We start from the raw sequence: 55176 nt of genomic DNA, 5'->3' as shown, positions 1-55176 counted from the left end.
CCGAACAAGCGGGTCGCAGCGGCCGAGTAGGGCACCACGATGCGCTCGTCGCTGTCCTGGTTGCCGGAGCTGGCGCCCTTGGCAGCGAGCACGCCGACCACCTGGAATGGCACATTTTCGATCAGCAGGTACTGGCCCAGCGGGTCGCTGCCCGGTGCCAGCAGCTTGTCGCGGACTTTCTGGCCAATCACTGCCACGGCCGCGCCGCGCTGTTCATCGGCTTCGGTGAACAGGCTGCCCTGGACGACCGGCCAGTTGAGGATCTGTGGAAATTCGGTGTTGTTGCCGCCCACGTAGAACGTCTGGTTGTTGTTGCCGTGGCGCACCATCAGCTCGCCGCCGATCACTGGCATGATGCGGTGCACCTGGGGCAGGCCGCCGATGGCGGCGACATCGTCGAGGGTGATCTGGCCGGCCGCTTCGCGTGAGGTGGCGTGCTTGGCACTGATGTAGAGGATGTTGGAGCCGAAGGCGGCCATCTGCGCCATCACCTGGCGCTTGCTACCTTCGCCGACCGCCAGCATCACCACCACCGAGGCCACGCCGATGACGATGCCGAGCAGGGTCAAGGCGGTGCGGAAGCGGTTGATCCACATCACCCGCCAAGCCGCTTGCAGCGACTCGATCAGCTCGCCTTTCCAAGCGCCGCGCAGGCTTGCACCGCGGTCCAGGCGTCGGCGCAACTCATCGGCCTGCACGCCGGGCACGGTGGGTGGCTCGGCGCTGGCCGAGTCGCTGACGATCTCGCCGTCGCGAATCTCGATGATACGTCGCGCCCGCGCCGCCACTTCTCGGTCGTGGGTGATGAGAATGATCACGTGGCCCTGGCTCGCCAGTTCGTCGAGCAGGGTCATCACCTCGGCGCCACTGTGGCTGTCGAGGGCTCCGGTGGGTTCGTCGGCGAGGATGATATGACCGCCGTTCATCAGCGCGCGGGCAATCGACACCCGTTGCTGTTGACCGCCGGACAACTGATGCGGTCGGTTGCCGGTACGGCTGGCCAGGCCCAGCCGCTCGAGCAGGGCGGCGGCCCGGGCATGGCGCTGGTCGGCAGGCGTACCGGCGTAGATGGCCGGCATCTCGACGTTTTCCTGGGCTGAGCCTGAGGGAATCAGGTGATAGCCCTGGAACACGAAACCGAAGGCTTCGCGGCGTAGCCAAGCCAGCTCGTCGCTGTCCAGTTCGGCGACATCGCGTCCGGCGAAGCGATAACGGCCGCTGGACGGACGATCGAGGCAGCCGAGGATGTTCATGAGGGTGGACTTGCCCGAGCCAGAGGCGCCGACGATGGCGACGAATTCTCCGGGTTGGATGCTCAGGCTGATGCCGCGCAGCACCTGAACCTCGGGGGAGTCGATGCCGCCGTAGACTTTGTGGATGTCGTCGAGCTCGATCAGCGCTGCACTCATTCAGCCTCCACTGGCGCGCGGCGCGCCGATGACCAGGTGCTCGCCTTCGCGCAGCCCGTCGAGAATCTGCACCCGAAGGCGGTCGCTGAGCCCGGTGCGCACCTGGCGCTGTTCGACCTTGCCGTCCGGGTTGAGCACCTGGGCCAGGCGCAGGCTGTCATCAGGTGCATCGTCCAGCGCGGCCAGCGGCGCGGTGAGCACTTGGCGGGCTTGACCGGCGACGAAGAACACCTGGGTGGTCATCTCGGCCATGAGCGCGCCATCGGGATTCTCCACATCGAGCAAAACGGTGTACTGCACCACTTTGCTGCCCGTGCTGCCGCTGCTGGCGCTGGTCGGGCTGCCGCCGCCCTGACTGCTCTGGTCGAGTGGCTTGGGCGGGATCGGCAGGATCTGCCGCACGGTGCTGGTCCAGCGTCGCTTGCCACCGGCCAGGGTGGTGAAGTAGGCGGTCATGCCCGGTTTGACCTGGCCGATGTCCGCCTCCGAAACCTGGGCCCAGACGGTCATCGGCGACAGCCGGGCGATGCGCAGGATCAACGGCGTCTGCTGCTGGGCGTTGAGCGTCTGGCCTTCACGGGCATCGACCGCCACCACGGTGCCGTCCATCGGCGCGTAGATGCGTGTGTAGCCAAGCTCGGCTTCGTCGCTGCGCAGGCTGGCCTGGGCCTGGAGGATCTGCGCCTGGTACATGTCGATCCGGGCCTGGGTCACTTTCAATTCCGCCTGAGCGCGCTGCACGTCCTCTTCGCGTGTGGCACCGGCGCGAGCCAGATCTTGCTGGCGCTTGACCTGTTGTTGGGCCAAGAGATGCTGTGCGCGCTGCTCGGCCAACTGGGCCTTGAGGTTCTCGATCGAATAGCGTCCGGCATCCAGGCGCGCCTGTTGGGTGGACGGGTCGATCTCCACCAGCAGTTGGCCCTTTTTCACCTGGTCGCCGGCTTCGACGTGCAGCGTGCGGATTTGCCCGGAGGCCTGGGCGCCGACATCGACGTAGCGACGCGGCTGCAGGGTGCCCAGTGCGGTGACGCTGCTTTCGATGTCGGCGCGGGTGACGGGCACGGTGCTCAGCGATGGTGCGCCGAGGGGCAGGGTTTTCCAGGCCAGCAGGGTACCCAGTGCCAGCAGGCTCAGGGCGCCGAGCAGCAGTCGACGGGGGAGCGGGGAGGTGCGTCTCATTGCAGACTTCCAGGCGGAGGTATGAGGCGTGGCATGGCGTGCAGGCACATACGAACGTCCCCGATAGACGAACCTTGTGCACCGGGATTTAGCGGACCGGGTGGGCTGCGTTGCTGAGAATGGGTGTAATTTGTAATATGTCACACTGATATCACCGATGCGCATTCTCAACTTTATCGGTGTTGCCTGGAGGAGAAGCGAAGGCCGTGGTGGAACATTACTATCGCGAACTGTTGAGCTTTCTCTGCGCGCGGCTGGGCAGTCGGCATGCGGCCGAGGATGTGGCGCACGATGTCTGGGTTCGGTTGCTTGAGCGCAGCGGTCAGCCGCCGATCGAACGGCCTCGCCCGTTCCTCTATCGTACGGCGCTGAATCTGGTCATCGACAGGCATCGGCGGCAGTTGGTGCGGCAGGTCGAGCCGCTGGAAGTGCTGGAGGACGATGAGCGCTGGCACAGTCCGGCGCCTTCGCAGCAACTGTATCTTGAGCAGCGATTGGCGATGGTGCGGCGGGCGCTGGATGAACTGAGCGGGACGTGCCGGGAATGCTTTTTGCTGCGCAAGCTCGAGGGGTTGTCGCATGGGGAGATCGCGGCGAGGCTTGGGATATCGCAGGGGATGGTCGAGAAGCATATCGTTAATGCCATGAAGCATTGTCGGGGGCGGATTCGGGGGTGGGATCGGTGATTTTCCCTGGCCGGGGGGGCTTATCCGTTGGCTTTGGTGGGGCTTAGTCACCTTTTCGCCCTTACGGCGACCCCCTTTTTTTCTTGGAAAAAAGGGGGCAAAAACCGCTTGCTCCCGCATACGGCCCCTTCGCTGCGCTGCGGGGTTCCCTCGCGCCGGTGGTACTCCGGGGGTACCGCGCTTAGGGGCCATCCATGGCCCCAAGCGCTTGACGGGCATCCATGCCCGTCAACCCCCTCCATGCCACCTCTGCTCGGCCTCCTGAGGTCGCGATGGGCGGCGTCTGAACTGGCGCGCGCTTAGAAGCAGGGCGGTGGGGCAGATGTTCTGGAGCGCTGCGCGATCGAATCGCCGTTGCCGTTGCCGTTGCCGTTGCCGTTGCCGTTGCCGTTGATTTTGATCTTAGTGCGCGGTAGTTCAAACACCGCCCATCGCGACCTCAGGAGGCCGAGCATAGGCGTTGCGCAGGGAGGTGACGGGCATGGATGCCCGTCAAGCGCTTGGGACCACGATGGTCCCTAAGCGCGGTCCTCCCGGAGCGACGCCGGCGCGAGGGAACCCCTGTGCGCAGCGCAGGGGCCGTATGCGGGAGCAAGCGGTTTTTGCCCCCCTTTTTTCCAAGAAAAAAAGGGGGTCGCCGTAAAGGCGAAAAGGTGACTAAGCCCCACCAAAGCCAACGGATAATCACCCCCAAAACCCAAAACCCAAAACCCAAAACCCAAAACCCAAAACCCAAAACCCAAAACCCAAAACCCAAAACCCCAGAAACCTCAAGCCGTCCCAATCACCCCCCCATCATCCCGCTGAATCACCACCGTAGAGGCCCGCGGCCGAACCTTCCCCCCCGCCGGCGTCACATCGGTCGCCTTATCGGTATAAGGCCAATTCCCCGGATGCTGAATATTGATGAACAACGTCTTGTTATCCGGCGTAAAGGTAATCCCCGTCACCTCACACCCATTGGGCCCAACGAAGAACCGCCGCAAGTCCACCTGGTTCTGCGCATTGACCGGCACCTGCTTACCCGCCGCATCGACCAGGTCAGTCGGAATCACCGCCAGCAGTTGATCGTTGGTGTAACTGGTGACACTGCTCTCACCGTTATCGGTCTCGAACCACAACACCCCCCGGCTATCGAAGCTCATGCCGTCAGGACTGGCGAACTGGTTCAGTTCGGTCAGCCCGGACCGGTTGATCTCAGGTGCCCCGCCCGCATTGGCGCCGAACACGAAGATATCCCAGGTGAAACGCTGGTGATCATCGCTGTCGTGCCAGCGAATGATGTGCCCATGACGGTTCGGCCCCCGCGGGTTGGCCGCATCGACCTTGGCCGCAGTACGCGCGCTGTTGTTGGTCAAGGTCAGGTAGGCGTCGCCATTGAGCGGGTTGACCGCAGTCCATTCCGGACGGTCCATGGGCGTCGCGCCCACCGCGTCCGCTGCGCCACGGGTGTTGAGGATGATGCCCGGCAGGTCGCCGAACTGCGCGCCCAAGGTGCTGCCAGCGATGGTTGGTGTGGCCACGTCCAGCAGCAGCCAGACACCCGAACCGTCGGCATTGAAGCGCGCCACGTAGAGCTTACCCTTGTCCAGGTACTTGGCACCGGTGGCCAGGCGGTCGGCGGGCTTGGCGTCCGCCGGATCCCAGACCGCCTCGGAGACGAACTTGTACAGGTACTCGTTGTTCGAGTCGTCGCCGGTGTACCACACCAGCGGCTTACCGGCCACCGGCAGTCCCGGGCAGCAGCCCTCGTGGCGGAAGCGGCCCAAGGCGGTGCGCTTCACCGCCAGGGTGGCGCTGTTGTAGGGGTCGATCTCGACGATATAGCCATAGGTGCTGGCTTCGTTGCGGTAGTCGTCGGTGGCGCTGGCGCCAGTCGGGGTGACATCGAAGCGGGTGAATTCGTCCTGCACTTCACTGGCATCGCCCGCAGCGGTTTCCCAGCGGTACTGGCCTCGCGTGGCACTGACGCCGATGCGCACCTGATCGGCCGGACGCGTGGCCTTGTTGACGAAGATGCCCGGCCAGTTTTCCTCGCAGGTCAGGTAAGTGCCCCACGGGGTGTAGCCGTTGCCGCAGTTGTTGTTGGTGCCACGGGCCTGGGTGCCGGTCGGCGAGAACTTGGTCTTGACGTGATCGGTGCCGCGCATCGGCCCGGCGATATCCATCAGCGAGGCGGTGGTGAAGCGACGGTTGAGCGGGTCGTTCTGCACCACCTGCCAGCGCCCGTTGACTTTGCTCAAGCGCACCACGCCGGCGCCATGGGCGTTGATCTCCTTGCGCACTTCCTCCACGGGCCGCTTGCCGGCGGCATCCACGGTCGGACCGTTCGGGTGCAAGGCGTCGGTTTCGATGTACTCGAAGTTGATCGCCAGCAGGCCGTCGTCGGAGCTGCCATTGATGGGGAAGAAGTGCATGCCGTCATGGTTCATGCCCATGGCATTGGCCTGGTCGGTCGAGGTGTTGCTGCCGTCGGACTTCCACGGGTTGCCATTGCTGTTGAGCGGGGTGCCCCACGGCGCGATCACATAAGCGCTGTAGCCAGCGGCGACCACGCAGGCGTCGGTGCGCGAGCCGGCGATCGACTGGAAGCCCAGCTTGAGCTTGGCCGGGGGTTCGGTGGTCGGCGGCGGAGTGGTCGGCGCGTCATGGTGGGAGCTGCCGCCACCCCCGTCGAAGCAGGCGGTCAGGCCGGTTCCTGCGATCATCGCGATGGCCGCACCGAGGCTGCCGCGCATCACCGTGCGACGGCTGAGGTAGGCATCCATCACGCTGGCCATCGGCAGGTTGCTGCTGGGGTTCCGGTCCAGGTTGTCGCCGCTTTCTCGACTCATCAGGGGTTCCTTGTAGTGGTTGAACAGAGGGAACCGCGACTCTAGGCGGCAAGTGTGATGATTCATTGGCAGAAATGTTAATGACCGCTTAAAACCTGGCGCTATTAGTAACAAGATTTGTCTAACCTTTTCGCCAGGCCTGTCCGATTTCTGCCATCAAACTGTCACGCAGCCTGCCCAATATCCGTGGCCCAACATGAAGTGGGTCGAGGATGACGGTGTCGATGGCAAGCAGTATGGGCAGGCGCGAAGTCATGGGGTGGATGGGTGTCGGGGCCTTGGCACCTTTGCTCGGCGCCTGCTCGGCATTCCCAGGACCGCGCAGCCGTGAGGCTTCGGTGGAGCTGTTGTACGTCGCCGATACCCTCGATGCCCGCGAGCCAAGTCTGCCGGTGGTGCCGGCGACCCGCCTGGGGCCGGTCAGCCACCTGGGCCGCGCACCGTGGATGACCGGTCGCCAGGCCAGCAGCGGTCATGCCGAACTGGCGCCGTTGCTCGACGCCGATCAAGCCGGTCAGACCCCATCGGGCGGTTATGCGGTGCTTGCCGCGTTGCTGGAGCAACTGCGCCGCGAAGCCGGCGACGAGCGCTGCCTGACCCTGGAGAACGGCCAGGGCTGGAACGGCAGCGGCCTGGCCTATCTCACCCAGGGCGAAAGCGGCGTGCAGGGCAGTCGCCTGCTGGCCAGCGATGTGCGGGTGAGCAGCGATGAACGCGTACTGTGGCCTCAACGCTGCGCGGCGCTGTATCGACAATCCTCGGCCGTAACCCTAGGTGCCGGCCTCGCGGCCGAGCAGGCCAGCGCACTGGGCCTGGAGCCGCTGCGGATCTTCCAGCGCGGCGGCGCACGGATCGCCGTGGTCGGCGTGACGGATCCCTACGCCCAGGATCAGAAAGCCTCGCTCAAACAGTGGTATCAATCGCTGCTGCCCAGCTTCGAGCAGGCCCGGCGCGAGGCGGATCTGGTGATTGCGCTGGCCGATGTCGGCACCGGCCCAGGTCTTTGGCTGGCCGAACGGATCGATCAGATCGACGTGATGCTCTGCGCCCGTGGCCAGGACCTGTGGCCTGCCCCGGTGAAGGTGACGCAAGCGTCCGGCCGTCAGGTACCCGTGCTGTTCGCCGGGTGTCGCGCCAGCGGCGTCTACCGCCTGCAATGCCGGCAGCAGGCCGGCGAGTGGCGCTTCGACGCCCGCTTCATCCCCACCTTCTTCAACCAGTTGAATGCTGCCGCCCAGGCCCGGGCCCATCAGTTACGCGCCGCGCTCGAACAACAGCGCGCCGGTCACGCCGCCTGGCTCGACCAGCCGCTGGCCCGCGCGCCTCAAGCCCTGTGGCGGCGCGACACCCGCGGTGGCAGTTGGGACCGCCTGCTGCACCAGGCCCTGGCCGACGATTCGAGCATGCCGGTGCTGTTGCCCGGCTTGCGTTACGACTATCCCCTGGGCGCCGGCCAGGCGATCACCCGCGAGCACCTGATCAGTCTCACCGGAGGTTACCCGGCGCCCGTGGTCGAGGCACCGGCGCGCCAGGTGGAACAGGTGCTGGAAAACGCCGCCGAGCAGTTGTTCGGCGACCCGCTGCTCTTGGACAACAGCCAGGATCTGCCGCGTTGGCTGGGTCAGGCCTGGCAGGTCAGCTACAGCCCTTCGGGCAAACGCATCGCCGGGCTGACGACGGTGCAGGGCCTGTGCCGCACCTTCGGCCTGCATTTCGACGCCCAGGCCGGTGAGCCGCTGTGGCAGAAGGTCGAGGCCTGGCTGGCGCGGCAGACGCCGGACTGGCAGTTGGCACCGCTGCAGTTGCCGCAGATGCGCTATGTCCAGGGCCACCCGGGCTGGCACCCCCGTCAGGACGTCGCGTGAGCCTACGCCCGCGACTGACCAGCGTCGTGCTGCTGACCCTCGCCGGTTGGCTCGCGGCCCAGTGCCTGTTGCAACTGAGCCGCGAGCCGCAGCCCGTGACTGCCGTGCGCCAGTCACCCAGCGAACTGCCGGGCCTGCTCGCCGGCCACTGGCAGGCGCCGGCGGAGCAGGGGGGTATCCCGCTGACGCGCCTGCCGTTGCAGTATCTGGGTGGGCTCAAGGCCGAGCCGCTGTCGGCCAGTGTGGTGGTGCTGCGCTTCGGTCAGCAGGTGCGCACCCTCGGCCGTGGCCAGCGCCTGGCGCCGGGGATCGTGTTGCAGGCCATCGACGCCGATGGCCTGATTTTCGACAACCAGGGGCGGCGTGAGCGCCTGCCCTGGCCGCCACGGCCTGCCGTGACCGGCTTCAAGCGGCAAGGGTGAGCGATGATCGCAAGATACTGTGTGGCCAGCGTGCTGAGCCTGGGCCTGTGGTGTGCTTCGGTGTGGGCCGAGGCGCCGGAGGTGGACGATGACGGCGTGCCGCAGTACGAGGTGAACTTCGTCGACACTGACATGGGCGAGTTCATCGACAGCGTCTCGCGCATCACCGGCACCACCTTCATCGTCGATCCACGGGTCACCGGCAAGGTCACGGTGCGCACCGTGGACCGCCACGATGCCGAGGCCATCTACGATATCTTCCTGGCGCAACTGCGCGCCCAGGGCTTCGCTGCCGTCGACCTGCCCAACGGCAGCGTGAAGATCGTCCCCGACCAAGCGGCGCGACTGGAACCGGTGCCGGTGGAGCATGCCGGTAAACAGGGCAAGAACAGTGACGGTGTGGCCACACGGGTCTTCAATGTGCGCAACGCCGCCAGCGAGCAGATGCTCGGCATCCTCAAGCCGCTGATCGACCCGCGCGTGGGTGTGATCACGCCGTATCCGGCGGCCAACCTGCTGGTGGTGACCGACTGGCGCAGCAACCTGGAGCGTATCGATAAATTGCTGCGTCAGCTCGACCAAGTCAGCGACGAGCCGTTGCAGGTCATGCCCTTGCAGCACGCCAGCGCCACCGACACCGCGCCGCTGCTCACCCGTCTGCTGGCCCGCGAGCAGGGGGCCGACAGCGCCCAGGTGGTGGCCGATCCACGCAGCAATGCCCTGCTGGTGCGCGGCAGCGCCGACAGCCGTGAGCGCGTGCGCGCCTTGCTCGGCCAACTCGACCGGCCCGGCGACACCCTGCGCAGCAGCAATACCCAGGTGATCTACCTGCGCCATGCCAACGCGGGCGAGGTGGTGAAAGTGCTGCGCGGCCTCGGTCAGGACGGCGCAGTGCCCGAGGCGGCGGTGGGCGAGGGCAAGCAGGCGGCCGTGCGCACGACCAGCGATGCAGGGGTCCGCCTTGAATATGAAGAAGGCGCCAACGCCGTGGTCATGGTCGGCCCGGACAGCGAGCTGGCCGCTTACCGCAACATCGTCGAGCAGTTGGACATTCGCCGTGCCCAAGTGGTGGTCGAGGCGATCATCGCCGAGGTCTCCGACAGCAGTGCCCAGGAGCTGGGGGTGCAATGGCTGTTCGCCGACCAGAAGTTCGGCGCGGGTATCGTCAACTTCGGCAGCAATGGGGTGAACATCGCCAATATCGCTGGAGCGGCTGCCGCCGGAGACAATCAGGGACTGGGCAAGCTGCTGTCGGCCACCACTGGCGCGACGGCCGGTATCGGCCACTTCGGTGGCGGCTTCAACTTCGCCATGCTGATCAACGCGCTCAAGGGCAAGACCGGGTTCAACCTGCTGTCCACCCCGACCCTGCTGACCCTGGACAACGCCGAGGCGTCGATTCTGGTGGGCCAGGAAGTGCCGTTCGTCACCGGGTCCGTGACTCAGAACAACGCCAACCCCTACCAGACCATCGAGCGCAAGGAAGTGGGGGTGAAGCTGCGCATCAAGCCGCAGATCAACAGCGACAACAGCGTGCGCCTGGACATCGTCCAGGAGGTGTCGTCCATCGCCGATTCCAGCGCTGCCAGCGATGTGATCACCAACAAGCGCGAGATCAGGACCAAGGTCATGGTCGACGACAATGGCCTGGTGATCCTCGGCGGCCTGATCAGCGACGAATCCACTGCCAGCGACCAGCGCGTGCCAGTGCTCGGCGACATTCCAGGCGTGGGCCGGCTGTTTCGCTCCGACAGCCGGCGCAACGTCAAGCAGAACCTGATGGTGTTCATCCGCCCGCGCATCCTGCGCGACGGGCCGAGCCTCGCCGGCCTGAGCCAGGAGAAGTACCGCAGCCTGCAACGCGACACGCCGCTGCAGATGCCCGAACTGGCCGAGGGCGGTGGTCTGTTGCAGGCCTTTCCCGCCAGCCGCGCGCGCCTGGAAGGCGGCAACTGGTGAGGCTGGCCTACCGCGTAGCGCGGCACAGCGGCGTGGCCATGGCGAGCGACGAGCCAGGCTGGCAGCTCTGGCTGCGCGAGGACGCCGACAGCGACCAGGTACAGGAACTGCTGCGCGTGCACGGCCAGCCCAGCGCTGTACAGCACCTGGACCGCGCGGCGTTCGACGAGCGTCTCGGCCAGTTGTACCAGGCCGGCGACTCGGCCACTGCGGCGTTGATCGAAGGCATCGGCGAACAGGTCGACCTCGACGGCCTGATGAGCGAAATGCCGCGCATCGAGGACTTGCTGGAAAGCGACGACGAGGCGCCAGTGATTCGCCTGATCAACGGCCTGTTCGGCCAGGCCCTGCGTCTGCGTGCGTCGGACATTCACATTGAGACCTTCGAACAGACCCTGGTGGTGCGTCTGCGGGTCGACGGCCATCTGCGCGAAGTGTTGCGCCCACCGCGTGCGCTGTCGGCGATGCTGGTGTCGCGGATCAAGGTGATGGCGCGCCTGGACATCGCCGAGAAGCGCCAGCCCCAGGACGGGCGGATCAGCCTGCGGGCGGCCGGTCGCGAGGTGGATGTGCGGGTGTCGACGCTGCCGGGCATCCATGGCGAACGCGTGGTGATGCGCGTGCTCGACAAGCAGGCCAGCCTGCTGGCGCTGGACAACCTGGGCATGCCGGCGGCTGCCCTGCACGGGCTGCGCACCTGCCTGGCGCGGCCCAATGGCATCGTGCTGTCCACCGGGCCGACCGGGTCGGGCAAGACCACCACGCTGTACGCCAGCCTCAACAGCCTCAATGACGGCAGCCGCAACATCCTCACTGTCGAAGACCCGGTGGAGTACGCCATCGCCGGCATTGGCCAGACGGCCATCAACCCACGTGCCGGATTGACCTTCGCCAGCGGCCTGCGCGCGATCCTGCGCCAGGACCCGGACGTGATCATGCTGGGCGAGATTCGCGACCAGGAGACCGCACAGATCGCCGTGCAGGCCAGCCTCACCGGGCACCTGGTGCTTTCGACCCTGCACACCAACAGCGCCGTCGGCGCGGTGACGCGGCTGCGCGACATGGGCGTGGAACCCTTCCTGATCGCCTCCAGCCTGCGCGGCGTGCTGGCCCAGCGTCTGGTACGGCGGCTGTGTTCGTGTGCCGAGGCCCGACCGCTACAGCCGGCCGAGCAACGCCTGTGGCCGGAGTTGGCGGCATTGCACAGCACCCATCATCCGGTGGGCTGCACGTTGTGCCAGGGCAGTGGTTATGTCGGCCGCCTGGGGCTGTACGAATTCATCGAGCTGGATGCAGGACTGGTCGCGCTGCTGTACGAAGGCGCCAGCGAAGTCGCGATGCAGCACTACCTGGCCTCCCGGCGCCAGAGCCTGGTGGCCATGGCCAGCGACTGCCTGGCGCGCGGCGATACCAGCCTGGCCGAAGTGCTGCGTGTGGTGCAGGGCTGAGCATGCCGACCTATCGCTACCAGGCCGTGGACATGGCGGGCAAGACCCACAAGGCCAGCGTGCAGGCCGACAGCGAACGCCATGCCCGGCAGTTGCTGCGCGACCAGGGCCTATTCGCACGATCGTTGCAGCGTCATCAAGGCGCAGCGTTGCAACCGCGTCGTCAGCGCCTGACCCGTGCCCAACTGTGCGAGCTGACCCGGCAGTTGGCCACGCTGACCGGCGCGGGCATCGCGCTGGTCGACGCCCTGGCCACCCTCGAACGGCAACTGCGTGCCCCGGCGTTGCAGGCGGTGCTGGTGGCGGTGCGCGGTGCCCTCGCCGAAGGCCTCGGCCTGGCCCGTAGCCTGGCCCGGCAGGGCGCGCCGTTCAGCGGCTTGTACTGTGCCCTGGTCGAGGCCGGCGAGCGCTCCGGGCGCCTGGCCCAGGTGCTGACGCGCCTGGCCGATCATCTCGAGCAGGTCCAGCGCCAGCAGCACAAGGCCCGCACTGCGCTGATCTATCCCTGCGTGCTGATGGGCGTGTCGCTGGCCGTGGTGCTCGGCCTGATGACGTTCGTCGTCCCCAAGTTGACCGAGCAGTTCGCCCACTCCGGGCAAGCCTTGCCGTTGATCACCTCGCTGTTGATCGGCCTCAGCCAGGGGCTGGTCAGCGCCGGCCCCTGGCTGCTGGGCGGCGCGATGGTGTCGACCGTGCTGGGCGCTTGGCTGCTGCGCAAGCCGCACTGGCGCCTGCGTCGTGACCAGTGGTTGCTGCGTCTGCCGCGGGTCGGCGCGTTGTTGCAGGTGCTGGAAAGCGCGCGCCTGGCGCGCAGCCTGGCGATTCTCTGCGGCAGCGGCGTGGCGCTGCTCGAAGCCTTGCAGGTGGCCAGCGACACGGTGGCCAACCAGCGCATCCGCCTGGCCCTGGAGCAGGTGCGCCTGCAGGTGCAGGGCGGCACCAGCCTGCACCGGGCGCTCGATGCCTGCGGCCAGTTCCCGCCGCTGCTGGTGAACATGGTCGGCAGCGGTGAGGCCAGCGGCACCCTGGCCGACATGCTCGAGCGCGTGGCCGACGACCAGGAGCGCGGCTTCGCGCGCCAGGTGGACACCGCCATGGCGCTCTTCGAACCCCTGATGATCCTGGTGATGGGCGGCGTGGTGCTGTTCATCGTGCTGGCGGTGCTGTTGCCGATCATGCAGCTCAACCAGGGTCTGCAACTGTGAAAAGGAGCCCCCTCATGCCCTCATGCGCCAAGCGCCAGCGCGGTTTCACCCTGATGGAAATCATGGTGGTGATCTTCATCATCGGCCTGCTCATCGCCGTGGTCGCGCCCAGCGTGCTGGGCAACCAGGACAAGGCCATGCGCCAGAAAGTCATGGCCGACCTGGCCACGTTGGAACAGGCCCTGGACATGTACCGTCTGGATAACCTGCGCTTTCCCAGCACCGAGCAGGGGTTGGCTGCGCTGGTGAAGAAGCCGACCCAGGAGCCGCTGCCCCGCGCCTGGCGCAGCGATGGCTACATTCGCCGTCTGCCTGAAGACCCTTGGGGCACGCCTTATCAGTACCGCATGCCCGGTGAGCATGGCCGGGTCGATGTCTATTCGCTCGGCGCCGATGGCGCGGCCGGGGGCGAAGGGATGGACGCCGACCTGGGCAACTGGGCGCTCTGAGATGTCGGGCCAACGCGGCTTCAGCCTGCTCGAACTGCTGGTGGTGCTGGCCATCGCCGGGCTGATGAGCGGGCTGAGCGTGGCCTGGCTCGACAACGGTCATTCGGCCGCCGAGCAGGCCTTGCAGCGTCTGGCGGCGGCGGTGCGCGAGCAGTCTGGCCTGGCCCGCCACGGTGGGCAGTTGCGCGGCTTGCGCTGGAGCGGCAAACGCCCGGAGTTCGTTCGCCATGATGGCAATGGCTGGAGAGTGGAACCGGTGGCGTTGGGCGAATGGCCCGCGCAGTTACGCCCGGACTGGCTGGCGGCCGAGGCGCCGCAACTGGTGTTCACCCCCGACGGCTGGGCTCGGCCCGGCACGTTGCAGTGGCGCTGGCCCGAAGGCGCGCAGCGCTGGAGGTGGGCCCGGGACGGGCGTTTGCAGGTGGTGGAGCTTCCATGAAAGCGCGGCAGCGGGGATTCACGTTGCTGGAGGTGTGCGTCGCGCTGGGCATTGCGGCGGTACTGGCGGTGATGACCAGCCAGGTGCTGCGTCAGCGCCTGGCGGTGCAGGCAGGCGTGCAGCAGCATCGGCTCGGCGCACTGTGCGCCCGCGAGCTGCTGGCGCGGTTCAGCGTGGAACAGTATTGGCCGTCGAGCGATGTCGGCAGTGGCCAACTGCAGCAGGGCGGGCAGGTGTGCCATTGGCACCTGCAACTGCGCAGCACGGGTGTGCGCGACCTGCGTCGTGGCGAATTACGGTTGTTCGCCGACCGCGATCAGCGTCTGCCGCTGGGGCAATACACGTTGTTCCTGGAGCGTCCATGAAGCGGCGCCAGGCGGGGTTGACCCTAATCGAGCTGATGGTAGCGCTGGCCTTGACGGTGGTCCTCGGCTTGCTGCTGGCCGCCCTTGTGCAGGGCTGGCTCAGCGTGCGCGAGCGCCTGGCCGGACAGTCCGATGACAGCGATGTGCTGGAGTTCTGCCTGGCGCTGGAGCGCCGTTTCGACAGCCCGGTACTGCGTCAGTTGTACGAGCAGCGCTTGCCGCTGGCCACGCGCTGGCTCGACTGGCAGGCCCAGAACCAGCAGTTGCTGTGGGTCGCTGCGGCCGCCTGGCCACAGGCCGAGGGCGGCTCGCGGTTGCAGCGCCAGCGCCTGCGTTTCGACGCCAAGGCGCAACGTCTGCTGGTGGAAACCTCCGCCGACCTGTACGCCGCCGAGCGCCCTTTGTGGGTGTTGCGCGAGCACCTGGAGCGGGTCAGCGAAATGAACATCCTGTACTTCCAGGCCGGCAGTTGGCTGACCTGGCCGGCTGATCAGCCGACGCACTCCGGACGAGGCGTGCGCCTGCATCTGCAACGTGACGGAGCACCGTATGTCTGCACATTCGTTCTGCCCTGGGGGCGCTCATGAAGGTTAAACGCCGCTGGCGGGCAGCGGCGCGTCCCTGGTTGTTGCTGTGTCCCGGCGAGCACGGCTGGCGCTGGCGGTTGCAGGAACCTGGTGAAGGACGCGTCGAGGGGCAGGGGCGTGCGCCGCAGATCCCCGGTGCCCGGGTAGCCCTGGTGGTGCCGGGTGAGGCGTGCAGTCATTTCCAGTTGGCGGCGCCGCCTGGGCTCAAGCGTGAAGAATGGCCGCTGCTGCTGGAGGATCGCCTGGTGCAGGACTTGGACGCCGTTGACTGTGCGTGCATCGGCCGGACGGCGGGGCAACTGCGTCTGGTGGTGACCGCCCGCCATCGGCTCGATGAATGGCTGGCGCAATGCGCGGCCCGGGGCCTGCAGGTCGAGCGCTGCTGGGCCGAATTTCAACTGCCCGCGGCGCCACGGCCAGGGCAGGGCTGGCATTGGCAGCAGGGCACGCAGGACCTGTGCGCGCGGATCTCCCAGGAGGGTCGCGAGCAGTGGCTGGCCTGGCCGCAGGCGCTGGGCGACGTGCCTTGGGACGATGACGGGGTTTTGCGCTTCACAGGCGACTGGCCACCGCACTGGGCGGATCTGGAGCGTTTGCCGAGCCTGCGGCCACTGCGTCGAGCGCGCCGGTCGCTGCAATCGACGCCGTTGCAGCGCCGTACGCTGATCGCCTGTGCGGCGCTTGCCGTGGTCTGGGCGGGACTGTGGCTGGGTCAGCAGTGGCGTCAGGCCGAGGTCTTTCGTCAACAGGTGCTGGCAGTGACCGGCGCGCAAGCCTCGCCGCGCCAGGCCGCGCAGCGGCTCAGAACCCTGCAGCAGGATGATGATGACGCGGCCTTGCGCCTGCGCCGTCTGCAGGTGCTGCAAGAGCAGGTCAACGGTTGGCTGCTTGCTCATCCGCACTGGCGCTTGCGCGCCGTGCGCTTCGATGGCCAGTGCTGGTCCGTGCAACTGGAGGGCGAGGGCGCGGCGCCGCCGTGGCAGGACATGGCCGCTGCGGTCGGTGCCACCGTTCAGGTGCAAAGCCCCGCGGTGGTATTCGATTTGGGGAGCCGCGCATGAGTCTCACCTTCACCCGTGGTCAACGCCTGCTGTTTGCCTGGCTGCTGATCGGCCTGCTGATCGGTGTGCTGCTGGTGCGCGAGGGTCTGGCCCGCTGGGCCGAGCTGCACCAATGGCGCGCATTGGCCGAGTCTGCCGTGCGCCTGCAACACGGTCCGCCCATGGGCCTGGACGCGTTGCGCCAATCGGCCGAGAGCCGCGCCATCAGCCTTTGCGAGATCGAACCGCAGGACGGCGACTGGCGAGTGCGCGGTAACGTCGACGACGCGCAGCCGTTGCTGGCCTGGCTGCAGGCCTTGCAGGCCGAAGGTGTGCAGCCGTTGCAGTGGGGGCTGGAGCAGGACGGCAAACGCCTGCGCTTCGACCTGCGGTTACGGCCATGAAGGCGCGCGTGCTGCTGTGGCCGCTGTTCGTTTTTGTGCTGACGCTGGTGGCCGAGTGGCCTGCTCGCTGGCTGGCGGCGATGGCTGGGCTACCGGCCCAGGGCGTGAGCGGCAGCCTGTGGCAGGGAGAGGCTGCGCAAGTGGGCGATGCCGGTCCGCTGAAATGGCAGGTTCAGCCGTGGCGACTGCGGGCGCAGATGCGCCTGGGGTATCAAGGTCAGGATTGGCAGGTGCAGATCGCCGGCTGGCCCTGGCGTTGGCACGCGCAGTTGGCGGCGCTGGAACCTACGGCGAGCGTTGCGGCGGACTATCGATTGGCCGGTCATTGGCAAGGACGGCTGGACATCGACGGTGCCTGGCGCCGCTGCCAACACGCGGCAGGACGGCTGCAGACGCAGTCGCTGGCCTTGGTCGCGCCTTGGTCGATGGCGTTGGGCGAGGGTTGGTTGCAGTTGCAGTGCGACGACGACTGGCGGGTGCAGGGGGCGCTGGCGCTGGCGGGGCAGCACCGGGTCGATCTGGAGGCTTTCCTGGGGGCTCGGCGGGGTCGGCTGACCTTCGCGGTGCAGCCCCAGGCGGCGCTGACACCCTTGCTGCGTGGCGCCCAATGGCTGGGGCCTGAGGCCAGCAGTGGCGAGCGGCAGTGGCGCTGGTAGCGCGGGCGCGGGTTACATCGGCGGCGACTGTTCGGCCGGCTTGTCCTTGTTCACGCCCGGTACATGCAGGTTGCCCTCGGCGACCTGGCCTTCGAGCTGCGGTTGGGTCACCCAGGTGAGGATGTCGTAATAGCGACGGATGTTGGCCACGAAGTGCACCGGTTCACCGCCGCGGGCATAACCGTACTTGGTCTTGCTGTACCACTGCTTCTGCGACAGGCGCGGCAGCATCTTCTTGACGTCCAGCCACTTGTTCGGGTTCAGCCCTTCGCGCTTGGCCAGGGTGCGGGCGTCTTCCAGGTGACCGGTGCCGACGTTGTAGGCGGCCAGTGCGAACCAGGTCCGATCCGGCTCGGCGATGCTGTCGTCGAGTTGCTCCTTGATCAGCATGAAGTACTTGGCGCCGCCCATGATGCTCTGCCGTGGGTCGAGCCGGTTGGACACGCCCATCGCCTGGGCGGTGCGCTGGGTCAGCATCATCAGGCCGCGCACGCCAGTCTTGGAGGTGACCTCCGGCTGCCACATCGACTCCTGATAGCCGATCGCTGCCAGCAGGCGCCAGTCGACCTGCTCGGTCTTGGCGTAGCTCTTGAAGTGCTTTTCGTACTTGGGCAGGCGTTGCTGCAGGTGCTGGGCGAAGGTGTAGGCGCCTACATAGCCGAGCACGTCGACATGGCCGTAGTAACGGTCCTTCAGGCGTTGCAGGGTGCCGTTCTTTTGTGCCTTGTCGATGAAGTCGTTGATCTGGTTGAGCAGGCTATTGTCTTCGCCGGCCGCCACCGCCCAGCGCTGGTCGCGAGCGTCGCCCAGGTCGAAGGCCACGCGCACGTTGGAGAAGTACACCTGGTTCATCGCCAGCTCGTTGGAATCGACCAGGGTGAGGTCGATCTGACCCTCGTCGACCATGCGCAGCAGGTCCACCACCTCGACCGCGTCAGATTCTTCGTATTCCAGCGTCGGATACTGTTTTTTCAGCTCGGCCAGTTGTTCGGCATGGCTGCTGCCCTTGAGCACCATGATCTTCTTGCCTACCAGATCCTTGGGTTCGGTGGGACGCGAGCGGCCGTTTCGGTAGATGACCTGAGGCGTGACTTGCAGGTAAGGATGGGAGAACTTGGCCTGGGTCTGGCGCTGCGCACTGCTGACCAGCCCGGCGGCGGCCAGCACCGGGCCGGCCGGCTTGCCGAGCTGGGCGAAGAGGTCATCGAGGTTGTCGGCGGTCTCGATCTCCAGCTTCACGCCGAGATCGTCGGCGAAACGCTTGACCAATTCGTACTCGAAGCCGGTTTCGCCGTTGCGGTCCTGGAAGTAGGTGGCCGGGCTGTTGCGGGTGACCACGCGCAGCACACCGTCCTCCTTCACACGCTCGAGAGTGCTGGGTTTTTCAACACAGGCACCGAGCATCAGGAAGAGTCCGGTTGCGAAAAGCCATCTGGCGCAACGCTGGCGCAAAGCAGTGTGGGCGAACATGGGGTGCAGTATACGCAAAGCACTGCTGGCGCCATATCTCGACAACAACCAGGGAGTCTGATAGCAGCTTGTGAGCTGCAAGCTGTAAGCGGCAAGCTGCAAGAAAAGCGGGCGCGGCGCAATTCGCTCTTTCTTGCCGCTTGTAGCTTGTAGCTTGTAGCTTGCCGCTGCTTTTCTGACCCGAAAGTCCGGTTCAACCGCCCGGCCGGCATGGCGTACAGCGGGTGCCGAAAGCCATTCATTTAGGCTAGAATGCACGGCCTCCAAGTACACCCCTTCCTGAGGCTGTCCCGACGATGTTGATCCTGCGCGGCGCTCCTGCCCTTTCTGCCTTTCGCCACGGTAAATTACTCGAGCAACTGAGCCAGAAAGTCCCCGCTGTTTCTGGTTTGTATGCCGAATTCGCCCACTTCGCCGACGTTGACGGCGAGTTGACCGTCGACCAGCAGCAGGTGCTGGGGCGTCTTCTCAAGTACGGTCCGAGCGTACCGGTACAGGAGCCCAACGGCCGCCTGTTCCTGGTCGTGCCGCGCCTGGGCACCATTTCGCCCTGGGCCTCCAAAGCCAGCGACATCGCCCACAACTGCGGCCTGCAGTCGATCCAGCGCCTGGAGCGCGGCATCGCCTACTACGTCGCCGGGAACCTCAGCGAGGCCGATGCCGCGTGTGTCGCGGCTGAACTGCACGACCGCATGACCCAGCGCGTGCTCGGTCAACTGGAGCAGGCCGCCGACCTGTTCAGCCATGCCCAGCCCAAGCCCATGACCTCGGTGGACATCCTCGCTGGCGGTCGCGACGCCCTGGCCAGGGCCAACGTCGCGCTGGGCCTGGCCCTGGCCGAAGACGAGATCGACTACCTGGTCAACGCCTTCCAAGGCCTCAAGCGCAACCCGAACGACATCGAACTGATGATGTTCGCCCAGGCCAACTCCGAACACTGCCGTCACAAGATCTTCAACGCCAGTTGGGACATCGACGGCCAGGCTCAGGAAAAGAGCCTGTTCGGCATGATCAAGAACACCTACCAGATGCACAGCGAAGGCGTGCTGTCGGCCTACAAGGACAACGCCTCGGTCATCGTCGGCAGCGTCGCCGGCCGCTTCTTCCCGAACCCTGAAACCCGCCAGTACGGCGCGGTGAAGGAGCCGGTGCACATCCTGATGAAGGTCGAGACGCACAACCACCCGACCGCCATCGCCCCGTTCTCCGGTGCCTCCACCGGTTCCGGCGGCGAGATTCGCGACGAAGGCGCCACCGGCCGTGGCGCCAAGCCCAAGGCCGGTCTCACCGGCTTCACCGTGTCCAACCTGCGTATCCCCGGCTTCGAGCAGCCGTGGGAGCAGGCCTACGGCAAGCCGGAGCGCATCGTCGATGCCCTCGACATCATGGTCGAAGGTCCGCTGGGCGGCGCGGCGTTCAACAACGAATTCGGTCGTCCGGCGCTGACCGGCTACTTCCGGACCTTCGAGCAGGCCGTCAATACTCCCCACGGTGAAGAGGTGCGCGGTTACCACAAGCCGATCATGCTCGCCGGCGGCATGGGCAACATCCGCGAAGATCACGTGCAAAAAGGCGAGATCACCGTCGGCGCCAAGCTGATCGTGCTCGGCGGCCCAGCCATGCTCATCGGCCTGGGCGGCGGCGCTGCCTCGTCGGTGGCCACCGGCGCCAGCTCGGCCGATCTGGACTTCGCCTCCGTGCAGCGGGAAAACCCGGAAATGGAGCGCCGCTGCCAGGAGGTCATCGACCGCTGCTGGCAGCTGGGCGACGCCAACCCCATCGCCTTCATCCATGACGTGGGTGCCGGCGGCATCTCCAACGCCTTCCCCGAACTGGTTAACGACGGCGGCCGTGGCGGTCGTTTCGAGCTGCGCAATGTGCCCAACGACGAGCCGGGCATGGCCCCGCACGAAATCTGGAGCAACGAATCCCAGGAGCGCTACGTGCTGGCAGTCAGCGCCGAAGACTTCGAGCGCTTCCAGGCCATCTGCGAGCGCGAGCGCTGCCCGTTCGCCGTGGTCGGCGAAGCCACCGCCGAGCCGCACCTGACCGTCACCGACAGCCATTTCGACAACACCCCGGTGGACATGCCGCTCGACGTGCTGCTGGGCAAGCCGCCGCGCATGCACCGTTCGGTCACCCGCGAAGCCGAACTGGGCGATGATTTCGACCCTAGCGCGCTGGACCTGGACAACGCCGTCGAGCGCGTCCTGCACCACCCGGCGGTGGCCAGCAAGAGCTTCCTGATCACCATCGGCGACCGCACCATCACCGGGCTCGTGGCCCGCGACCAGATGGTCGGGCCATGGCAGGTGCCGGTGGCCGACTGCGCGGTCACCGCCACCAGCTTCGACGTCTACACCGGCGAAGCCATGGCCATGGGCGAGCGCACCCCGCTGGCCCTGCTCGATGCCCCGGCGTCCGGGCGCATGGCCATCGGCGAGACGGTCACCAACCTGGCCGCTTCGCGTATCGACAAGCTGTCCGACATCAAGCTGTCGGCCAACTGGATGTCCGCGGCCGGCCATCCCGGCGAAGACGCCCGCCTGTACGACACCGTCAAGGCCGTCGGCATGGAGCTGTGCCCGGAACTGGGCATCACCATCCCGGTCGGTAAAGACTCGATGTCGATGAAGACCCAGTGGACCGATGAAGGCGTCGACAAGAGCGTGACGTCGCCCCTGTCGCTGATCATCACCGGCTTCGCCCCGGTGACCGACATCCGCAAGACCCAGACCCCGCAGTTGCGCATGGACAAGGGCGAGACCGACCTGATCCTGATCGACCTGGGCCGTGGCAAGAACCGCATGGGCGCCTCGATCCTGGCGCAGACCTTCGGCAAGCTCGGAGCCCAGGCACCGGACCTGGACGACGCCGAAGACCTCAAGGCGTTCTTCGCGGTGATCCAGGGCCTGAATGAGGACGGCCACCTGCTGGCCTACCACGACCGTTCCGACGGCGGACTGCTGGTCACCGTGCTGGAAATGGCCTTCGCCGGCCACTGCGGCCTCGACCTGCACCTCGATCCGCTGACCGACAGCCGTAGCGACGTCGCCGCCATCCTGTTCAACGAAGAACTCGGTGCCGTCATCCAGGTACGCCAGGACGCTACCCCGGATGTGCTGGCCCAGTTCAGCGCTGCCGGCATCGGCGAACAGTGCGTGGCGGTGATCGGCAAGCCGGTCAACAATGGCCAGGTGTCCATCAGCCTCAATGGCGAAGTGCTGTTCGACGACGACCGTCGCCTGCTGCAGCGCCAGTGGGCCGAAACCAGCTACCAGGTCCAGCGCCTGCGCGACAACGCCGAGTGCGCCGACCAGGAATTCGACGCGCTGCTCGAGGAAGACAACCCCGGGCTGTCGGTCAAGGTGGGCTATGACGTCAACGAGGATGTCGCCGCCCCGTACATCAAGAAGGGCGTGCGTCCGCAAGTGGCGATCCTGCGCGAGCAGGGCGTCAACGGTCAGGTCGAGATGGCTGCGGCCTTCGACCGCGCCGGGTTTGCGGCCATCGACGTGCACATGAGCGACATCCTCGCCGGTCGCGTCGACTTCGAGGCGTTCAAGGGCTTGGTCGCCTGTGGCGGCTTCTCCTATGGCGACGTACTCGGTGCCGGTGAAGGCTGGGCCAAGTCGGCGCTGTTCAACAGCCGCGCCCGCGACGCCTTCCAGGCGTTCTTCGAGCGCACCGACAGCTTCGCCCTGGGCGTGTGCAACGGCTGCCAGATGATGTCCAACCTGCATGAGCTGATTCCCGGCACCGAGTACTGGCCGCACTTCGTGCGTAACCGCTCGGAGCAGTTCGAAGCGCGGGTGGCCATGGTCGAGGTGCAGAAGTCCAACTCGATCTTCCTGCAGGGCATGGCCGGTTCGCGCATGCCGATCGCCATCGCCCACGGTGAGGGCCATGCCGAGTTCGCCAGCGAAGAGGCGCTGTTGGAAGCCGACGTGTCTGGTTGCGTGGCCCTGCGCTACGTCGACAACCACGGCAAGGTGACCGAGCAGTACCCGGCGAACCCGAACGGATCGCCCCGGGGTATCACCGGCCTGACCAGCCGCGACGGCCGCGTGACCATCATGATGCCGCACCCTGAGCGGATGTTCCGTGCCGTGCAGAACTCCTGGCGCCCGGACGAGTGGCAGGAAGATGCCGCGCTGATGCGCATGTTCCGCAATGCGCGGGTGTGGGTGAACTGAGTGTTCAAGCTGGCCTTCTTCGTGCCTGCCAGCCATGTCGAGGTGGTCAAGGCCGCTGTGTTCGCCGCCGGTGGCGGGCGTATCGGCGACTATGACCACTGCGCCTGGCAAACCCTCGGCCAAGGCCAGTTTCGCCCGCTGGACGGCAGCCAGCCGTTCATCGGGCGAGCCGGTCAGGTCGAGGCGGTGGAGGAATGGAAGGTCGAGCTGGTGGTGGCCGATGAGCATGTCGCTCAGGTGGTCGCCGCACTGAAGCACAGCCATCCTTACCAGACGCCGGCGTACGAGGTCTGGCCGCTGGCCGACTATTAGCGTCGTCGCGCTCGCGGTGACCCGCTGCAATCGACAAGCCCCGTCAGTCTTCTGCCGGGGCTTGTCGTTTTCTGCGGGTCAGTCGAACCCTTAGGCCCGGCTGCGTCTGGTCACGCCGACGCTTGCGCAGGCCAGCAGGCCCGCCTCGAACAGCAGCCACATCGGTACGGCCAGCAGGGTCTGGGAAAACACATCGGGCGGCGTCAGGATCATCCCGGCCACGAAGCACCCGACGATCACGTAAGGGCGACTGCGGCGCAGGCTGGCGACATCGGTCAGCCCCACCCAGACCACGATGAAGGTAGCCACCGGGATTTCGAATGCCAGGCCGAACGCCAGAAACAGCGCCAGGATGAAGTCCAGGTACTGGCCGATGTCGGTCATCATCGCCACCCCGTCCGGTGTCACGCTGGCGAAGAACGCGAACATCAGTGGAAACACCAGAAAGAACGCGAACGCCATGCCGCCGTAGAACAGCAGGATGCTCGACACCAGTAGCGGCACGGCAATGCGTCTTTCCCGCCGGTACAGACCCGGGGCGATGAAGCCCCAGACCTGATGCAGCAGCAGCGGCATGCTGATGAACACGGCGCACATCGCGGTCAGTTTGAACGGCGTGAGAAAGGGCGAGGTGACGCTGGTGGCGATCATGCTCGCGCCTTCGGGCAGGTAGCGCCGCAGGGGTTCGGAGACCAGGGTGTAGAGCGTCTGGGCGAAGGGGAACAGGGCGGCGAACACCAGCGCCAGGGCCAATAGCATGCGCAGCAGGCGCCGGCGCAGATCGCGCAGGTGCTCGGTCAGCGGCAGGGCCCTGTGTTCGGGCAGTACCAGGCTCATGGCGTGGGCTCCTTGGCCGGGGCCTCGGTCAGGCGCACGCCTTCACGGATCTCCTGTTCGAGCGCGCGCAGCGGCGCGCTGTCCAGTGTCGGCAGGTCGATCTCCCGCTCGACCTGGGCGCGCAACTGGTTCATTGCCCGGCGCGCCTGGCCTAGACCGCGACCGATGCTACGCAGCGCCACCGGCAATCGCTCGGGTCCGAGTACCAGCAGCGCAACGATGCCCACCAGCAGCAGCTCGCTGAAGCCGACCTCGAACATCAGCCCTGGCGTTCCGTCGACTGTTGCGCCTGAACCTGGGTGTCGGCTGCAGCTTTGCTGTCGCTCTCGCCGCCCATCGACTTGCGAAAGCCCTGGATGGCCTCGCCGACATCGCTGCCCAGGCCTTTTAGGCGCTTGGTGCCGAACAGCAGGAAGACGATCAACAGCACGATCACCAGTTGCCAGATGCCAATACCACCCATGTGCGAAAACTCCTTCAGGTCGCGAAAAGAGCGCCAATCCTGCCTGGCTCAGATGACGCTCAGGTGACGGCTGCCATCTCTCTGCAACACCCGCCCTGTTGACTGTCGGCTTCGATGAACGACGAGGCGCCCTGTGAACAGTGCCGAACGACAACGGGGCGTGGCCCTGCTGATGGTGATGCTGGCATTGGGCATGCTGGCGGCGGGTCTGGCCTGGCTGGTGGAGGAGGGACGGCGCCAGGTGGACGAAACTCGCTTGCTGCGCCAGCGCGTGCAGATCCGCGCCATGGAACAGGCGGGCCTGGCCTATGCCAGCCAGGCCTTGCGCGATCCAGCCTGGCGTGCCAGTCCGCTGTTCTGGCAGGCCCTGCGCGGTCAGGCGCTGAGCTATGATTTCGGTGCAGGCACGGCGCGCTTGCAGGTGCGCGACCAGCACAGTTGCTTCAATGTCAACGCGCTGCTCGGCGAGGATGCCGAGCGCGCCGAGCGGCAACTGCGGCGTCTGCTCGGTGATGACCTGGCGGCCGAGCGGCTGGTCGATGCCTTGGCCGACTGGCTGGACCCCGACAGCGACAGTCGCCTGCAAGGCGCCGAGAGTGCGCAGTACCTGCGTCAGCGCCCGCCGCGCCTGGCCGCCAACCAGCCCATGCTCGACACCAGTGAGCTCAACCTGCTGCTCGAGCCCGATGCGCTGCGCCAGGCGCGCTACCCGATGCTCTGCGCGCTGCCGCTGACCAGCGCTTGGCGGCTGAATGCCAACGCCCTCGACCTGCAACACCTGCCGTTGCTCGAAGCACTCTACGAAGGCCGCTTTTCACGCGCGCTGCTGAGCCGGATCGTCAGCAATCGTCCGCCTTCTGGGTATGTCGATGCTTCGGCGCTGCGTCAGGCGCTGGGGGCGGTGGACGACGAGACCTTCACCCGGCTCAGCGAAGGGTTGCTGCTCAACAGCGGGCATTTCCTGTTGCAGTTGTCCTTCGAGGAAGCGGGGCAGGTGGTGCGCAGCCAGTTCCAGGTGGAGGCGCTCGGCGTGGTGCAATGGCATGCCCGGGTGCCGGCGCAGCAGGTACGGGTCAGGGCGCGCGAGCCCCTGCCCTGAGTGAGTCGGCCCGGCCTCACGCCAACCGGCGTTCGGCCAGCGCGGCTTGCGTCGATCCACGGCGATACAGCAGCAGGTAGTAGCAGCCCAGGCCGATCAGCCAGCAGAACACCGCCGTCCAGACGTTGTGCGAGAGGAAATGCGCGCCCTGCATCATCCTGCCCAGTGACAGCACGATGCCCAGGCCTGCGGCCAGGCCGAATGCAGCGCGGGCCAGGCGTGGCTTGCGGTCGCGCAGCACGAAGAACAGGGCGAACAGGCTGAAACCGGTGGTGGCATGCCCGCCCGGCCAGCACAGGCCTGGCTTGTCGGTGGCCGGACGGGTTTCGAGCAGCTTGCTATAGGTTTCCTTGCCGCCGAATTCGGTGAGGCTCCATGGGCATTGCACGCCCGTCAATTGCTTGAGCGGGGTGACCATGCCGGTGGAGATGGCCAGCGCCAGCACCAGGCAACCCAACTCGCGGCGCCAACTGGAAAGGCCCGACCAGAGGAAGCTGAGGATCAACGCACCGACCGAGAGCAGTCCTACGCCGATCACTGCCTGCTTGACCCAGTCGTGCAGCACGGTCTCCAGGAAGTAGCTGCGCCGCCCGATGAATTGACCGGCTGAGGGATCGAACATCAGCTTGGCCAGGTCCATGTCCAGGGAGGTGAGTTCGAGCAACAGCAGCGCCACCGCGACCGCCAGCGGAACACCCAGGTACAGCCAGAGATTGATCGGACGGGGACGGGTGGGGTGCATGGCGGCTCCTGAGGCACGGGCTCGAGACAAAAGATCGGGCATTCTCGGGCTGTCGCTATGCTGGGTGCGTGAAGCTTGCGTGAAAAAAACGTCAGTTGCCTTGAATGTTCGTCAAGGCTGGCGATGCCTGGCCATTGGCCGTAAGCTGCGCCTGCCGCGCACAGCGAAGCGCCGCACAGGAGACCCCGATGCGCATTCTACTGGTTGAAGACAACCGCGATATCCTCGCCAACCTGGCCGACTACCTGGGCATGAAAGGCTACACCGTCGACTGCGCCCAGGACGGCCTGTCGGGCCTGCACCTGGCCGCCACCGAACACTACGACCTGATCGTGCTCGACATCATGCTGCCGGGCATCGATGGCTATACCCTGTGCAAGCGCCTGCGCGAAGACGCCCGCCGCGACACCCCGGTAATCATGCTCACCGCCCGCGACCAGTTGGACGACCGCCTGCAGGGCTTCCGTTCCGGGGCCGACGATTACCTGCTCAAACCGTTCGCCCTGTCCGAACTGTCGGCGCGCATCGAAGCGGTGCTGCGTCGCGCCCAGGGCGGCGGGCGGCGCACCTTGCAAGTGGCCGACCTGAGCTACGATCTGGACACCCTTGAGGTAACCCGGCAGGGCAAGCTGCTCAAACTCAACCCGGTGGGCCTGAAGCTGCTGGCGGTGCTCATGCAGAAAAGCCCGCACGTGCTGCGCCGCGAGGTGCTCGAAGAGGCCCTGTGGGGCGATGACTGCCCCGACAGCGACAGCCTGCGCAGCCATGTGCACCAGTTGCGCCAAGTGATCGACAAACCGTTCGAAAAGCCCCTGCTGCATACCGTCCATGGCGTCGGCTATCGCCTCGCCGAGGGTCGCGATGGAGTTTAAGCAAAGCCTTGCCCAGCGCATCATCATCGCCTTCGCGTTGATGAGCGCGCTAGTGGCCGGGGCGTTCGCCTTCGGCATCGTCGCCACCGTCCACCTGGTCGAAGAGCGGCTGATTTCCTCGGTGCTCGGTGGCGATCTGCAGCGCCTGCTGCGCATGGACAGTGTCAGCGACTGGAGCCATCGCCCGCGTCCGGACCAGTTGTTCTACTTCGACGGCGGGCGCGACGATTTCGAGTTGCCCAAGGACCTGCGCCATCTGGAAGCCGGCTTCCATGAGGTATTCCGCGACCAACTGTCCTACCACGCCATGGTCGAGGTGGTGGACGGCCGCCACTACGTCCTGCTGCAGGATCAGAGTGACTTCGAGGAGCGCGAACGGGTGCTGTTCGCCGTGGTGACCGTGGGCTTCGTGCTCAGCCTGGCGCTGGCGGCCTTCCTCGGCTGGCTGCTGGCGCGCCGGGTGATGGCGCCGGTGATCCGCCTGGCTCGCCAGGTGCGTCATCGCGATCAACTGCTCGGCCTGGCACCGCCGCTGGCACCGGACTACGCGGCCGATGAAGTCGGCCAATTGGCCGTGGCCTTCGACGACACCTTGGGTCGGCTGCGCGATGCGTTGACCCGCGAGCGCCTGTTCACCAGCGACGTCAGCCATGAGTTGCGCACCCCGCTGATGGTGCTGGCCACCTCGTGCGAGCTGCTAATGGAAAATCCAGGGTTGGACAGCCGGTCACGCAGCCAGGTGGAGCGCATCGCGCGGGCCACCGAGGAAATGCGCGAGCTGGTCAAGACCTTCCTGATGTTGGCGCGTGCCCAGCGCGACGAAGGGGCGGTGGCCTCGCGGGCGAGCCTGCGCGAGGTGGGCGACGACCTGATCGGTGTCTGGCGCGACACCATCGAGCAGAAAGGCCTGACGCTGTACTACGACGGTCGGGTCAGCGCCAGTGCGACCCTGTACAACGCCACCTTCCTGCAATCGGTGATGGGCAACCTGCTGCGCAATGCGGCGCACTACACCGACAGCGGCTATATCCGCCTGAGCCTGGAAGCCAATGGCTTTAGCGTCGAGGACAGCGGTGTGGGCATTCCGGAGGAACAGCGCGAGGCCATGTTCAAGCCCTTCGTACGCGGCGACGAGCGGCGTGGCGAAGGGCTCGGCCTGGGCCTTTCGCTGGTGCAGCGGATCTGCGATGACCAGGGCTGGCGGGTGACCCTCACCGCGACCTCGCCCCACGGCTGTCGCTTTCAGGTCGACCTCAGCCAGGGCAGCCCGGTGCTCCAAGAGCAAGAGCCGGCCCAGTAGCAGCGCGGGGCTGTTCAAGCCCCGCTGATCTCATACCCTCTTCTACATATCTCGTAAGACCTATCTCCTTGGTGTGACAGATTTTTCACACGGTCATGACCTGATGCCGACGCTTGCCCGCCTAAGGTGGCCGGCGTCGATTCAGGAGACCGTCCATGCGTAGCCCTATCAAACTCGCGTTTTCCGAAAAGTACGACCAGCAACACGCGCGGGAGTACTTGCTCAAGCACCAGGAAGGCCTGGCCCGGCGGCTGTCCCACGCGCGCGACGAGCAACTCGCCCGGCGCGCCCTGACGCTGGCCGGTGAACCGGGTCTGGTGCTCGATTTGCCGTGCGGTGCCGGCCGCTTCTGGCCGTTGCTGGCGGAAAAGCCCAACCGCGTGATCATTGGCGCCGACAACTCGGCGGCGATGATCGAGACAGCCTGTGCCGCGCAATCGCCAGAGGTAGTGGCGCGGGTACGACCTTTGCAGACTTCCGCCTTTGCCATCGATTTGCCTGACAACGCGGTTGACAGCATCTTTTGTATGCGTCTGCTGCACCACATCGGCGATCCTGCTCACCGCAAGCAGATTCTTTCTGAATTTCAGAGGGTTAGTCGCGACAGCGTGATACTTTCGCTGTGGGTGGATGGCAACTTCAAAGCTTGGCGCCGGCAGAAGCTCGAGGCACGCCGCCGCGCCAAGGTGGAGCAGGACAGTTACCAGAATCGCTTTGTGTTACCTGCTGCTACGGTTGAGCAGGAATTTGTTTCGGCAGGCTTCAGGATTCAGGAACGACTGGACTTCCTCCCGTTCTATGCCATGTGGCGAGTTTACGTATTACGCAAGGGGTAACGGTTTCATGGCAACAGTTCGGGATCAGACGTCGCGGTTCGACTATTACTGGCAGCAGCAGGGCGAGTGGGTCGAAGCGCCTAACCAGCGCCGCGGTGGCGAAAGCGGCGTCCAGCGTCTGGACGATGGCAGCGGTCACCTGCTCTACGCCAAGCGTCAGGTAGGGCATATCTATCGCAGCCTGTTGCACCCGTTCGGCCGTCCGACGGTGTTGCGCGAGCTGGATGCGCTCACCAGTTTCGAACAACTGGGGGTACGTGTTCCGCGCATCGTGTTCGCCGGTGCCGAGCGCGACGCCGACCAGCAATGGCGTGCGCTGTTGGTCAGCGAGGCGCTGGACGGGTTCGTCGACCTGGATACGTGGCATGCCGAGGGCGCCCGTGAGCGTTACCCGCAGGTGCTGCACGAGCGCATGCTCGAAGAACTGGCGGCTAATCTGGCGCGCATGCACCTGGGGCATTGGCAACACGGCTGCCTGTACGGCAAGCATGTTTTTGTAAAGGTGATCGGCGAGGATGATCAGATGCGCGCTGAAGTGGCGTTGCTGGATCTGGAAAAATGCCGTCGACGCATCAGTTGCCAGCGTGCTGCCTACAATGACTTGCGCCAGCTTCGGCGCCATTCGTCGCTGAACTCGGCAGAATTTGAAACTCTGCTCTACTTTTATCAGAGTGCGTTTGGCAGCGCTGTCAAAGGGTTAGGGTAATGAAACTAGAAATAGCTCGAGCTTTGTTCCTGGTAGGGGCGTTGGGTGTGACCACCGTCGCTGCTGCCTCTTGGGGCGAAGCGCGGCCCACGGTGTTCAGCAAGAGCGATGCTGCCGGCCAGTGCGCGTTGCCGCGTGTGGCCAAGGCGGAGCAGGGGCAGGCGAAACCGGATAATGATCTATTGCTGTTTCTGTTCGGCATGCGCCAAGGCTTGAGGCCGTTTGGCTGACGCCTGGATTTTCCAGCACTTCAGGGCCGCTTCGCGGCCCTTTGCGTTTTTGCCGAAAAACATGCTGTCTCAGCAACGTGGCCCGGGCAGGCCTGGATCATCCCACCAGATGCAGGTGGTTATCCCACAATCCTGAAGGCAGATTCAGCGGCTGACCCACCAGCTCGCGCTGTCGGCAGTCGTAGAACCGGCAACGCCCTTGCCCGGAGGTCACCACAAAACCGTCTGCGACAGCGCCAACGCCGGCACAGTCAGGCATCGGCGCATCGAGTTTCACCGCGCCGCTGTCCATGTCCCAGATGAACAGTCGATTGGCCCGCGGCGCGGTCAGCGCTACCAGGCGAAGGTCGCTGTGCACCGCGACGCTGGCGGTGTACTGGGCCATCGACTGCAACTGCCGATCCGCTACCGGAAACGCTTGGAACGGCTGACCGGGGCGCTTGATCGCCAGTAGCTCGGCGGTCTCCTCGGCACCGCCCATGAACTGCTGGCAGGCCAGGATGGTGCCGTCGGTGCCCACCGCCAAATGGCGCACGCTGTTCATCTGCTGGGTCAGGGTTTCCTGGCTCAGCAGCGTGCCGTCGCGTTGCATCAGCACCAGGCTCGGTTCCATGGCATCGAGGTTCATTTCCACCCGGCTTTCGGCCTCGGTGCGAATGCCGCCGTTGGCCACCACCAGGGTTTCGCCGTCGGGCATCCAGGCCACCTCGTGAGGGCCAATACCGTGGGTGGACAGTTCACCCGTGTACACCAGACGCTCGCCCTCGAACCGGTACACCCCCAGCACGCCACGTCCAGGATCGCGGGTGTCATTCTCGGTGGTGTACAGCCATTGGCCGTCCTTGTGGATGACCGCGTGGCCATAGAAATGCCGGTTCGGCTGCGAGGCGAGGGTTTGCAGCAGGCGTCCGTCGCGCAGGTCGATCAGGTAGCTCTCGGTGCCGGGACGGCGGGCCACGAACAGCGCGATCGGCTGTTCGGGGTGATGGATGATGGCATGGCAACGCTGGGCCACTTGGGTGGCGAACACTTGAGTGCCGTCGAGGCGATAGGCCACGGCATAGTGGCCGCCCTCGGCATCGTCGCGCGCCGACAACAACAGCGGCTCGCTGCCCTTGTTGCGCATCAGCGTCCAGCCGCCGAGCGTCAGGGCGCTGAGCAGTACGCTACCGAGTTTGAGGGCCTGGCGTCGCAGCATGATCAGTCACCGTCGTTGGCATTGAAGCCCAGCTGAATGTTCAACGCCTTGGCCAATTCGCCTTCGTGCAGGCGGTGGACAACGTTGAGGCTGTCGTAGATCTGGTTGAGGGTTTGCTTGCCGGTATCGTCGGCGAGCAGTTCGCCCAAGGTCTTTTGATTGTCGGCCAGCAGCTTGGCGGAAGTGGCGTAGGCATCGTCGATCTTTTGTGACAGCGCGCTCTGGTCCTTGCCCAACAGTCCGCGCAGGCCCTTGTTGTCGACGCCGGTCCAGACCGTTTCAGCCGCCTTGAGCGACGCTTCCAAGCTCTTGAGCGAGGAATGGCTGCGCCAGGCCTCGGCTTGCAGTGGCTGGACGATACCTTTGCTCTGGCGACCCATGGGGGCACCGAGTTTCTTCTTCAGCGTGTCCAGTGCGGTGACCTGGGCCCGCAGCAAATCGGCGATGGCCTCGTGGGAATCGGCGTAGCGCTGGTTGGGGAACTTGGTCATCTGCGAGAGCATGCCGTCGGTGCTGTTCCAGCTCTTGAGGATCTCCTCGGCCAGGGCTTTCTGGTGCTCGGCGATGGCCACCAGCAGCGGGCAGTAGCGCGCCTTCTGCTCGGCGCTGGCGATGTCCGGCTTGCTGTCGAAGAGAATGTACTCGTAGGCCGACAGGCCACGCACCACCACGCTGGCTTTGCTCAGCGCCTGGGCATCGACCGGCGTGTCGCCAGCCACCAGTTGCTCGACCTGGCGACCGACCAGGTTCTTCTTGTCTGGCCAGAATTGCACCTGCCAGGCGCGGTTGCCTTCGGCCAGCGGTCCGACCAGCAGCGGCTGCAGTTCAGCCCAGGCTTTCTGCGCGTTGAGGAAGTCGGCGCGGGCGCTGTCCAGGCTCTCTTTGCCTTCGCAGTAGGCCAGCGCGCTGGCGGCCAGCTGACGGTCGGCTTCGACCCAGCGGCTGTAGGTGGGCAGGATGACCTGCTGGGCGATGGCGGCCGAGGTGACGGCTTGCGGATCCTGCGGCGAGCAGGCGCCCAGGGCGATGGCGGCGAGGCTGGTGAACAACAGTTTGGGTCGGAACATGCCCGGCTCCTTGCGCGATTACAGTGAGTTCAGGAACGCCAGCAGCGCGGCGCGCTGCTCGGCATCGAAGGTCAGTACGTGACGGCGTGCGGCCTCGGCTTCGCCACCGTGCCAGAGCACAGCTTCGAGCAGGTTGCGCGCGCGGCCGTCATGCAGGAACTGGGTGTGGCCGCTGACGGTTTCGCTCAGGCCGATGCCCCACAGCGGCGGGGTGCGCCAGTCCTGACCACCGGCAGCGAACTCGCTGCGGTTGTCGGCCAGGCCCGGCCCCATGTCGTGCAGCAGCAGGTCGCTGTAGGGGCGAATCAGCTGATTGGCCAACTCCGGCTCGCTGTCGCTGCCGGTGGTGAATTGCGGGGTGTGGCAGCCTTGGCAGCCCGCTTGGAAGAACAAGGTCTTGCCGGCCAGGACCTGGGGTGCGTCGACCTTGCGCCGCGCGGGCACGGCGAGGTTGCGGGTGTAGAAGGTGAGCAGCCGCAGGATATTGTCGCTGACTTCCTTCTCGCCGTTCTGGCCGTCACCGTTGGGCGCGGCCAGGCACTCGACCTGCGCTGCTGTGCAGTCGTCCTCGGGCTTGAGGGTGCTGGTCAGGCCCATGTCGCCGGCCAAGGCGTGCACGTTCTGCTGGTTGACGTTCGGTTGCCCGGCCTTCCAGCCGAAGCGGCCGACCACGGTCTTGCCCTGGGCGTCGTCCCAGACCCGGTTGGCGCGGCCACGAATGCCGTCGCCGTTGCGGTCCTGCGGGTCTTCGTTGGCCAGGATCGCGGCTTCGGGAATGGCTTCGAGCAGGCCGAGGCCGATCATCGGCGGCGCGATGCGCGCGGAGAAACGGGTGTCGGGGTGCATCGGGCCGTACCCGAGCTGGGTGATCTGCAGGCGCGGGCGGCGTAATTCGACCTGATAGCCATCCTCGAAAGTGACCGGCTCGACGCTGTAGTCCACCCGCACCTTGGCCTCGGGGCGCACGCCGGGAATGGCCATGTCCTGCAATTGAGTGCCGTAGACCGGCTCGGGCACCACGCCCAGGCGCTGGATTTCCTTGACGTAGGCGGGTTGGTCAGGAATCGACACGCGCACCAGCATCGACACGGCATTGTTCGAATCGGCCTCGGGCGGGTGCCCGCGACCGTCGCGCACATGGCAGTTCTGGCAGGCGTTGGTGTTGAACAGCGGGCCCAGGCCGTCGCGTGCGGTGGTGGTGGACGGTGCGATGACCCAGGGATTGCGGAAGAAGCTGTTGCCGACGCTGAAATCCAGGCGCCGCTCGGGCGTGAGATTGGCCGATGGCATGGAATAGGCATTGCGGTCGCTGCGCAGCACCGTCGCCTGGCCGCCGGACAGGGCTTCGCCGGGCTCGGCCTGGGTGAAACGCGGGGCGTCGTCACAGGCGGCCAGGACGCTAGCCAGCAGCAAGAGGGGCAGTCGGGACAGCGGCGAGGACATCGACAATCCTGAGCATGAGCGAAAAACCGGCGGCAAGCTTAGCAAAACGGGGATGTTTGAATAAGAGCAATTTGCAACTACCGGGTGAAAAGCCTGCGGCCAGTGCACAGGACCAGGATCGCCCGCCACGCCTGCTCCATGAAAAAGGGCGACCCGAAGGCCGCCCCTTTCAGTCACCTTGCCCGAATCAGAACTCGTGGTCTGCGGTATCCGGATTCAGGTTGTCGATGCCCAGCTTGCCGGCGGCCTGCTCGATGGCGCCGGTCTGCTTGACCAGGGCGGCGATGGCGTCGCGCACGATCTGATTGCCGGCGGCATTGTCGGCAGCGATCAGTTGGTCGTAGTGCTCGCCCTTGAGCGCGTGGTCGACGATCACCTGGATCTTCGCCTCGGTGTCCTGCAAGTCGGCCTTGAGCGTGGCGTCGGTGGCCGGGTCGATCTTGGCCACCAGCGACGACAGGCTCGGGCCGCTGACCTTGGAGCCGTCGGGACGGGTGTACTCGCCCAGATAGACGTTGCGGATGCCCTTGGCGTCGTAGAAGTGCGACCAGTGGGTGTTGTCGCTGAAGCAGTCGTGCTCGTCTTCAGGCGAGTTGGCTTCCAGCGAGACTTTCATGCGCTCGCCCGCCAGTTCGCCCAGCGACAGGCTGCCCATGCCGAACAGCATCTTGCGCAGGCCGTCCTTGACCGGCTCGGCTTCCAGCGAGGCGCGGTAGTTGTCGGCGACGTTCGGTGCCCAGTTGTCGACCATCTCCTGCAGGTCGCTGACCAGCAGATCGGTCACCGCCTTGAGGTAGGCGCGGCGACGGTCGTTGTGACCACCGGTGGCGCCTGGGCCTTCCAGGTAGTCCGACGCTGGACGGTTGCCGGCGCCAGGGCCGGTGCCATTGAGGTCCTGGCCCCAGAGCAGGAATTCGATGGCGTGGTAACCGGTGGCGACGTTGGCCTCCGAACCGCCGAGCTCGTTCAGACTGGCGAGCTTCTCGGGGGTGATGTCCTTGACGTCGATCTTGTCTTCGCCCACCTGGATTTCCGGGTTGGCGATGATGTTGGCGTTGGCTGCCGGGTTGCCCAGGGCGTGCTCGTAGCTCTTGTCGACGTAGTCGATCAAGCCTTCGTCCAGTGGCCAGGCGTTCACCTGACCTTCCCAGTCGTCGATGATGGTGTTGCCGAAGCGGAAGGCCTCGCTTTGCAGGTACGGAACGCGTGAATCGACCCAGGCCTGCTTGGCGGCCTTGAGGGTGTCGTCGCTGGGTTGGGCGAGGAATGCGTCGATGGCGGTTTGCAGGTGCTTGGCGGTGCTCAGCGAGTCGCTGTAGACCGCGTGGACCATGTCGGCATACTGCTTGACCACGGCCTTGGCCGCTGCCTCGTCGACCGCTGCCGGCGCGCTGGCAGCGGTGCTGGCAGCCGGTGCCTGGGCTTGCGGGGCGGCAGCCTTGTCGTCCTTGCCTTCGCCGCAACCGGCGAGAGCGATGGCGATGGCCAGCAGACTGGCGGAGGCCAGAGGCATTCGAATCATTGTGAGTATCCCTGCGTCGTGTGGTTGGACCATGTGGTGCGGCCGGTGCGTGATGGCACGCTGAACCGGCACATGATGCGAAAGATTTGCATTTGATGTAAAGCGTCAGTCGCGCTTTTCGCGAAAATGGCGTTGCCGCGACCTTCGAGGTCGCTGCCGATCAGAGCACCGACACCTGGTTGCGCTGGGCCTGCTTGAGGAAGGCCGTGAGTTCACGCGCCGGCAGCGGCTTGCTGTAGTGGTAGCCCTGACCTTCGTGACAGCCTTGGGCGATGATGTAGGTTTCCTGCTCGGCGGTTTCCACGCCTTCGGCGATGACCTGCATGCCCAGGCTCTTGCCCAGTTGGATGATGGCGCGAACGATGGTGGCGTCGTCATCGTCGTCGAGCAAATCCTGGACGAAACTCTTGTCGATCTTGATCTTGTCCAGCGGCAGCGACTTCAGGTAACTGAGCGAGGAATAACCGGTGCCGAAGTCGTCGATGGCGATCAGCGCGCCGGAGCGGCGCAGACTGAGCAGGTGCTGGGCGGCGGTGCTGATGTCTTCCATCAGGCCGGTTTCGGTGACCTCCAATTCCAGGCTGCGCGGCGGCAAGCGATAGGCCTGCAACAGGTTGTTGACCACCCGTGGCAGCTCGGCGTGGTGCAATTGCACGGTGGACAGGTTGACGGCCATGCGCAGGTCACTGAAGCCCAGGTCGTGCCATTCGCGCAGTTGACGGCAGGCCTGGTCGAGCACCCATTCGCCGATGCTGATGATGTTGCCGTTCTGCTCGGCCAGGGGAATGAATTGGTCCGGCGGCACCATGCCCAGCTCTGGATGCTGCCAGCGCAGTAGCGCCTCGACGCCCACCACGCGGTTGTCGCGGTAGCTGATCTGCGGCTGGTACACCAGGTACAGCTGGTTACGCGGCAGCGCCTCGCGCAGGTCCTTTTCCAACTCGCGGCGGCGGCGCATTTCGCTGTCGACGCTGGCGATATAGAACTGGTAGCGGTTGCGCGAGCGGGCCTTGGCCAAGGTCATGGTCTGCTCGGCTTTTTGCAGCAGCTTTTCGGTGCTGTCGCCATCTTCGGGGAACAGGGTGATGCCGATGGTGGCGCGCAGGCGGATTTCCTGGTGGTCGAGGGCAAACGGGGTGTCCAGGTCGTCGAGAATGCTCTGCGCCAGTTCCGCCGCTTCGTAGGGCTGTTCGATATTGGCCTGGACCAGGGCGAACTGGTCGCCGCCCAGGCGCGCCAGGGCACCGAGCCGACCGCTGTGGGCACGCAGGCGGTCGGCCAGGGCCAGCAGCAATTGGTCGCCCACTTGGTAGCTGAATTGCTCGTTGATGCCTTTGAAGTCGTCCAGTCCCACGCACAGCACCGCCACACGGTGCTGCAGACGTCCGGCATCGGCCAGGATCTTGTCCAACTGCTGCTGCAGTTGCTGACGATTGGCCAGGCCGGTGAGGAAGTCGTACTGAGCCATGCGCTGCAGGCTGGTCTCGGCTTCGTGGCGCAGGTGGGTGTTGCGCTCGATGGAGGCCAGCAGTTGGTTGGCCGTGTCGACCCACAGCCCCAGTTCGTTGCGTTCATGGCCCTTGAGCTGGGGAATCTGGTGCTGACTGGGTCGATCCGGATTGATCTGGGTGAGGTGCTCGATGATCCTCGACAGCGGTTTGGTCAACAGCCAGTGGTAGACCAGATAAAGCACCAGGCCCATGGCCAGGGCGCGCAGCACGCCTGAGATGAAAATGATCACCGCATTGACCAGGAAGCCCTCGCCATAACTGGCGGTGTCGAGGGTGATGCTGAGGTCGCCGTAGTACTCGCTGTAGGGGCCACGGCCGACCAGTTGCGTGGTGTAGGTGCGTTCCTGACCGAGGATCAGGTCGGTCAGCCAGCGCAGTGGCATGTCCTGCAACGGGCGGGATTTCTGCGCGAGCATGGTCTCGTTGGGGTGGCCGATGGAGGCCATGCGCACCGACTGGTCCTGGAACAGTCCTTCCATGACCTGCATGCCCATCTCTCGGTCAAGACTGTAGACCGCCTGGGTGGACGGGTCGCGGAACATGTCGAGGATGCGCTGGGCGTCGTTGTTGACGGCCTGGCGGGTCTTGTAGGTGTCATAGACGATCTGCGCGCAACTGAGCACCACGCCCACCGCGAGCGCCGCCAGCAGCACGACCCTGAGCAACTTGACGGACAAGCTGTTCCGAAATTCCAGCTTCAAAGGGGGTTCCTTAATCCATGCGCATGCCATTATTTTGCCATCAACCCTGGCAATACACTATCGACCGATTGCCGCGGCAGGCGAGGAGCCCGTCGCTGGATGCACCCTGATGATTGTATCGGTTAAGCGACCCAGGGACTTGAATGTCCTGCGTCAACTTTCCAGATGGTTGATGTTAGCGCGCTATGGGCGCGGGGCAAGAGCGTGAGGGGCGGATAATGCCTCCCTCCGTGCAGTACGGCTGCAAGGGCGCACACCCGAAAACGAAAAACCCGGCAAATGCCGGGTTTTCGTGGAGCTGGAGGTGATCAGGCCTTGAAGGTCTTGCCTTCGAACTGCTCGGCCACGAAGGCCCAGTTGACCAGGTTCCAGAACGCCTCGACGTACTTCGGACGCAGGTTGCGGTAGTCGATGTAGTAGGCGTGTTCCCAGACGTCGCAGGTCAGCAGCGGGGTGTCGCCGCTGGTCAGCGGGTTGCCGGCACCGATGGTGCTGGCCAGGGCCAGGGAGCCGTCAGCCTTCTTCACCAGCCAGCCCCAGCCGGAGCCGAAGGTGCCGACCGACGTCTTGGTGAACTCTTCCTTGAACTTGTCGAAGGAACCGAAGGCAGCGTTGATGGCATCGGCCAGGGCGCCAGTCGGCTGGCCGCCGGCGTTGGGCGCCAGGCAGTTCCAGTAGAAGGTGTGGTTCCAGACCTGCGCGGCGTTGTTGAAGATGCCGCCCGACGACGTCTTGACGATGTCTTCCAGCGACTTGCCTTCGAATTCGGTACCTGGGACCAGGTTGTTCAGGTTCACGACGTAGGTGTTGTGGTGCTTGTCGTGGTGATACTCCAGGGTTTCCTTGGAGATGTGCGGCTGCAGGGCATCGTGGGCGTAGGGCAGCGGCGGCAATTCAAAAGCCATGGTGGATCTCCTGATTCAGGTCTAGTTCGCGGTTTGCGCAGGGCCGATCACGGGCGGCCCTTGGTACGTCGGCGAGTCTTTACTCTTTGCGACGTAAGCGTTCGATCATAGCACCGGCCCCCGCGCATAACCACGCAACAACTATAGGGATTAAGGGTTCCGGCGCGAGGGTGGCGGCGGCGACAGGAGGCCGCGTGGCGATCAGCCGAGAATCAACTGCGCTGCTACCGCGAACATCATCACCGCGACCATCAGGTCCAACAATCGCCAGGTCGTCGGGCGCGCCAGCCAGGGCGCGAGCCAGGCGGCGCCCAGCGCGAGGGTGAAGAACCACACCAGCGAAGCGCTCGCAGCCCCTGCCACATAGGCGCCGGGGACGCTCTGCTGGGCGCCCAGCGAGCCGATCAGCAGCACGGTGTCGAGGTACACGTGGGGGTTGAGCAGGGTCACCGCCAGGGCGCTGAGCAGTACCGCGCGCCGTGAGCGCAGGCCCTGGCCCTCCTGCTGCGCCAGGCTCTGTTTCGAGCAGGCGCGCTGCAGCGCTTTGGCGCCGTACCCGATCAGGAACAGCGCGCCGCCCCAACGCGCCGCCGCCAGCAACATCGGGTTGTGGGCCAGCACGGTGGCCAGCCCGAACACACCCGCGGCCACCAGCAGTGCGTCGCAGGCCACACACAGCAGCGCCACGGGCACGTGGTGTTCGCGGCGCAGACTCTGGGCCAGGACGAACGCGTTCTGCGTACCGATGGCCATGATCAGGCCGAAAGCCACCAACATGCCGTTCATATAACTTTGCCACATGGCCATAGACTCCAAGAGCGCCACTGCACGGTGCGACGCGGTTGCCTGAGAAGAGGCTGGCCATTGTGCGGAGCGCAGAGGTATAAGAAAAACAAATAAAGCTGATCAGGCATTAGTGAAATCGATGTTCGACTACAAATTGCTCGCCGCACTGGCGGCCGTCATCGAGCAGGGTGGGTTCGAGCGGGCCGCACAGGTGCTGGGCCTGTCGCAATCGGCGGTGTCGCAACGCATCAAACTGCTCGAGGCGCGGGTCGGCCAGCCGGTGCTGGTGCGCGCCACGCCGCCAAGCCCGACCGAGGTCGGGCGGCAATTGCTCAACCATGTCCAGCAGGTGCGCCTGCTCGAGCGCGACCTGCAGCGTCAGGTGCCGGCACTGGACGAGCAGGGCATCCCTGAGCGCCTGCGTATTGCGTTGAATGCCGACAGCCTGGCCACCTGGTGGGCAGGTGCAGTGGGCGATTTCTGCGCCGGCCAGCAGGTGCTGCTGGACCTGGTGGTGGAGGACCAGGATGTCGGCCTGCGGCGCATGCGCGCCGGCGAAGTGGCGGCGTGCCTGTGTGGCAGCGAACGGCCAGTGGCCGGCGCACGCAGTCTGGCCCTGGGGGCGATGCGTTACCGCGCGCTGGCCAGTCCGGCCTTCATGGCCCGGTACTTTCCTCGCGGCCTCGAGGTCGCGCGCCTGGCCCGCGCGCCCGCCGTGGTCTACGGCCCCGACGACTTCCTGCAACACCGTTACCTCGCGTCCCTGGGCCTGGGCGACGGCTTCATCCATCACCTGTGTCCATCCTCCGAGGGTTTTCTGCGTCTGACCGAAGCCGGACTTGGCTGGGGACTGGTGCCTGAGTTGCAAGCGCGCGAGCCGTTGGCCAGCGGCCAGTTGGTGGAAATCTGCAGCGATACCCCCATCGACGTGCCGTTGTACTGGCATCATTGGCGCAATGGCGGGCAACTGCTCGGCGACTTGACCGAACACCTGCGCCAGGCGGCGCCGGCGTGGCTGGTGCCCTTGTAGGCACGGGCAGCGTCAACTGCATCTGTAATCTGGCAAGGCGGAGTCTTACATGCGAATTCTGGTCACCGGCGCAAGCGGCTTCATCGGCGGGCGCTTTGCGCGCTTCGCCCTGGAGCAGGGCCTGCAGGTGCGGGTCAACGGCCGTCGCGCCGAGGGCGTCGAGCATCTGGTCAAGCGCGGCGCGCAGTTCATTCCGGGTGACCTGGGCGATGCCGAGGTGGCTCGGCGGTTGTGTCAGGGCGTCGATGCGGTGGTGCATTGCGCCGGGGCCGTGGGCACCTGGGGGCGTTATCAGGACTTCCATCACGGCAACGTGGTGCTCACCGAGAACGTGGTCGAAGGTTGCTTGAAAGAGCATGTACGGCGCCTGGTGCACCTGTCCTCGCCGTCGATCTGCTTCACCGGCCGCTCGCGGTTGGCGGTGCGTGAGGACCAGGTGCCGCGGCGCTTCCACGACCACGACGCGCTGACCAAGCACCTGGCCGAACAGAAAGTCTTCGGTGCCCAGGAGTTCGGTCTCGAGGTGCTGGCTCTGCGCCCGCGCCTGGTCACCGGTGCCGGCGACGCCAGCATCTTCCCGCGGCTGATGCGCCTGCAGCAGAAGGGTCGCCTGGCGATCATCGGCAATGGCCTGAACAAGGTCGACTTCACCAGCGTGCACAACCTCAACGAGGCGTTGCTCAGCGCCCTGTTCGCCGACGCGCCGGCCCTCGGCCAGGCCTATAACATCAGTAACGGCCAGCCCTTACCGGTGTGGGATGTGGTCAATTACGTGATGCGCCAGATGCAACTGCCGCAGGTCACCCGCTACCGCTCCTACGGCCTGGCCTATAGCATGGCCGCCATCAACGAGGCCGCCTGCCTGCTCTGGCCTGGCCGCCCGCAACCCACCCTGAGCCGCACGGCGGTGCAGGTGATGAGCCAGGATTTCACCCTCGATATCAGCCGCGCCCGGCATAATCTGGACTATCGCCCCAAGGTCAGTCTGTGGACCGCCTTGGATGAATTCTGCACGTGGTGGCAGCACCTGCCGGGGTCGCGCTGATCCGCCGAACCGGTCACGGTCATCACGACGTCGCGTGCTCGGTTTATAATGCGCCTTTTTGCTATCAGTTCGGTCGACCTAACCCATGCGCAACGATGCCCACGATGATTTCGATGACGTTCCTGTTCTCAGAGCCGGTACGCCCGACGATGACGAACTGCTGCCGACCCATGTGGCCCGCGTGCGCCAGAAAGCCGAACGTCCCGCCAGCAGCGGGCCGCTGTGGGCGCTGCTGGTGGCCTCGTTCGTCGCCCTCGGCGGCCTTGGCTGGTGGAGTTATCAGCAGATTTCGCTGATGGAGCAGCAACTGGTCGCCACCCAGGAAAGCTTCGCCCGCATCAGCGAAGAAGCGGCGGGTCGGTTGCAGGTGATCAGCGGCAAGGTGGAGGCGAGCGAGTCGAGCAACAGCTCTGGCAGCGAAGCCCTGAAGCAACAGATCAGCCAGTTGCAGGCGGCGTTGGCCGAGCAGGGCAAGCAGCAGGAAGGTGTCGCTGGTCAGGCGGGTGATATGGGCAAGCGTCTGGAGCAGGTGCTGGCGCAGACCGCAGCGCAGCAGAATGCGCTCACCGAGATGCAGGCCCAGTTGCAGGAGCAGCTCAAGGCGGTGAACGGCGAGCTGGCGGCGCTCAAGTCGGGTCAGGTGGACGGTGGCAAGCTCGATGGTCAGCTCAAGAGCCTCAGTGGCGAGGTGGCCAACCTGAAGAAGCAAGGCGCGGCGATCGACAGCCTCGCCCAGGATGTGCTGGTGCTCAAGAGCCAGGCCGACAACCGTCCGGCCGCGCAGGCTGCGGGGGCGTCCGTGCAGGAATTCGATGCCTTCCGTGGCCAGACCACCCGCAGTCTCAACACCTTGCAGAGCCAGATCCAGAACCTGCAGCAGCAGATCAACGCCCGGCCCTGACGGGGCATGCCACACGCTTGGACCGTCAAGCGGCCCTGGCGTGTGGCGACGGCTCACAGGCGTGGATAGTCGATGTAACCCACCGGGCCTTTGCCGTAGAAGGTTTCAGGGTGCGGCTCGTTCAGCGCAGCATCGGCCGCCAGACGTGCTGGCAGATCCGGGTTGGCGATGAAGGGTACGCCGAACGCCACGGCATCGGCCTTGCCGCTGGCCAGGGCGGCATTGGCGCTGGCTTTGGTGAAGCGCTCGTTGACGATGTAAGGACCGCCGAACGCTGCCTTGATTTGCGGGCCGAGGCTGTCGTCGGCTTCCTTCTCGCGCGAGCAGATGAAGGCGATGCCGCGCTTGCCCAACTCCCGCGCAACGTAGGTGAAGGTCTCGCTGCGGTTGGCGTCGCCCATGTCATGGGCATCGGCCCGTGGCGCCAGGTGCATGCCGACGCGCGCAGCGCCCCACACCTCGATCACCGCATCGGTGACTTCCAGCATCAACCTCGCACGGTTTTCCAGCGAACCGCCGTACTGGTCGGTGCGCTGGTTGGTGCTGCTCTGCAGGAACTGGTCGAGCAGGTAGCCGTTGGCGCCGTGGATCTCCACGCCGTCGAAGCCGGCGGCCTTGGCGTTCTCTGCACCCACCCGGTAGGCCTCGACGATGTCGGCGATTTCTTCAGTGTCCAGCGCGCGCGGCGTGGGGTAGTCGCTCAGCGGACGCACCAGGCTCACATGGCCTTCAGGCTTGATCGCGCTGGGCGCCACCGGCAGTTCGCCGTTGAGGTAGGACGGGTGGGAGATGCGCCCGACATGCCACAGTTGCAGGAAGATTCGCCCGCCGGCAGCGTGCACCGCCTGGGTCACATTGAGCCAGCCGCGCACCTGCTCGGTGGACCAGATGCCGGGGGTGTCCGGGTAGCCGACGCCCATCGGCGTCACCGAGGTGGCTTCGCTGAGAATCAGCCCAGCGCTGGCACGCTGCACGTAGTACTCGGCCATCAGCGCATTGGGCACGCGACCTTCGTCGGCGCGGCAGCGGGTCAGCGGGGCCATGATGATGCGGTTGGGCAGGGTCAGGTCGCCCAGGGTGATTGGATCGAAAAGCGTGGTCATGTCAGAAGCCTCGCGAGGGTAGGGTGGACGGTGAAGGCAGCGCCCGAGGGCGCCGCACAAGTGGGGTAACGGTCAAAGCTCCTGGCTCATTTGTTCGAGGAAGGCCTGGATGGTCGACTCGTTGCGTTTGAAGAAATGCCATTGCCCGACCTTCTGGCTGCTGATCAGGCCAGCGCGCTGCAAGGTGGCCAGGTGCGCCGACACGGTCGATTGGGACAGGCCGCAGCGCTGGTCGATCTGACCGGCGCACACGCCGAACTCGGTGCTGTGATGCTGTTCGGGGAAATGCGCGGCGGGGTCCTTGAGCCAATTGAGAATGTCTCGGCGGACCGGATGGGCCAGGGCTTTGATGATGTCATCGAGGTCGAGGGGCATGGCTGGGCTCGTGGTCTGTAGCGGTATATCGCGATAGAGCGAAATATAGATCGTCTGCTCACGATATACAAAGACCGAGCCGTTCTGAGTTGGTTCGAAATCGTTATATCGCGTTATAACGATATGTGCGGCGGCGGTGCTAGACTGCCGCCATGAATTATCTGGCACACCTCCACTTGGGCGGCCCTGCGCCCCAGCAACTGCTCGGCAGCCTGTATGGCGATTTCGTCAAAGGCTCGCTGCAAGGCCGCTTCGCTCCCGAACTCGAAGCGGCGATCAGGCTGCACCGACACATTGATACCTATACCGACAGCCATCCCCTGGTGCTGGCCGCGCTGGCGCGCTTTCCCAAAGAGCGGCGGCGCTTTGCCGGCATCGTGCTCGACGTTTTCTTCGACCATTGCCTGGCCCTGCATTGGCAGGATTATGCCCAGCAGCCGCTGGCGCTGTTCACCGAGCGCTTCTACCAGGTTCTGCTAGCCGAGCCCGAGTTGCCAGGACGCCTGGCGCGGATTGCGCCGTTAATGGCCGCAGATGACTGGTTGGGGGCCTATGCCGATTTCGCGACGCTGGAGGCGGTGTTTCGAGGCATTGGGCGACGGCTGTCGCGGCCCGAAGCGCTGCTCGGCGTGATGGCTGAACTGGAAGCGTTGTACGCGCCACTGACGGCTGATTTCCGCGCCTTCTACCCGCAGTTGCAGGCATTCGCGGCAACGCGACGCTGAGCGCGCCGCGCCCGCGATGCCTCACGCTGCCTTGGCCTGGCGTTGCGGCAGCGGCTCGCTTTCATGCTCGGCATACAGCGCCAGGTGGATCGCCTGCTGAGCCTGCAATGCCAGCACCGCGCGTTCCTTGCCTTGGCTGTGCAAGGGCGGCAGCAGATGGATCAGCACCTGACCAGGCGCCTGGCCGAACAGCCGCAGCAGGTGTGACAGCAAGTCGTCGTCGCCGATGAACGGCGCGATCGGGTCCGGCTCGCCCTCACGCAGGTATTGAATAGCCACCGGCTGGACCGGTGTGCCGTGATCGATGGCGCCCGCCAGCAGGCGCCCGTGGAAGGTACGCAGGGCGCGGCCATCGGTGGTGGTGCCCTCGGGGAAGATCAGCAGTGGGCAGGCCTGGCCCAGGCGCGCGCCGATCTGCTCGCGCAGGCGCTGGCTGTCGCCGCCGCCGCGACGGATGAACAGGGTGTCGGCCTTCTCCGCCAGCCAGCCGGCCAGCGGCCACTGGCGCACTTCGGCCTTGGACAGGAACGACAGCGGCGTGAGCATGCCCAGCAATGGGATGTCGGTCCACGAAATGTGATTGCTGACCCACAGCATCGGTTGCTGCGGCAAGGTGCCGACCACCCGCACTTCGAAGGGCAGGGCGCCGACCAGGTGTTTCATGAAGCGGCAGCTCCAGCGCTGGCGGCGTTCGCTGCCAGCGCGCAGGCCAAGACGTTCGCCGACGGCGATGAGCGTGGCCATGGCCACGCCCAGCAGCAGCACCAGCATCAGGCGCACCAGGCGGGCACTGGCCCGCACGCTCGGCATCAGACCGCCGCCTTGAAGTGCCGGGCGTAGCGCGGGCAGAGGTCGTCGCGCTTGAGCAGGATGAACACGTCGGCCACCTGGAAGTCTTCGTCCCAGCACGGTTCGCCGCAGATCTTCGCCCCCAGGCGCATGTAGGCCTTGAGCAGCGGCGGCATCTCGGTGATGACGTTGTTCGGCAAAGCCAGCGACGGCAGCGGCTTCTTCGGTTCGGCGCGCAGGTGTTCGTTGCACAGGTAGCGTTCGCGCAGGCGCTGCATGATCGCATGGGCCTGAACGCCGCCATCCTGCATGGGGATGCTGGCGCAGCCCATCAGGTAGCTGTAGCGGCCTTCGTTGAGCACTTCGGCCAACTCGCCCCAGAGCACGGCGATGGTGCCGCCATTGCGGTAACCCGGATCGACGCAGGTGCGGCCCAGCTCAAGGATCGGGCCTTGCAGTTGCAGCAGCCCGTGCAGGCTGAATTCTTCTTCGCTGTAGAAACGCCCCAAGCTGCTGGCGGCCTGGTGGTCGAGCAGGCGGGTGGTGGCGACCAACTGCCCGGTGGCCAGGTCGCGCACGCCGATGTGGCGGCAATGGATGTCGTAGTCGTCCATGTCCAGGCCGTGTTCGGCGCCCTTGAGCTTGGCCTTGAATTCGGCGCTGAACACCTTGTAGCGCAGGGCCTGGGCTTCTTGCAGGGCCGCGGCGCCGACCAGGCGTTCGGCTTGCAGACGGCGTTCAGTGCTGTTGTCGCCAGAGCGAGCGATCCGAGTCATTGCGAGTCTCCATAAGCCAGCCAAGGGCGGCCGGTCGGCTTTGTTGTGCAAGGTCAGCCTAGGTAGAGGCAGTGTCACCTCCATGACTCTTTGGTGATGCTTGCGTGACAGGCTGGGCGGTGCGCCGCCGCCGGATTGTCATGCGCAGATGGGAGGCTGCACGCAGTGCCTGCGGCGGGAGATGCTGATGTTCTGGAACAGAGGGTTGTGCTGCTGTTTGCAACTGTTCGCCTTGCCGGCGCTGGCCACGGCGTGGCCCGACAGCCAATGGCTGGAAGATCCCGCACACTATGATTGGCAAGCGGTGGATCGTTACGCCTTCGCCCCGCGCGATGACGTCGAGCGCCGTGGCGTGCGCAGCGACGCCCTGTTGATCGTGCGCGATGGCCGCATCCTGCATGAACGCTACGTAGCGCCCACCACCGCCGACACGCCACACTTGACCTGGTCGATCAGCAAGAGTGTGCTGGCCACGCTGCTGGGCATCGCCCAGGGGGAAGGACGCTTCCAGCTCGGCGATCCGGCTGCGCGCTACTACCCGGCACTCGCGGGGCACCCGCAGGTGCGTCTGCAGGATCTGCTGCACTGGGCCAGTGGTCTTGCCTGGCAGGAAGACTACGAGTACGCGCCGCTCAACTCTTCAGTGGTGGCCATGCTCTATACCCGCGGCCGCCACGACATGGCCGCCTATGCGGCTGCCAAGGCGCAGGCCGAGACGCCCGGGCGGCGCTTCGTCTATTCCAGCGGCGACAGCAACCTGCTGGCCGCCTCGCTGCGCGGGATGTTGGCGCCGGAGCGCTACGCCGACTATCCCTGGCAGGCACTGTTCGAGCCCCTCGGCATTGCCCATGCGGTGTGGGAACGCGACGGCGCTGGCACCTACGTGGGCTCCTCCTACCTCTACCTCAGCGCCCGCGACCTGGCGCGCATCGGCCTGCTGATGCTGCGCGAGGGGCGGTGGCGCGACCGGCAGTTGCTGCCCGCCGACTGGGTGACGTTCAACCGTACGCTGTTCCCCCAGGCCGAGCCGGTGCCAGGCGAGGCCAACCCGGGTGGTCACTGGTGGCTGAATCAGCCGCTGCCCGCCCAGCCGCGACCTTGGCCTCACGCCCCCACCGACACCTTCGCTGCCCTCGGCCACTGGGGGCAGGCGTTGTATATCCTGCCGACGCAGAAACTGGTGATCGTTCGCTACGCGGACGACCGCGATGGCAGCTACCGCCATGACGAGTTGCTCAAGCGGGTGCTGGCCGCACTGGCGGAGGAGGTTCGATGAAGCGTCGGTACGGGGTGCTGTCGATAGCCCTGCTGGTCATGGCGATCTGGGCCTGGTCCGAGCGCCAGGCACTGGTGGATTTCCCCGGCATCCTGCCGGCCTACTCGGCCAAGGAGTACTGCTCATGCCGCTTCGTCATGGGCTTGGACGAGGGCTATTGTCGGGGCTATGTGAAGCAGTACCTGCCGCTCACGCGCCTGGAGGAGCACACCGACACCCGCCGCGTGCTCGCCCAAGGGCTGGGCCGTCAGAGCCAGGCGGCGTGGCAGGGGCCGCGCGAGGGTTGTCGCTTGCTGCCGTGAATGGCCACGCGGTAAGGTTGGCGGTCTCGCTTTCCGAGGTATCTCCATGCTGCTGCGTCTGCTGCCCGCGCTGTTCCTGGCCCTGTGCCTGCCTGCCCACGCCAACTGGCACCTGGACGGTGAGTCCTCGCGCCTGTCGTTCATCACCGGTAACAACGGCGACACCGCCGACGTGCACCGCTTTCTGGTGTTGCACGGCACCATCGACCGAAAGGGCGCGGCGGGGCTGAGCATCGAGATGGATTCGGTCAGCAGCGGCATCCCGCTGCGCGACGAACGCATGCGTGACGGCCTGTTCGAGGTGGCGCGCTTTCCCGAGGCGACGGTGAGCGCCCAGTTGGACCTGCGCCCGGTCAGCGACTTGGCCAATGGCGCCCAATTGGAGCTGCGCCTGCCGGTGACAGTGACGTTGCGCGGCCAATCCCACACCTACAATGCCCTGCTGCTGGTCACGCGTCTGGACGAGCGCCGCTTTCAGGTGGTGACCCTGGAACCGCTGGTGTTGCAGGCCCAGGATTTCGACCTGCTGCCGAGTCTGGAAACGCTGCGCAGTTTCGCCGGGCTCAAGTCGATCAACCCGTCGGTACCGGTCAATGCGGTGCTGATCTTCACCGCCCGCTGACATGCCAGGGCCGGTCTTCCCCTGGCGGGATGGCAACCAGTTCGAACTGCTGGTCGACGGCCCCGAGTTCTTTCCTGTCATGCTCGCGGCGATCGAGCGCGCCGAGCGTCAGGTCGACCTTGAGCTCTACCTGGTCGAAGCGGGCGCCTGCGCCCAGGCGGTGGTGGAGGCACTGGAGCATGCAGCCTCACGCGGCGTGCGCGTGCGCTGCCTGTTCGACGCCTACGGTGCCCTGGCCTTTGCGACCGCCCTGCGCCAGCGGTTGCACGCCGCGGGCGTCGAACTGCGGCTGTACAACCCTCTGCACTGGCGCCGCGGCCTGCGCAACCTGTACCGCGATCATCGCAAGTTGTTGTTGGTGGACGAGCAGTGGGCGGCTGTCGGGGGAACCGGGGTCACCGATGAGTTCTGGACGCCGGGTCATGCCACCAGCGAGTGGCACGAGGTGATGGTGCGCATGCAAGGTCCGGTGGTGCTCGACTGGCAACTGCTGTTCGACCGCCAGTGGCATGCCAACCACCGCCGCACAGCCTGGCGTCCGCCCCAAGGCTTCGGTCTGTCGCGCCTGCCGAGAATACCTGCGCAGGGCCAGGGCCTGGGCCGGGTGGCCTACGCCGATGCCCGCCAGCACCGCGACATCCTGCGCGCGCTGGTGCGCGCCGTGAGTGGTGGCCAGCAGCGCATCTGGCTGGCCACACCGTATTTCCTGCCAACCTGGAGCGTGCGTCGCTCGTTGCGCCGTGCCGCGCAACGCGGCGTCGATGTGCGCCTGCTGCTCACCGGCCCGCGCACCGATCACCCGTCGGTACGCTATGCCGGCCATCGTTACTATCCACGCCTGCTGCGCGCCGGCGTGCGCATCTTCGAGTACCAGCCGTGCTTCCTGCACCTGAAGATGGCGGTGGTGGACGACTGGGTCAGCATCGGCTCATGCAACTTCGATCACTGGAACTTGCGCTTCAACCTGGAAGCCAATCTGGAAGCACTGGATCGGCCGTTCACCGAAACGGTGGTGGCCAGCTTCCAGCGCGACTTCGCGCTCAGCGAAGAGGTCGACCTGGATCACTGGAAAGCCCGGCCACTGTGGCGTCGGGTGCAGCAGCGGCTCTGGGGCTGGCTCGACCGACTGGTGGTGATTCTGCTCGACCGGCGCAACTGACGCGGCGCGCAGTATCGGTCATCGACGAAGCCGACTATGGTGCAGGGAATGTTCCCTGCACACGAAGGAGTGGATGCGATGACGGCCAAGAAGATTCTCATGCTGGTGGGTGATTACGTCGAGGACTACGAGGCGATGGTGCCGTTTCAGGCCCTGCAGATGGTGGGCCACACCGTGCATGCGGTCTGCCCGGAAAAGATCGCCGGGCAGACGGTGCGCACGGCCATCCACGACTTCGAAGGCGACCAGACCTACAGCGAGAAGCCGGGTCATCAGTTCGCCCTGAACTTCGATTTCGTCCAGGTGCGTGCCGAACGCTATGACGCCCTGGTGATCCCTGGCGGACGCGCCCCGGAGTATCTGCGCCTGGACGAACGCGTGCTGGCCTTGGTGCGGGCGTTCGACCAGGCCGGCAAACCCATTGCCGCGGTGTGCCATGGCGCGCAACTGCTAGCCGCTGCCGGCGTGCTGCAGGGGCGGCAGTGCAGTGCTTACCCGGCGTGTGCGCCGGAGGTGAAGCTGGCCGGTGGGCAATTCGTGGACATTGCCGTGGACCAGGCCCATGTCGATGGCAATCTGGTCACCGCGCCCGCCTGGCCTGCGCATCCGGCCTGGCTGGCAGCGTTTCTCAAGGTGCTGGGTACGCGCATTTCGTGAGTGAGGGTGACCGGCTTCAGCTCACCTGCTCGAGCCAATCGTTGAGGTTGTAGTAGTTGCTCACCCGGGCGATCTTGCCGCAGTGAATATAGAAGAACGCCCCGGCCGGCAACACGTAGGTCTGACCGTTGGCGGCGGGCAGGCCTTCGTCGTCGGCCAGGTATTCACCGTGCACGGTGAACTCGGCGGCGGCGCGGCTGCCGTCGGCGTTCTGCATCACCACGATGTCGGCCAGGCGCTCGCGGTAGCAGCGGTTCATCTTGTCCATGAAGGCGGCGAAGCGGGCCTTGCCCATCTGCCGCTCGCCCTGGTTGATGTCGTGGATCACGTCTTCGCTGAGCAGGGCGAGGAAGGCCGGCATGTCACCGGCGTTGAAGGCGGCGTAGTAGGCGGTGACGAGTTCGGTAGCGGTCATGGAGAAATACCTGTCGCGGAGGGGAAAGGGCCGAGCGTGCCGCCGATGATAGGGTTTCCCTTCAGGCCCGGCTTAGCCGAGCGCGTCATCCCTATCGACAAAACGACCGTCCCGCATGGAAATACGCCTGCTGCACGGCGCTGCCATCGCGCCTTACCTCGATGACCTCGCTCGCCTGCGCCTGACGGTGTTTCGCGAGTTTCCCTACCTCTATGACGGCACGCCGGAGTATGAATCCGACTACCTCGCCACCTACATGGCCTCCGAGCGCAGCCTGGTGGTGCTGGCGGTGGATGACGGCCAGGTGGTGGGCGCCTCCACCGGCCTGCCCCTGGGCGACGAAACCGATGCCTTTCGCCAGCCTTTCCTGGATCAAGGCCGCGACCCGGATACCGTCTACTACTTCGGTGAGTCCGTGCTGTTGCCGGCCTATCGGGGGCGCGGGCTGGGGGTGCGCTTCTTCATCGAGCGCGAATCCTATGCGCACAAGCTCGGCGGTTTTCACTACTGCACGTTCTGCACCGTGGAGCGTCCCAACGGACACCCGCTGCGCCCCGATGACTACAAGCCATTGCATGGTTTCTGGCGCAACCGCGGCTTTCTTCATCAGCCTTCATTGCGCACCACCTATGCCTGGCGCGACCTGGATCAGGACGATGCGTCGGACAAGACCTTGTCGTTCTGGCTCAAGGACCTGTTGCCATGATTCGGCTCGCAGCGTGCCAGTACGCCATCGAACTGCATGAAACCTGGGATGCCTACGCCGATCATCTGCGCGAGCTGTGCGTCGAAGCGGGGCGCAGCGGTGCCCAACTGTTGCTGCTGCCCGAGTACGCAGGGCTGGCGCTCAGTGGCCAGTTACCGCCCGACCAGCGCAGTGACCTGCACGGTTCGATCGCCGGTATCCAGCCTTTGGTCGCGCCTTGGTGGGCGTTGTGCGAGGGCCTCGCCAAAGACTTGGGTGTGTATCTGCAACCTGGCACGCTGCCGGTGCTCGACGCCGATGGCCGCTATCGCAACCGTGCCTGGCTGTTCGGTCCAAGCGGTGCGCTGGGTTTTCAGGACAAGTTGATGATGACCCGCTTCGAGCGCGAGCACTGGAACATTGCCGCCGGGCAGGGCCTGAAGGTGTTCGATACGGCGCTGGGGCGTCTGGGCATCTTGATCTGCTACGACACTGAATTTCCCCTGTTGGCACGGCGTCTGGCCGAGCAGGGTGCCGACTTGCTTCTGGCGCCGAGTTGCACTGACACCGAGGCCGGTTATCACCGCGTGCGCATCGGCGCCCAAGCGCGGGCGCTGGAGAACCAGGTGGCGGTGTTGCAGAGCCCGACGGTGGGGCTGGCGCCCTGGTCGCCAGCGTTGGACGAGAACATCGGCCGCGCCGGTTTGTATGTGCCGCCGGACCGTGGCATGCCGAGCGATGGGGTGCTGGCCCAGAGCGTCATGCTGTGCCCTGAGCAGAGCCAGTGGTTGGTGTGCGATGTGGATGTGGACGAGGTGAGGCGGGTGCGGCGAGAGGGGCAGGTCTTTACCAAGCGGGATTGGCCGGAGCAGGTCGAGCGGCTGGGGTGAGCGTGAAGCGATAGCCACTGCGGATTGATCCGCAATGGCTACGCCGCTGTTACCGCTGTATCACTTCACTTCCACCGCCAGGCTCTGGGCGATCTTGCTCTGCCACAAGGCGGGACCGGTGATGTGCACCGACTCGCCGTTGCTGTCCACCGCCACGGTGACCGGCATGTCCTTGACCTCGAACTCGTAGATCGCTTCCATGCCCAGCTCGGCGAATGCCAGGACCTTGGACTTGCGGATCGCCTGGGCCACCAGGTAGGCCGCGCCGCCGACGGCCATCAGGTACACGGCCTTGTTGTCCTTGATCGCCTCGATGGCGGTCGGGCCGCGCTCGGACTTGCCGATCATGCCCAGCAGACCGGTCTGTTCGAGGATCTGGCGGGTGAACTTGTCCATGCGCGTGGCAGTGGTCGGGCCGGCTGGGCCGACCACTTCGTCACCGACCGGATCGACCGGACCCACGTAGTAGATGAAGCGGCCTTTCAGGTCCACCGGCAGTTCTTCGCCACGGTTGAGCATCTCGACCATGCGCTTGTGCGCGGCGTCGCGGCCGGTGAGCATCTTGCCGTTGAGCAGGACGGTCTCGCCTGGCTTCCAGCTGGCGACTTCTTCCGGGGTGATGTCGTCGAGGTTGACCCGGCGTGCGCTCGGACCCGCTTCCCAGACGATTTCCGGGTAGGCGTCCAGCGATGGCGCTTCGAGTTCCGCAGGGCCGGAGCCGTCGAGCACGAAGTGGGCGTGACGGGTGGCCGCGCAGTTGGGGATCATGCACACCGGCAGGGAGGCGGCGTGGGTCGGGTAATCCATGATCTTGACGTCGAGCACGGTGGTCAGGCCGCCCAGGCCCTGGGCGCCGATGCCCAGTTGGTTGACCTTCTCGAACAGCTCCAGGCGGATCTCTTCGATGCGGTTCTGCGGGCCACGGGCTTTCAGTTCATGGATGTCGATGGATTCCATCAACACTTCCTTGGCCATCACCGCGGCCTTCTCGGCGGTGCCGCCGATGCCGATGCCGAGCATGCCGGGCGGGCACCAGCCAGCGCCCATGGTCGGCACGGTCTTGAGCACCCAGTCGACGATCGAGTCGGACGGGTTGAGCATGGCCATCTTCGACTTGTTCTCCGAGCCGCCGCCTTTGGCGGCCACGTCCACTTCGACTTTGTCGCCGGGCACGATGGAGTAGTGGATCACTGCCGGGGTGTTGTCCTTGGTGTTCTTGCGCGCGCCGGCCGGGTCGGCCAGGATCGAGGCGCGCAGGACGTTCTCCGGCAGGTTGTAGGCGCGGCGCACGCCTTCGTTGATCATGTCGTCCAGGCTCAGGGTCGCGCCGTCCCAGCGTACGTCCATGCCCACGCGCACGAACACGGTGACGATGCCGGTGTCCTGGCAGATCGGCCGGTGGCCGGTGGCGCACATGCGCGAGTTGATCAGAATCTGGGCGATCGAGTCGCGGGCTGCTGGCGACTCTTCGCGCAGGTAGGCCTCGTGCATCGCCTGGATGAAATCGACGGGGTGGTAGTACGAGATGAATTGCAGGGCGTCGGCCACGCTCTGAATCAGGTCGTCTTGCTTGATCACGGTCATGCTGCGCGCTCCTCTTGAAGACGGGAACATTCGTAAAGGCCTCGACACCGCCGACCAGCGCGTCGAATCACCTTGCAAGGCGCGCCGGCAGGTCAGGCCGGCGCAAAAAGGGCGCGGCAGTATAGCGCGCATCCTGGCGCGGTACACCTGCACGCGCGCTGGACCAAGGTCGGTCGGACGCTGGCCGCGGTTTTGCAGCGCCAAGCAGGCGAGGGGCTTAGAATCGTTGCCGCGGTGTCGCGATACCAGGCCGCGCTTACACGAACAGCGTCATCCGGGCGCTCCTATGGCGCGACGATGACCACTCAATCGGCGGAGAAACCCCGAATGCCCGAACTCTGCGTGGGCCACCGCTGCTGGGCGGTGCCCTCCGGCAGCAACCTGCTCGACGCCCTCAACGGCGCCGGCTTGAACGTGCCCTATAGCTGCCGCGCCGGCAGTTGCCAGGCGTGCCTGGTGCGCTGCCTGGACGGGCTGCCCGACGATGCGCGGCCCGAGGCGCTGAGCACGGACGCCCGTGAACAGGGCTGGCGCCTGGCCTGTCAGTGTCAGGTGACGGGCGACCTTCGAGTGGCGGTGTTCGACCCGCAGACCGATGGCGTGCCGGCTGAGGTGAGCGCGGTGCACTGGCTGGGTGATGTGCTGCGCCTGCACCTGCGTCCGGCACGGGCGCTGCGTTACCGCGCCGGCCAGCATCTGCTGCTGTGGTTGGGCCCGGTGGCGCGGCCCTATTCGCTGGCGAGCCTGCCAGGCGAAGACGCCTTGCTCGAGTTCCACATCGACTGCCGCCGACCCGGTGCGTTCTGCGATCAGGCGCGGAGCCTGAAGGTGGGTGATGCATTGGCATTGGGCGCATTGAGCGGTGGCGCGCTGCAGTACGATCCAGACTGGCAGACGCGACCGTTATGGCTGCTGGCGGCGGGAACGGGACTGGCGCCGTTGTGGAGCATCCTGCGCGAAGCGCTGCGTCAGGGGCATGAGGGGCCGATCAGGATCCTGCATGTGGCGCGCACACCTTACCTGGCCGAGGCATTGAAGGCATTGGCTGGGGAGCGGGTGCGTGTCGAGCAGGTGAGCCGAGAAGGTGCGGAGCAGGCGCTGGCGAGGTTTCAGGTGTCGTCGCGCCAGACGGTGGCGCTGGTGTGTGGTTCGCCGCAGTGGGTAGAGCAGGTGGCGCGTCGGCTGTTCCTGGCCGGGGTGCCGAGGAACCAGGTGCTGGCCGAAGTGTTCAGCGAGAGGGCTTGAAGGGATGGCGCGCCTCACGGCCCATCGCGGCGTTACTCGCGATGGGCCGTAAGAGCGCCTCGGGCTGAGGGTCAGCCGACCAGCGGATCACCGACATGCAGGATCTTCATGCCATTGGTGCCACCGATGGTGTGGTAGCTGTCGCCTTTGGTCAGGATCACCCAGTCACCTTGCTCGACCAGCCCACGCTTGAGCAACTCGTCGACCGCTGCCTGGCTGACCTTGTCGGCCGGCTGCGAAGCCGGATCGAAGGCGATCGGGTAGACGCCGCGGAACATCGAGACGCGAGCCTGGGTGGCGCGGTGCGGCGACATGGCGAACACCGGCACGTGCGAGCGCAGGCGCGACATGATCAGCGGGGTGTAGCCACTTTCGGTGAGGGCGATGATCGCCTTCACGCCCGGGAAGTGGTTGGCGGTGTACATGGCCGCCAGGGCGATGCTCTCGTCACAGC

General features: G+C 65.7%; 55 protein-coding genes (2 of these 55 cut by a window edge). 33 read left to right on the top strand and 22 right to left on the bottom strand.

Annotated elements, in window-relative coordinates; genetic code table 11:
• Both Q6A47_RS07480 and Q6A47_RS07475 read right to left on the bottom strand, forming a co-directional pair.
• Positions 1-1409, bottom strand: partial view of a MacB family efflux pump subunit gene (locus Q6A47_RS07480; protein ID WP_039576537.1) — the 5' portion only. 550 nt of this gene lie to the left of the window's left edge; the window shows 1409 of its 1959 coding nt (coding positions 1-1409); it begins with the start codon at positions 1407-1409; its stop codon lies beyond the left edge, outside the window.
• On the bottom strand, positions 1410-2588 hold the full coding sequence (locus tag Q6A47_RS07475; protein ID WP_039576538.1) for an efflux RND transporter periplasmic adaptor subunit: 1179 nt from the start codon (positions 2586-2588) through the stop codon (positions 1410-1412).
• 209 nt (positions 2589-2797) lie between these two features.
• On the opposite strand from Q6A47_RS07475, the gene Q6A47_RS07470 reads away from it, so the two are divergent.
• Positions 2798-3274 (top strand): sigma-70 family RNA polymerase sigma factor, encoded by a 477-nt coding sequence (locus tag Q6A47_RS07470; RefSeq protein WP_304483785.1) that lies wholly within the window; start codon positions 2798-2800, stop codon positions 3272-3274.
• A gap of 770 nt (positions 3275-4044) precedes the next feature.
• On the opposite strand, the gene Q6A47_RS07465 is transcribed toward Q6A47_RS07470, so the two are convergent.
• Positions 4045-6108, bottom strand: a complete 2064-nt coding sequence (locus Q6A47_RS07465; protein ID WP_304483770.1) for a PhoX family protein — start codon at positions 6106-6108, stop codon at positions 4045-4047.
• 224 nt (positions 6109-6332) lie between these two features.
• On the opposite strand from Q6A47_RS07465, the gene Q6A47_RS07460 reads away from it, so the two are divergent.
• Genes Q6A47_RS07460 through Q6A47_RS07405 form a run of 12 tightly spaced genes read left to right on the top strand, consistent with a single transcriptional unit; the run spans position 6333 to position 16947 of the window.
• Entirely contained in the window at positions 6333-7973 is a 1641-nt protein-coding gene (locus Q6A47_RS07460; RefSeq protein ID WP_304483769.1) for a bifunctional UDP-sugar hydrolase/5'-nucleotidase, read from the top strand.
• The gene (locus Q6A47_RS07455; protein ID WP_295485498.1) at positions 7970-8395 is read left to right on the top strand and encodes a pilus assembly protein PilZ; all 426 of its coding nucleotides are present in this window, start codon (positions 7970-7972) and stop codon (positions 8393-8395) included. Before Q6A47_RS07460 ends, Q6A47_RS07455 begins: the two co-directional genes overlap by 4 nt.
• 3 nt (positions 8396-8398) lie before the next feature.
• On the top strand, positions 8399-10354 hold the full coding sequence (gene gspD, locus Q6A47_RS07450) for a type II secretion system secretin GspD (RefSeq protein ID WP_116888974.1): 1956 nt from the start codon (positions 8399-8401) through the stop codon (positions 10352-10354).
• Positions 10351-11802 carry a GspE/PulE family protein gene (locus Q6A47_RS07445; protein ID WP_375063387.1) on the top strand — a complete coding sequence of 484 codons (1452 nt, stop codon included), beginning with the start codon at positions 10351-10353 and terminating at the stop codon, positions 11800-11802. The genes gspD and Q6A47_RS07445 overlap by 4 nt, the downstream gene beginning before the upstream one ends.
• Before the next feature lie 2 nt (positions 11803-11804).
• Entirely contained in the window at positions 11805-13007 is a 1203-nt protein-coding gene (gene gspF, locus Q6A47_RS07440; RefSeq protein ID WP_304483766.1) for a type II secretion system inner membrane protein GspF, read from the top strand.
• 14 nt (positions 13008-13021) lie between these two features.
• Positions 13022-13456 carry a type II secretion system major pseudopilin GspG gene (gene gspG / locus Q6A47_RS07435; RefSeq protein WP_304483764.1) on the top strand — a complete coding sequence of 145 codons (435 nt, stop codon included), beginning with the start codon at positions 13022-13024 and terminating at the stop codon, positions 13454-13456.
• 1 nt (position 13457) lies between these two features.
• Positions 13458-13895: a type II secretion system minor pseudopilin GspH gene (gspH, locus tag Q6A47_RS07430; RefSeq protein ID WP_304483763.1), complete on the top strand. Its 438-nt coding sequence runs from the start codon at positions 13458-13460 to the stop codon at positions 13893-13895.
• Complete coding sequence (locus Q6A47_RS07425) at positions 13892-14260, top strand: type II secretion system protein (protein WP_029613812.1); 369 nt, start codon at positions 13892-13894, stop codon at positions 14258-14260. Before gspH ends, Q6A47_RS07425 begins: the two co-directional genes overlap by 4 nt.
• The gene (locus tag Q6A47_RS07420; protein WP_304483761.1) at positions 14257-14847 is read left to right on the top strand and encodes a prepilin-type N-terminal cleavage/methylation domain-containing protein; all 591 of its coding nucleotides are present in this window, start codon (positions 14257-14259) and stop codon (positions 14845-14847) included. The genes Q6A47_RS07425 and Q6A47_RS07420 overlap by 4 nt, the downstream gene beginning before the upstream one ends.
• On the top strand, positions 14844-15908 hold the full coding sequence (locus tag Q6A47_RS07415) for a type II secretion system protein GspL (protein ID WP_304483760.1): 1065 nt from the start codon (positions 14844-14846) through the stop codon (positions 15906-15908). The genes Q6A47_RS07420 and Q6A47_RS07415 overlap by 4 nt, the downstream gene beginning before the upstream one ends.
• Positions 15905-16291, top strand: coding sequence for a type II secretion system protein GspM (gene gspM, locus Q6A47_RS07410; protein ID WP_304483758.1), 387 nt, complete (start codon positions 15905-15907; stop codon positions 16289-16291). The genes Q6A47_RS07415 and gspM overlap by 4 nt, the downstream gene beginning before the upstream one ends.
• A complete protein-coding gene (locus Q6A47_RS07405; RefSeq protein WP_029613809.1) occupies positions 16288-16947 on the top strand; it encodes a type II secretion system protein N in 660 nt (219 codons plus the stop codon). The genes gspM and Q6A47_RS07405 overlap by 4 nt, the downstream gene beginning before the upstream one ends.
• Positions 16948-16959: 12 nt before the next feature.
• On the opposite strand, the gene mltF is transcribed toward Q6A47_RS07405, so the two are convergent.
• Positions 16960-18417: a membrane-bound lytic murein transglycosylase MltF gene (gene mltF, locus Q6A47_RS07400; protein ID WP_295485519.1), complete on the bottom strand. Its 1458-nt coding sequence runs from the start codon at positions 18415-18417 to the stop codon at positions 16960-16962.
• A 296-nt stretch (positions 18418-18713) separates the two neighbouring features.
• Here mltF and purL point away from each other — a divergent pair, with 296 nt between their 5' ends.
• The gene (gene purL, locus Q6A47_RS07395) at positions 18714-22613 is read left to right on the top strand and encodes a phosphoribosylformylglycinamidine synthase (RefSeq protein ID WP_304483756.1); all 3900 of its coding nucleotides are present in this window, start codon (positions 18714-18716) and stop codon (positions 22611-22613) included.
• The gene (locus Q6A47_RS07390; RefSeq protein ID WP_039579771.1) at positions 22614-22925 is read left to right on the top strand and encodes a YqfO family protein; all 312 of its coding nucleotides are present in this window, start codon (positions 22614-22616) and stop codon (positions 22923-22925) included.
• A gap of 90 nt (positions 22926-23015) precedes the next feature.
• On the opposite strand, the gene tatC is transcribed toward Q6A47_RS07390, so the two are convergent.
• Genes tatC through tatA form a run of 3 tightly spaced genes read right to left on the bottom strand, consistent with a single transcriptional unit; the run spans position 23016 to position 24225 of the window.
• Positions 23016-23762 carry a twin-arginine translocase subunit TatC gene (gene tatC / locus Q6A47_RS07385; RefSeq protein WP_304483755.1) on the bottom strand — a complete coding sequence of 249 codons (747 nt, stop codon included), beginning with the start codon at positions 23760-23762 and terminating at the stop codon, positions 23016-23018.
• Positions 23759-24022 carry a Sec-independent protein translocase protein TatB gene (gene tatB / locus Q6A47_RS07380; RefSeq protein WP_304483753.1) on the bottom strand — a complete coding sequence of 88 codons (264 nt, stop codon included), beginning with the start codon at positions 24020-24022 and terminating at the stop codon, positions 23759-23761. Before tatB ends, tatC begins: the two co-directional genes overlap by 4 nt.
• Positions 24022-24225 (bottom strand): twin-arginine translocase TatA/TatE family subunit, encoded by a 204-nt coding sequence (tatA, locus tag Q6A47_RS07375; RefSeq protein WP_029613804.1) that lies wholly within the window; start codon positions 24223-24225, stop codon positions 24022-24024. Before tatA ends, tatB begins: the two co-directional genes overlap by 1 nt.
• Before the next feature lie 133 nt (positions 24226-24358).
• Here tatA and gspK point away from each other — a divergent pair, with 133 nt between their 5' ends.
• The gene (gene gspK, locus Q6A47_RS07370) at positions 24359-25324 is read left to right on the top strand and encodes a type II secretion system minor pseudopilin GspK (RefSeq protein WP_304483751.1); all 966 of its coding nucleotides are present in this window, start codon (positions 24359-24361) and stop codon (positions 25322-25324) included.
• 16 nt (positions 25325-25340) lie between these two features.
• On the opposite strand, the gene Q6A47_RS07365 is transcribed toward gspK, so the two are convergent.
• Entirely contained in the window at positions 25341-26066 is a 726-nt protein-coding gene (locus tag Q6A47_RS07365) for a phosphatase PAP2 family protein (protein WP_039579757.1), read from the bottom strand.
• Positions 26067-26254: 188 nt separating this feature from the next.
• Between Q6A47_RS07365 and colR the strand changes: the two genes are divergently transcribed.
• From colR to Q6A47_RS07340, 5 genes are all read left to right on the top strand, one after another.
• Positions 26255-26938 carry a two-component system response regulator ColR gene (gene colR, locus Q6A47_RS07360; protein WP_039579755.1) on the top strand — a complete coding sequence of 228 codons (684 nt, stop codon included), beginning with the start codon at positions 26255-26257 and terminating at the stop codon, positions 26936-26938.
• Positions 26928-28238 (top strand): sensor histidine kinase, encoded by a 1311-nt coding sequence (locus Q6A47_RS07355; protein WP_029613801.1) that lies wholly within the window; start codon positions 26928-26930, stop codon positions 28236-28238. The genes colR and Q6A47_RS07355 overlap by 11 nt, the downstream gene beginning before the upstream one ends.
• Before the next feature lie 155 nt (positions 28239-28393).
• Entirely contained in the window at positions 28394-29074 is a 681-nt protein-coding gene (locus Q6A47_RS07350) for a class I SAM-dependent methyltransferase (protein WP_295485540.1), read from the top strand.
• Between the two features lie 7 nt (positions 29075-29081).
• On the top strand, positions 29082-29780 hold the full coding sequence (locus tag Q6A47_RS07345; protein WP_295485542.1) for a lipopolysaccharide kinase InaA family protein: 699 nt from the start codon (positions 29082-29084) through the stop codon (positions 29778-29780).
• Complete coding sequence (locus tag Q6A47_RS07340) at positions 29780-30010, top strand: hypothetical protein (RefSeq protein WP_029613799.1); 231 nt, start codon at positions 29780-29782, stop codon at positions 30008-30010. Before Q6A47_RS07345 ends, Q6A47_RS07340 begins: the two co-directional genes overlap by 1 nt.
• Before the next feature lie 97 nt (positions 30011-30107).
• On the opposite strand, the gene Q6A47_RS07335 is transcribed toward Q6A47_RS07340, so the two are convergent.
• From Q6A47_RS07335 to Q6A47_RS07305, 7 genes are all read right to left on the bottom strand, one after another.
• Entirely contained in the window at positions 30108-31208 is a 1101-nt protein-coding gene (locus Q6A47_RS07335; RefSeq protein ID WP_295485547.1) for a DUF1513 domain-containing protein, read from the bottom strand.
• Between the two features lie 2 nt (positions 31209-31210).
• Complete coding sequence (locus Q6A47_RS07330) at positions 31211-32275, bottom strand: imelysin family protein (RefSeq protein WP_304483747.1); 1065 nt, start codon at positions 32273-32275, stop codon at positions 31211-31213.
• An 18-nt stretch (positions 32276-32293) separates the two neighbouring features.
• Positions 32294-33718 carry a di-heme oxidoreductase family protein gene (locus Q6A47_RS07325; RefSeq protein ID WP_304483746.1) on the bottom strand — a complete coding sequence of 475 codons (1425 nt, stop codon included), beginning with the start codon at positions 33716-33718 and terminating at the stop codon, positions 32294-32296.
• A gap of 187 nt (positions 33719-33905) precedes the next feature.
• Positions 33906-35240, bottom strand: coding sequence for an imelysin family protein (locus tag Q6A47_RS07320; RefSeq protein WP_304483744.1), 1335 nt, complete (start codon positions 35238-35240; stop codon positions 33906-33908).
• 160 nt (positions 35241-35400) lie between these two features.
• Positions 35401-37452, bottom strand: a complete 2052-nt coding sequence (locus tag Q6A47_RS07315; protein ID WP_304483743.1) for a putative bifunctional diguanylate cyclase/phosphodiesterase — start codon at positions 37450-37452, stop codon at positions 35401-35403.
• 308 nt (positions 37453-37760) lie between these two features.
• A complete protein-coding gene (locus tag Q6A47_RS07310) occupies positions 37761-38357 on the bottom strand; it encodes a superoxide dismutase (RefSeq protein WP_029613794.1) in 597 nt (198 codons plus the stop codon).
• Positions 38358-38558: 201 nt separating this feature from the next.
• Positions 38559-39158 carry a LysE/ArgO family amino acid transporter gene (locus Q6A47_RS07305; protein ID WP_039579738.1) on the bottom strand — a complete coding sequence of 200 codons (600 nt, stop codon included), beginning with the start codon at positions 39156-39158 and terminating at the stop codon, positions 38559-38561.
• Between the two features lie 124 nt (positions 39159-39282).
• Here Q6A47_RS07305 and Q6A47_RS07300 point away from each other — a divergent pair, with 124 nt between their 5' ends.
• The 3 genes from Q6A47_RS07300 to Q6A47_RS07290 all read left to right on the top strand — a co-directional run bounded on the left by Q6A47_RS07300 (position 39283) and on the right by Q6A47_RS07290 (position 42119).
• Entirely contained in the window at positions 39283-40173 is an 891-nt protein-coding gene (locus Q6A47_RS07300; protein WP_304483739.1) for a LysR family transcriptional regulator ArgP, read from the top strand.
• 49 nt (positions 40174-40222) lie between these two features.
• Positions 40223-41218 carry an NAD-dependent epimerase/dehydratase family protein gene (locus tag Q6A47_RS07295; RefSeq protein WP_304483737.1) on the top strand — a complete coding sequence of 332 codons (996 nt, stop codon included), beginning with the start codon at positions 40223-40225 and terminating at the stop codon, positions 41216-41218.
• 85 nt (positions 41219-41303) lie between these two features.
• On the top strand, positions 41304-42119 hold the full coding sequence (locus tag Q6A47_RS07290; RefSeq protein WP_304483735.1) for an ATPase: 816 nt from the start codon (positions 41304-41306) through the stop codon (positions 42117-42119).
• A gap of 53 nt (positions 42120-42172) precedes the next feature.
• Here Q6A47_RS07290 and Q6A47_RS07285 read toward each other — a convergent pair whose 3' ends face one another.
• Entirely contained in the window at positions 42173-43222 is a 1050-nt protein-coding gene (locus tag Q6A47_RS07285) for an alkene reductase (protein ID WP_029613790.1), read from the bottom strand.
• Between the two features lie 72 nt (positions 43223-43294).
• Entirely contained in the window at positions 43295-43597 is a 303-nt protein-coding gene (locus Q6A47_RS07280) for an ArsR/SmtB family transcription factor (RefSeq protein WP_029613789.1), read from the bottom strand.
• A gap of 152 nt (positions 43598-43749) precedes the next feature.
• Between Q6A47_RS07280 and Q6A47_RS07275 the strand changes: the two genes are divergently transcribed.
• A complete protein-coding gene (locus Q6A47_RS07275; protein WP_037028058.1) occupies positions 43750-44322 on the top strand; it encodes an acyl carrier protein phosphodiesterase in 573 nt (190 codons plus the stop codon).
• 21 nt (positions 44323-44343) lie between these two features.
• On the opposite strand, the gene Q6A47_RS07270 is transcribed toward Q6A47_RS07275, so the two are convergent.
• Entirely contained in the window at positions 44344-45132 is a 789-nt protein-coding gene (locus Q6A47_RS07270) for a lysophospholipid acyltransferase family protein (protein ID WP_304483733.1), read from the bottom strand.
• Positions 45132-45887 carry an L-ornithine N(alpha)-acyltransferase gene (olsB, locus tag Q6A47_RS07265; protein ID WP_039579723.1) on the bottom strand — a complete coding sequence of 252 codons (756 nt, stop codon included), beginning with the start codon at positions 45885-45887 and terminating at the stop codon, positions 45132-45134. Before olsB ends, Q6A47_RS07270 begins: the two co-directional genes overlap by 1 nt.
• Before the next feature lie 187 nt (positions 45888-46074).
• Between olsB and Q6A47_RS07260 the strand changes: the two genes are divergently transcribed.
• From Q6A47_RS07260 to Q6A47_RS07240, 5 genes are all read left to right on the top strand, one after another.
• The gene (locus Q6A47_RS07260; protein WP_304483730.1) at positions 46075-47163 is read left to right on the top strand and encodes a serine hydrolase domain-containing protein; all 1089 of its coding nucleotides are present in this window, start codon (positions 46075-46077) and stop codon (positions 47161-47163) included.
• The gene (locus Q6A47_RS07255) at positions 47160-47465 is read left to right on the top strand and encodes an amidase (protein ID WP_304483727.1); all 306 of its coding nucleotides are present in this window, start codon (positions 47160-47162) and stop codon (positions 47463-47465) included. Before Q6A47_RS07260 ends, Q6A47_RS07255 begins: the two co-directional genes overlap by 4 nt.
• Before the next feature lie 40 nt (positions 47466-47505).
• The gene (locus Q6A47_RS07250; protein ID WP_116888945.1) at positions 47506-48087 is read left to right on the top strand and encodes a YceI family protein; all 582 of its coding nucleotides are present in this window, start codon (positions 47506-47508) and stop codon (positions 48085-48087) included.
• Position 48088: 1 nt separating this feature from the next.
• On the top strand, positions 48089-49246 hold the full coding sequence (locus Q6A47_RS07245; RefSeq protein ID WP_304483725.1) for a phospholipase D-like domain-containing protein: 1158 nt from the start codon (positions 48089-48091) through the stop codon (positions 49244-49246).
• Positions 49247-49324: 78 nt separating this feature from the next.
• Entirely contained in the window at positions 49325-49903 is a 579-nt protein-coding gene (locus Q6A47_RS07240) for a DJ-1/PfpI family protein (RefSeq protein ID WP_039579718.1), read from the top strand.
• Positions 49904-49919: 16 nt separating this feature from the next.
• On the opposite strand, the gene Q6A47_RS07235 is transcribed toward Q6A47_RS07240, so the two are convergent.
• Complete coding sequence (locus tag Q6A47_RS07235; RefSeq protein WP_029613782.1) at positions 49920-50318, bottom strand: nuclear transport factor 2 family protein; 399 nt, start codon at positions 50316-50318, stop codon at positions 49920-49922.
• 115 nt (positions 50319-50433) lie between these two features.
• Between Q6A47_RS07235 and Q6A47_RS07230 the strand changes: the two genes are divergently transcribed.
• Together Q6A47_RS07230 and Q6A47_RS07225 are read left to right on the top strand one after the other, a co-directional pair.
• A complete protein-coding gene (locus Q6A47_RS07230) occupies positions 50434-51024 on the top strand; it encodes a GNAT family N-acetyltransferase (protein ID WP_029613781.1) in 591 nt (196 codons plus the stop codon).
• On the top strand, positions 51021-51893 hold the full coding sequence (locus tag Q6A47_RS07225; RefSeq protein ID WP_304483723.1) for a carbon-nitrogen hydrolase family protein: 873 nt from the start codon (positions 51021-51023) through the stop codon (positions 51891-51893). Before Q6A47_RS07230 ends, Q6A47_RS07225 begins: the two co-directional genes overlap by 4 nt.
• A gap of 60 nt (positions 51894-51953) precedes the next feature.
• On the opposite strand, the gene Q6A47_RS07220 is transcribed toward Q6A47_RS07225, so the two are convergent.
• Positions 51954-53477 carry a fumarate hydratase gene (locus Q6A47_RS07220; protein ID WP_039579712.1) on the bottom strand — a complete coding sequence of 508 codons (1524 nt, stop codon included), beginning with the start codon at positions 53475-53477 and terminating at the stop codon, positions 51954-51956.
• Positions 53478-53804: 327 nt separating this feature from the next.
• Between Q6A47_RS07220 and Q6A47_RS07215 the strand changes: the two genes are divergently transcribed.
• The gene (locus Q6A47_RS07215; protein ID WP_304483721.1) at positions 53805-54722 is read left to right on the top strand and encodes an iron-sulfur-binding ferredoxin reductase; all 918 of its coding nucleotides are present in this window, start codon (positions 53805-53807) and stop codon (positions 54720-54722) included.
• A 71-nt stretch (positions 54723-54793) separates the two neighbouring features.
• Here Q6A47_RS07215 and pyk read toward each other — a convergent pair whose 3' ends face one another.
• Positions 54794-55176, bottom strand: the 3' end of a protein-coding gene (gene pyk, locus Q6A47_RS07210) for a pyruvate kinase (protein ID WP_039579708.1). Its footprint extends 1072 nt past the window's final position; 383 of the gene's 1455 nt are visible here — the last part of the coding sequence; the start codon falls outside the window, past its right edge — the gene reads right to left on this strand; its stop codon occupies positions 54794-54796.

Origin of the sequence: Pseudomonas boreofloridensis (assembly GCF_030580795.1) — a bacterium.
GTDB classification, from domain to species: Bacteria; Pseudomonadota; Gammaproteobacteria; order Pseudomonadales; family Pseudomonadaceae; genus Aquipseudomonas; species Aquipseudomonas boreofloridensis.
Note: the sequence above shows the minus strand (reverse complement) of the source record. Positions and strands in the feature narration are given on the sequence as shown.

What these genes read in the sequence shown, in the direction of transcription:
- Q6A47_RS07475 (WP_039576538.1), bottom strand. Translation starts at nt 2,588, where the DNA reads ATGAGACGCACCTCCCCGCTCCCCCGTCGACTGCTGCTCGGCGCCCTG.
- Q6A47_RS07465 (WP_304483770.1), bottom strand. Translation starts at nt 6,108, where the DNA reads ATGAGTCGAGAAAGCGGCGACAACCTGGACCGGAACCCCAGCAGCAAC.
- Q6A47_RS07460 (WP_304483769.1), top strand. Translation starts at nt 6,333, where the DNA reads ATGGCAAGCAGTATGGGCAGGCGCGAAGTCATGGGGTGGATGGGTGTC.
- gspD (WP_116888974.1), top strand. Translation starts at nt 8,399, where the DNA reads ATGATCGCAAGATACTGTGTGGCCAGCGTGCTGAGCCTGGGCCTGTGG.
- gspF (WP_304483766.1), top strand. Translation starts at nt 11,805, where the DNA reads ATGCCGACCTATCGCTACCAGGCCGTGGACATGGCGGGCAAGACCCAC.
- gspG (WP_304483764.1), top strand. Translation starts at nt 13,022, where the DNA reads ATGCCCTCATGCGCCAAGCGCCAGCGCGGTTTCACCCTGATGGAAATC.
- gspH (WP_304483763.1), top strand. Translation starts at nt 13,458, where the DNA reads ATGTCGGGCCAACGCGGCTTCAGCCTGCTCGAACTGCTGGTGGTGCTG.
- Q6A47_RS07425 (WP_029613812.1), top strand. Translation starts at nt 13,892, where the DNA reads ATGAAAGCGCGGCAGCGGGGATTCACGTTGCTGGAGGTGTGCGTCGCG.
- Q6A47_RS07420 (WP_304483761.1), top strand. Translation starts at nt 14,257, where the DNA reads ATGAAGCGGCGCCAGGCGGGGTTGACCCTAATCGAGCTGATGGTAGCG.
- Q6A47_RS07415 (WP_304483760.1), top strand. Translation starts at nt 14,844, where the DNA reads ATGAAGGTTAAACGCCGCTGGCGGGCAGCGGCGCGTCCCTGGTTGTTG.
- gspM (WP_304483758.1), top strand. Translation starts at nt 15,905, where the DNA reads ATGAGTCTCACCTTCACCCGTGGTCAACGCCTGCTGTTTGCCTGGCTG.
- Q6A47_RS07405 (WP_029613809.1), top strand. Translation starts at nt 16,288, where the DNA reads ATGAAGGCGCGCGTGCTGCTGTGGCCGCTGTTCGTTTTTGTGCTGACG.
- mltF (WP_295485519.1), bottom strand. Translation starts at nt 18,417, where the DNA reads ATGTTCGCCCACACTGCTTTGCGCCAGCGTTGCGCCAGATGGCTTTTC.
- purL (WP_304483756.1), top strand. Translation starts at nt 18,714, where the DNA reads ATGTTGATCCTGCGCGGCGCTCCTGCCCTTTCTGCCTTTCGCCACGGT.
- tatC (WP_304483755.1), bottom strand. Translation starts at nt 23,762, where the DNA reads ATGAGCCTGGTACTGCCCGAACACAGGGCCCTGCCGCTGACCGAGCAC.
- tatB (WP_304483753.1), bottom strand. Translation starts at nt 24,022, where the DNA reads ATGTTCGAGGTCGGCTTCAGCGAGCTGCTGCTGGTGGGCATCGTTGCG.
- tatA (WP_029613804.1), bottom strand. Translation starts at nt 24,225, where the DNA reads ATGGGTGGTATTGGCATCTGGCAACTGGTGATCGTGCTGTTGATCGTC.
- Q6A47_RS07365 (WP_039579757.1), bottom strand. Translation starts at nt 26,066, where the DNA reads ATGCACCCCACCCGTCCCCGTCCGATCAATCTCTGGCTGTACCTGGGT.
- colR (WP_039579755.1), top strand. Translation starts at nt 26,255, where the DNA reads ATGCGCATTCTACTGGTTGAAGACAACCGCGATATCCTCGCCAACCTG.
- Q6A47_RS07355 (WP_029613801.1), top strand. Translation starts at nt 26,928, where the DNA reads ATGGAGTTTAAGCAAAGCCTTGCCCAGCGCATCATCATCGCCTTCGCG.
- Q6A47_RS07350 (WP_295485540.1), top strand. Translation starts at nt 28,394, where the DNA reads ATGCGTAGCCCTATCAAACTCGCGTTTTCCGAAAAGTACGACCAGCAA.
- Q6A47_RS07345 (WP_295485542.1), top strand. Translation starts at nt 29,082, where the DNA reads ATGGCAACAGTTCGGGATCAGACGTCGCGGTTCGACTATTACTGGCAG.
- Q6A47_RS07340 (WP_029613799.1), top strand. Translation starts at nt 29,780, where the DNA reads ATGAAACTAGAAATAGCTCGAGCTTTGTTCCTGGTAGGGGCGTTGGGT.
- Q6A47_RS07335 (WP_295485547.1), bottom strand. Translation starts at nt 31,208, where the DNA reads ATGCTGCGACGCCAGGCCCTCAAACTCGGTAGCGTACTGCTCAGCGCC.
- Q6A47_RS07330 (WP_304483747.1), bottom strand. Translation starts at nt 32,275, where the DNA reads ATGTTCCGACCCAAACTGTTGTTCACCAGCCTCGCCGCCATCGCCCTG.
- Q6A47_RS07325 (WP_304483746.1), bottom strand. Translation starts at nt 33,718, where the DNA reads ATGTCCTCGCCGCTGTCCCGACTGCCCCTCTTGCTGCTGGCTAGCGTC.
- Q6A47_RS07320 (WP_304483744.1), bottom strand. Translation starts at nt 35,240, where the DNA reads ATGATTCGAATGCCTCTGGCCTCCGCCAGTCTGCTGGCCATCGCCATC.
- Q6A47_RS07310 (WP_029613794.1), bottom strand. Translation starts at nt 38,357, where the DNA reads ATGGCTTTTGAATTGCCGCCGCTGCCCTACGCCCACGATGCCCTGCAG.
- Q6A47_RS07305 (WP_039579738.1), bottom strand. Translation starts at nt 39,158, where the DNA reads ATGTGGCAAAGTTATATGAACGGCATGTTGGTGGCTTTCGGCCTGATC.
- Q6A47_RS07300 (WP_304483739.1), top strand. Translation starts at nt 39,283, where the DNA reads ATGTTCGACTACAAATTGCTCGCCGCACTGGCGGCCGTCATCGAGCAG.
- Q6A47_RS07295 (WP_304483737.1), top strand. Translation starts at nt 40,223, where the DNA reads ATGCGAATTCTGGTCACCGGCGCAAGCGGCTTCATCGGCGGGCGCTTT.
- Q6A47_RS07290 (WP_304483735.1), top strand. Translation starts at nt 41,304, where the DNA reads ATGCGCAACGATGCCCACGATGATTTCGATGACGTTCCTGTTCTCAGA.
- Q6A47_RS07285 (WP_029613790.1), bottom strand. Translation starts at nt 43,222, where the DNA reads ATGACCACGCTTTTCGATCCAATCACCCTGGGCGACCTGACCCTGCCC.
- Q6A47_RS07280 (WP_029613789.1), bottom strand. Translation starts at nt 43,597, where the DNA reads ATGCCCCTCGACCTCGATGACATCATCAAAGCCCTGGCCCATCCGGTC.
- Q6A47_RS07275 (WP_037028058.1), top strand. Translation starts at nt 43,750, where the DNA reads ATGAATTATCTGGCACACCTCCACTTGGGCGGCCCTGCGCCCCAGCAA.
- Q6A47_RS07270 (WP_304483733.1), bottom strand. Translation starts at nt 45,132, where the DNA reads ATGCCGAGCGTGCGGGCCAGTGCCCGCCTGGTGCGCCTGATGCTGGTG.
- olsB (WP_039579723.1), bottom strand. Translation starts at nt 45,887, where the DNA reads ATGACTCGGATCGCTCGCTCTGGCGACAACAGCACTGAACGCCGTCTG.
- Q6A47_RS07260 (WP_304483730.1), top strand. Translation starts at nt 46,075, where the DNA reads ATGTTCTGGAACAGAGGGTTGTGCTGCTGTTTGCAACTGTTCGCCTTG.
- Q6A47_RS07255 (WP_304483727.1), top strand. Translation starts at nt 47,160, where the DNA reads ATGAAGCGTCGGTACGGGGTGCTGTCGATAGCCCTGCTGGTCATGGCG.
- Q6A47_RS07245 (WP_304483725.1), top strand. Translation starts at nt 48,089, where the DNA reads ATGCCAGGGCCGGTCTTCCCCTGGCGGGATGGCAACCAGTTCGAACTG.
- Q6A47_RS07240 (WP_039579718.1), top strand. Translation starts at nt 49,325, where the DNA reads ATGACGGCCAAGAAGATTCTCATGCTGGTGGGTGATTACGTCGAGGAC.
- Q6A47_RS07235 (WP_029613782.1), bottom strand. Translation starts at nt 50,318, where the DNA reads ATGACCGCTACCGAACTCGTCACCGCCTACTACGCCGCCTTCAACGCC.
- Q6A47_RS07230 (WP_029613781.1), top strand. Translation starts at nt 50,434, where the DNA reads ATGGAAATACGCCTGCTGCACGGCGCTGCCATCGCGCCTTACCTCGAT.
- Q6A47_RS07225 (WP_304483723.1), top strand. Translation starts at nt 51,021, where the DNA reads ATGATTCGGCTCGCAGCGTGCCAGTACGCCATCGAACTGCATGAAACC.
- Q6A47_RS07220 (WP_039579712.1), bottom strand. Translation starts at nt 53,477, where the DNA reads ATGACCGTGATCAAGCAAGACGACCTGATTCAGAGCGTGGCCGACGCC.
- Q6A47_RS07215 (WP_304483721.1), top strand. Translation starts at nt 53,805, where the DNA reads ATGCCCGAACTCTGCGTGGGCCACCGCTGCTGGGCGGTGCCCTCCGGC.